We start from the raw sequence: 48,884 nt of genomic DNA on the forward strand, positions 1-48,884 counted from the left end.
GGCCCGCAAGCGCGCGGCCGCCGAGAAGCGCACGGCACCGGCCCAGAAGCGGGCAGCCGCCGAGAAGCGCACGGCACCGGCCCAGAAGCGCACCGCCGCGCAGAAGCGGGCGCCGGCCGAGAAGCGCGCGGCACCGGCCCAGAAGCGCGCGCCGGCCGCGGGCGCCGCGGCACCGCCGCCCCCGGCAACCACCCGGGAGCGCCAGGCCGCCATGCGGGAACGCGCCGCCGCGCGGGAACGCGCTGCCGCGCCGACTCAGCCGGCACCGGAGCCGGAGACGCAGGAGATCCCCCAGCAGCGGGCGGTGACCCGGCGTACCCGCTCCGCCGCGCCGATGGAGCCGCCACCGCCGCCCATGCCGGTACGGGAACCGATGGCCGCCGAGCGGGAGCCGACGGCTCCCGGTCGGGAACCGACGGCCGCCCCCGAGCGGAAGCCGACCCGGGCGGCGAACGAAGAGCGTGAGCCCGCCCGCGAGGCCGACGGGGGCCACGGGATCAGGCTGCCGCTCATCCACGCCAACCTTCCGCTGCCCTCGCCTACCGGGGTGCCCGGTCGCCTGCTGTGGTTGGGCGGAATCGCCGGCGCGGCGATCCTGGGGGCGATCGAGTGGCCGGTGGCCGCCGTCCTCGCCGCCGGTACCTGGGTGGTGGAGCGGTTCGCCAGAGCCGCCATCCGCGACGAGCTCGACCACCGCCCGGAGGGCCGGGCCTGAGGTGGCCCGGCCGCGTCTCAACGGCCGAAGGGTCGGGTGACCATCAGAATCGTGATCAGCGCGATCAGTACCAGGACCAGAGCGCCGGAGCCCGCGACCCGACCGGCGATGTTGTCCAGGCGCTCCTTGGCGGCCAGGTCGGTGGCGGAGGCGGCGAGGGTCGGCGGCGGCGCCTCCGCGTCGCCCTCGGCGGCGGCCGGCGGCCGCTCCAGTACGCCCTGATCGATCATGCCGGCCGCGCGTCGGATCGCCGGCGCGGTGTACCCGGTGGCGACGCCCATCGCGATCACGTACAGGGTGAGAGAAATGATCACCCACGGCGTCCGGAACGAGTACCTGTTGGAGAACGACAGCGCGCCGATGCCCAGGGCCGCGACGAGCAGGGAGCCCGCCGCGAAGCGGGCCAGGAGGCTGGCCGCGTGCCGGGTGTCTGAGGCGTCATGACGGCGGATGGCCCGGTTGCCGAGGAACGGCGCCAGTGCGAGCGGCCCGATGAGCAGGACCGCCGTGAGCACGTGCAGCGTCACCAGAAACGTGTACACCCGTCAACTCTAGGCCGGGACGGTACGGTCGGCTCACTACCAGGAATTACTCTCGCATAATGATCATCGACCTGTCCCACGAGATCGTTGCCGGCATGACGACCTATCCGGGCACAGCGCCGCCGCGGGTCGAGGTGGTGACGCCGCGCGCCGAGTCGGCGGCCCGGCTGGGCACCGGGGTGTCGTTCGAGATCGGATCCGTGACGCTGGTCGGCAACACGGGCACCTACCTCGACTCGCCGTACCACTACCACGCCGACCGGGCCGACATCGCCCGGCTGCCCCTCGAACGGCTGGTGAACGTGGCGGCGGTGGTGGTCCACGCGTTCGGGGTCACCGCGGTCACCGCCGCCCACCTGGGCGATCCCGGCGCACTGTGGGGCAAGGCCGTCCTCGTGTACACCGGTTGGGCGCGGTACTGGCGGACTCCCCGCTACCTCGACCTGGACTGTCCGCACCTGACCGCCGACGCGGTGGAGGCGCTCGTCGCCGCCAACGTCGCGCTCGTCGGCATCGACTCCCTCAACATCGACGACCCGACCGACCCGGACCGGCCGGCGCACCACGGGTTGCTCGGCGCCGACATCCCGATCATCGAACACCTGACGAACCTGGACCGGGTACCGGTGACCGGCGCCCGGCTGACGGCGCTGCCGGCACCCGTACGCGGGATGGCCTCCTTCCCGGTCCGGGCGGTCGCCACCTACCAGGCCTGACCCGACGGCTGCTGTACCACCAGCCAGCCAGTGTGATGTCGGCGCCGCCGCGCTCCACCACGACCAGATCATATTAAGTCAAAACTTAGGTGTTAATGCTGCTCCTGCCCGCGGCACTACACTCCGTCCAATGCGCACGATCACGACCAGCAGCCCGGACGGCGTCGCATGGAAGGTGCGCGTCGTGTGGCAGCCCCGGTGGCGGGCGCTGGCCCGACGGTTCGGAGGCTGGCGTAGGAGGCGACGCGGCGACAGTTCCGGCGTTCCCAACCTCGACCTCCCGACCGGCGGGGGTGGCGGCGGCGGAGGCGGCGACGGCTTCCTGGGTAACCTCGCGGACGACATCCTGGTCGGGCTCGCCGTCATCGTCGCCATGGTCGTGGTCGGGGCGTTGTTCTGGTGGCTCCTGCTACCCCTGCTGCTACTGGTGCTCGACGTGGTCGTGGTGCTCCTGCTGCTCGCCGTCGCCATCCCGGCCCGGGTACTGTTCCGCCGCCCGTGGACGGTCGAGGCTGCGACTCCGGCCTCCGACGGCGGCGAGAACTACTTCGTCACCGAGGTCGTCGGCTGGCGGGAGGCGCTGCGCACGAGGGACGAGATCGCCGAGAAGCTCCGGATGGGCTACCCGGCGCCGCTGACCGGCACCCTGGCCCACCGGGCGTAACGGCACAGCCGATCTGCCCGCGCGGTACCCGCGCCCGCCCCTACGTGGATGCCGCCGCCGTTTACGCGCCGTGTCGCCGCTGATAGACAGGCATCAATCTCCGGTATCCGAGAGGTGGTGCCACAATGCGCCTACCCGTACGCACGATCGCCACCGCTGTGCCGGCCGCCGTCGCGGTCGTACTCCTGACCGCCACCGCCGCACAGGCCAATGTCCCGCTGACTCAGGTCAGCGCCGACCCGTACACCGACGCGCAGGCCCAGCACCGCACCGAGGTCGAGCCCGACACGTTCAGCTTCGGCAACACCATCGTGTCGGCCTTCCAGGTCGGCCGGGTGTCCGGCGGCGGCGCGTCCAACATCGGCTTCGCCACGTCCACCGACGGCGGCGCGGCCTGGACCCGGGGCTTCCTGCCCGGGATCACCACCAACGCCGGCGGCCCGTACGCTCAGGCCAGCGATGCCGCGGTGGCCTACGACGCCCGCCACAACGTATGGCTGATCTCGTCGCTCGCCATCCGCAGCTCCTCCGTGGACGTACTGACCAGCCGCTCCACCGACGGCGGGCGCACGTGGGGCAACCCTGTGACGACCGCGACCGGATCGCTCGACAAGAACTGGATCGTCTGCGACAACACGCCGACCAGCCCGTTCTACGGCAACTGCTACACCGAGTACGACATCAGCGGCAGCGGCGACGCGCTGCGGATGAAGACGTCCTCGGACGGCGGCGCCACCTGGGGCCCGGCCCGGGCCACCGGGGACAGCGCGACCGGACTCGGCGGCCAGCCCGTCGTCCGTCCGAACGGTACGGTCATCGTGCCGTACCTGTCGCTGGGCGACCAGATCCGCTCGTTCCGCTCGGTCGACGGCGGCGCGAGCTGGCGCGCCACGGTCCTGGTGGCGAGCATCAGCCACCACGACGTGGCCGGCGGCCTGCGCGAGGAGGCGCTACCCAGCGCCGAGATCGACGGCGCCGGCACGGTGTACGTGGCCTGGGCCGACTGCCGCTTCCGGTCGGGCTGCCCCAGCAACGACATCGTGGTGGCCCAGTCCACGAGCGAGACGACGTGGGCGGCGCCGACGCGGGTACCGGTCGACGCCACCACCAGTACCGTCGATCATTTCGCCCCGGGGATCGGGGTTGACCCGTCGTCGTCCGGGGCGTCGGCGCGCATCGGGTTGACGTACTACTTCTACCCGAGCACCAACTGCAGCGCGTCGACCTGCCAGCTGTCCGTCGGCTTCATCTCGTCCACCAACGGCGGCACGAGTTGGAGCGCCGCCACCCAGGTCGCCGGACCGATGAGCCTGTCCTGGATACCGAACACCTCGCAGGGCCGCATGTTCGGCGACTACATCTCCACCTCGGTACGGGCCGGTGGGAGGGCGTACCCGGTCATCCCGGTCGCCAACGCGCCCAGCGGATCGACGTTCGAGCTCGCCATGTACGCGCCGACCGGCGGGCTCGCCGTCACCGGCGGTACGGCCCGGTCGGCCACCGCAAGGGAGACCACAACGCCGCTCACGGCCGAGTCCCGCCCGGTCGCGCCGACCAGAAACTGAGCTGAGCAACGCACGACGTTACCGGCTGGGTCGAGGGGCCCAGTCGGGTAGCGGGACGCCGGCGGTACCGCCGCGACGGGACAGCCGCCGGAAGAAGCCGAGCGCTCCGGCGACTCCGAACGCCCAGGAGGCGCTGTTGTCGTCCGGAGCGTCGGCGAAGAGCAGCGGGTGCCGGGTCGTACCGCCGCTGCGCGCCAGCATCTGCGCGCCTGCCTCCGCCGCGGCGTCCCAGTAGCGTTGGTCGCCGTCGTGCAGGGCGAGGTCGATCAGCATGTTCCCGACGCCAGCGGCGCCGCAACACACGGCCGGCACACTCACCCGGGGCAGGAAGGCCGTACAGACGTCAGCGAGCTCGCGGGCGAGGCCGGTCAGCCCCGGGTCGTCGAGGACGTCACCCGCGTACAGCAGGGTCTGGGTGATGCCGGTGAGACCTTGGCACCACGACACCGCCAGCGGGGCCGCGAACCGGGTCCGGGCCCGCTCCGCCAGCGACCGGGCGCGCCGGGCGAGCAGGTTGGCGCGCTCGGCGCCGCTGGCCAGCAGGTCCCGGTCACCGCTATGGGCACCGACGCAGAGCAGCAGTTCGGTGGTGCCGGCCAGTCCGTGCGCCCGTCCGGCCGACGGTTCGACGGCCGCCGGCTCCGGCAGCGCGTCGCTCTCGGTCCGCGAGACCGGTGGCGGATGGCCCAGTACGGACTCGGCGCAGCGCCGGGCCACGGCGAGGTGCGCGGGGTCTCCGGTGGCGCGGTGCAGCAGTACATGGCCGAGCCCGACCCCCGCGGCCCCGGAGATGACGTCGTCGCTCTCGGGCTTCCAGTCGGCACCCGGGAGGTGGGGGCCGGGGTGGTCCGGGCCGGCGTCGAAGCCGTGTTCCCGGGCCCGCCGCAGGAACACGTCGACGCCCGTGCGGCCGACCATCAGGCCGGGCGGCAGGTCGACCTCGGTCATCGCTCGCACCGTGAACGGCAGCAGGTCGCGTAGGCAGTCGGCGACGCCGGGCCGGTCCAGGTGTTCCAGCAGTTCCAGCCCGACACCGGCGGTTCCGCTGTAGACGCTGGCATCGTGCGCGACCGACCTGCTCGGCGGTGCCGCCAGTACCCGCTTGGCCTGTTCGAGCAGGTCCGCCAGCAGATTGTCGGCGATCTCCGCGGCGACCTCGACGGTGAGGCGCGGCGGTGCGGGCAGCGTGTACCTGGTCGCGGGCGACGTGGACGGGTCGTGCTCGGCCAGCCGACGCGCCGCGTCCCGGGCGAGATCGTCGTCACCGCTGAGCAGGTCGGCGATCGCGCCGATCGCGCCGGCCGGCTGTTCGCCGTGGCGGCGGCGTATCGTCTGCAGCGCCCGCCGCCGGGGCAGGTCCGGATCCTCGCCCAGCGCCACCGGATGCAGGCCGTGCGCGGCGAACAGCAGGGTCATGCCCAGCGCGTGCAGGTCGTCGGTGTCGCGGGGCGGCTCGTCACGGCGCTGGCGCGCCGGTGCGTACCCGGGAGTGCCCCCGGGCACGTGCAGCCCCTCGTAGCGGGCCAGACCGAAGTCGATCAACGTGGCCCGGTCGCCGTCGATGACTACGTTCCGCGTGGTGAGGTCGCGGACGACGACGCCACGCGCATGCAGGTCCAGCACGATGCGGGCGAGCTGGCGGCCGAGCCGGTCGAGGTCGTGCGTCCCGCTCGGCGCGTCGGAAGCACCGCCCGGCACGTACGGGCCGTCGCGGATGACGTCCTCCTCCAGGGTGTACGGGCCGGCGTCGGTGGTCACGAGGAACTCGTCGGAACCGTGCCGGAAATGGTCGACGAACCGCGGCACGCCCGGCACGCCGTCCAGCGCCTGGAGGACCCGGCGCTCGTTGCGCAGCCGCAGCCGTACATCGCCGGCTTCGCCGTGTTCGTCGACGAGCGCGCGGGCCTGCTTGACCACCACGGTCGCGCCGTTCCGCTCGTCGACGGCGCGGTAGACGTTGCCCCGGCCCGACTCGAAGACCCCGGCGACCAGCCGGTAGTGGCCGCCGAGCACCACCGGTGGGCTCTCACTCCCGGCCGTGCTCTCAGCCTCCAGGAGGTCGCCCGACTCGCCGGTGAAGGGATCGACGGTCCAGGCCGGCTGCCGGTACCGCATGGTCGCGAGCGCGCCGAACTCCTCGCCGTTCGGGCCATGGATCAGTGTCACCAGCACGCCTCGGGCGTCGGCGTTCCACGAGCTGGTGAAGGGCCCGTACCGGTAGTACACCGGGGCGGAGGGGTCCACGGACCGGTCGCTGAGGATCCGGGGCCCCTGCTGACCGCGTAGGAGGTCGGCCAGCCGCAGTCCCAGGTCGCGCACCCGATCCTGGTCGGGGTAGATGGTGAAGGCCTTGCCCACGGCCTCCGGTGAGCTGTAACCGTTGTTGAGCCGGCTCAGCACCCGCTGGGAGCGGGCCAGCTTGAACGCGCACCCCTCCGCCAGCAGCACGGGTACCAGTCGCTCGACAAGCTCGGGGTAGGTCGCCGCCCGCGAGGAGACGTGCAGCTTCCAACCCTGCGTCGGCAGCGTCGTCTCCTCGGGGGTGAGGGTCAGCCAGGTCTGGCCGCCGCGCAGCCGGTACCGAAGCCCGACATGCTGGCGGACGGTGCGTTCGACACGGTCCTCGAAATCGATGTTGTCCATGCCGAACGCCCCCGTGAGTCCGCTAGTTACTACACGTACGAGTTGGTGACGTGCTCGATCTGCGTGCCGTGGACGCAGCACCCGGTGCACCGGGTGCGCCCCTCCTCGGTGTAGCCGTCACGGAACTCGAGGGTGGGCTCCACGACGTCGGTGCCCGCTTCGCGGGGCTCCAGCTCCAGCAGTGCGGTCACAGTTGATCCTTTCCGGCCGGTAGGCCTGGTTCGGAAACGTGGCTTCCGATGCTAGCAACTGATCGATAATCATCGCTGTCCCGGATTCGGGCAGCAGAACATGAACAGCCGCCCAGGCTTGTCATGACGCCGGAACGACTGGAACCGTGACGGCTGGAACGGTGACGACTGGAACCGTGACGACTGGAACGGTGACGGCGATGTCCGCGACGGTGCCCGGCGCGGCCTCACTGCCCCAGCAGACCCGAGAGCACCCGCCGGAGGAGCCGGTCCTCGGCGGCGCTGCGCTTCTGGGCTTCGTCCTGACCGGCCGACGCCGCGCCGGCGGCCGCCATCGCGGTGACGGCCACCGCGAGGTGCCGGTGCTCACCCTTGGCGAGCACGGTAGCGAGGTACCCGGCGCCGGCCGCCCGCCGCTGCGCGTCGGCCTGCGTCGAGTCGGTGCCGGCGGGCTGGTTGCGGACGAAGATGGTGATGACCGCGCCCAGCATGACGATCGCCTCCATCTTGGCCTGCGCCGGAGCGTCCAGGTCGGCCAGGAGCGAGAGCGAGTACTCGAGAACGTCGAGCGTGCGGGGGCCCGGAATGACCTTGTCCGGAGTGAGGTCGGCCAGCCACCGGTGCCGTTCGTGGATGCCGCGGATCTGGTGACCCAGCCGGATCAGGTCGTCGAGCCACTCTCCGGTCGCCGGCCGCGAGAGGTCGAACTCGGCGCTCGTCGCGTCGGCCATCAGGTCGATCAGGTCGTCACGGCTGGTGACGTAGCGGTAGAGGGAGGCCGGGGCGGCTCCGATCTCCGCGGCCACGCGGCGCATCGACACCGCCGCCAGGCCCTCCGCATCGGCGACGGCGACGGCCGCCGCGGCGATCCGGGCCCGGCTGTACTCCGGCGCCGGTCCCCGCGCGGCGCGCTCCGGTCGCTGCCACACGCTGCCAGCGGGGTGTTTCACCGACTCCTCCGAAACTCTTTGCGAACACTGTATCCAGTACCGTACGCTCGAACCGCGAACAGTGATTGCAGTTATGGCGACCCGCAGTTCTGGAGACCCCGACGAAAGGTGCCTCCGTGATCCGATCCGCCGCACCCCTCGCCCAGGACCACTGGCCACCCACCGTCCACGAGTTCTTCCCTCCCGGCCTCGGCGGAGGCTCCTGGATTTCCAAGATCACGGTACTGCTGTGGATCGGCATCGCCGTGGTCATCGTCTTCTTCCTCGTGGCGTACCGGCGCCCGACCATCGTGCCGACGCGCACCCAGTGGATCGCGGAATCGATCTACGGATTCATCCGCGACGGCGTGGCGCGCGAGGTGATCGGGGCCGAGGGCCTGCGCTTCGCCCCGTACCTGACCTCGCTGTTCTGCTTCATCGCGATCACCAACATCTTCGGCGTCATCCCGCTGGCGCAGATCTCGCCGAACTCCCACATCGCCTTCCCGGCGCTCCTCGCGATCGTCTCGTACGTCATGTTCCACTACGTCGGCATCCGCAAGCACGGCTTGCGGAAGTACATCAGACAGAGCCTGATCCTGCCGGGCACGCCGCCGGCGATGTACGGCCTACTGATCCCACTGGAGTTCCTGCAGACCTTCATCACGCGGCCGTTCACCCTCGCCCTGCGGCTCTTCGCCAACATGTTCGCCGGCCACCTGATCCTGCTGGTGTTCACCATGGGCGGTTTCGTGCTGCTCGGCGCGCAGACCGTACTGCTGCGACCGGCGTCCCTGGTCTCGTGGGCACTGGCGATCGGGCTCACGCTGTTCGAGGCCGGTGTCGCGCTGCTTCAGGCGTACGTGTTCGTCCTGCTGACCGCGAGCTACCTCCAGGGGGCGCTCGCCGAGGAACACTGAGCATCGACACGCGCGGACGACTACTGCAGGCCCCAGAACTGTCCCATGTGGAGCGCCGCGCACACCCCCACGTTGTGGGCGTACGTCCCGACGCGGCCGCACTGCTCCGCCGTCGGCGCGACCGGCTGGCCGTGCGACATCCCGGCGATCTGGTAGGTCTCCACCACCGCGCGACCGGAGCCGTCGGTGTACACCCGGTGCGGGTACCCGCCGACCGTGTTGGACACGTCCGGCGTCTGGTCCGCGCCGTTCACGTTGGTCCACTGCTCCATCAGCTCGGTCATGTTGGCCGGTGCGACGGTCAGGTCGTTCGTACCGTGCCACAGCGAGAGGCGCGGCCACGGCCCGCGGTACGTCGACGCGCCCCGCACCAGGTCACCCCAGGACTGCGCCGACCGGTCCAGGCCCGGGCTCATGCAGCCGTACGACTGGGCAAGGTAGGTCGCGCACCGGAACGGGATACCGGCGACCACCCCGCCGGCGGCGAAGACGTCCGGGTACGTGGCGAGCATGACGGCGGCCATCGCGCCGCCCGCGGACAGCCCGGTGGCGTACACCCGCCGGGCGTCACCGCGGTACTCGGTGAGCATCCGGTCGACCATCTGCTTGACCGACAGCGCCTCGCCCCAGCCCCGGCTTGCCTGCGTCGAGTCGTACCAGCCGAAGCAGCCGCCGAACGGCTTCTGCGGCAGCAGCAGCGCGAAGCGCCACCGGTCGGCCAGCTGCAGCCAGCCGCTCTCGTCACCGAACTGGCCGGCACTCTGGGTGCAGCCGTGCATCGCCACGACCAGCGGCGCCCCGGCAGGTAGGCCGGCCGGCGCGTACCGGAACATCTGCAGGCCGCCGGGGTTGGAGCCGAAGCCGGTCTCCTGGGTCGGGGTGCCGGCGTAGGACGGTTGGGCGGTGGCGGTCAGGGTGGCCGCCACCGCGAGCGCGGCGGCGAAGACCCAGCCGAGGAGACGACGTCGCAGCATGTCCGACCTCCCACGTTCGCGAGACAACGTGGGCGAAGCGTAGGTCCGGCCGGTACACGGTCGGTATGTCCGCGCCCGCAACTTCGAAAAAGGTCAATGTGTTGCCCACCGCTACCCGACGGCGCGGGAACCCAGGTGCAGGAACCCAGGTGCGGGAACCCAGGTGCGGGAATCTAGGAGGGGGACCGCACGACCCGCACGCCGAGCGGCACGAGCGCGATGCCCAGCGCGACGACCTCGATGATCCCGGCCACGGTGCCGCCCTTGAGCACCCCGCTGACGTGGGCGGCCATCGACGCGAGGCACAGCGCGCGGAACCAGCCGAGGGTGCGCGACAGGTAGGCGCCGACCGCGAGCAGGATCCACCCCAGGTTGTCGATGAACGTGATCGGGTACATCACGCTGAACGAGGCGTACGTGTCGGCGACGACCCGGGTGGCCGCCTCCGGGCCGAGCGCGTCGACCAGTGTGAACGCGAGATGGCTCCAGCCCTCGTAGAAGGCGTTGACCAGCAGCCCGATGGTCGCTACCGCGCCGGCGGCCACCCCCCAGCCGGGCCCGGTGCGCCCGATGAGCACCGCGAGGGTGACGAACGCCGGCAACAGGGCGATGAGTCCGACCGTGGAGAGCGAATACGACGCCGTCATCACGGCCGGGTGGGAGCGGTAGGCCGCCAACTGCTGCGGTACCGGGTACGGGAACCGGATCCGCAGCAGTTCGGCCGCGAGCAACAGCGCCGGCGCGATGACCATGCAGACGCCGCCGATTCGCCGGGCGTGCCGCCATAGAGCGTCGTACCGCGCCGGGTCGGCACCTCGGGTGGGCATAGGCATGCGCCGATTCTCTGCCCGGACGAGGCGCCACCCGCTACCCGGCCGCCTCCGCCGCAGCCAGGATGTGGTCGGCGACGACCTGGGCACCCTTCTCGCCGATCAGGATCGAGTAGTGGTTGGTGTCCGGCACGGCGACGGCCGGCACCGCGAGCCCGGCGACCCGCTCCGCGTTGTACAGCGGCTGCGGGTCGTCGAGCATGCCGCGCTCGGCGTAGAGGAGCACCGCGGGGACCGTCAGGGCGTGGATCGCGCCCAGGGTCCCCGGGTCGACGAGCACCTGGCCGCCGTCGGTACGGACCGCCTCGGCCACGCACGACGACCGGTACGGGCCGTCACCGACCAGGTCGTGCTGGATGTACGCCTCGACCTCCGGCGTCCACTCCCCCGCGAACGCCGGGTGCCCCTGCCAGAACCGCCGGTACGCGTCCCGGTCGGGGAACGTCATCGACAGCCGCTCGATGGCCGGCCCGAGGACCGCCGCGAGCACGGTGTCGACGTCGGCGTCGGGTGGCAGCCCGAAGGTGAGCCCGCCGTCCACGAGGACCGCTTCGCTCACCCGCTCTGGGTACCGGGCCGCGGCGACCGCCGCGACGAACGCGCCCATGGAGTGACCGGCGAGCACCGCCCGGTCGATCTCGAGCGCGCCGAGGAGCGCGATCAGGTCGTCGGCGTGCCGGGCGATCCCGTACGGGCCCGGCGCGTCCCGGCTGCCGGCCCGGCCGCGCAGGTCCGGCGCCACCAGCGTGACCCGGCCGTCGAGCAGGTGCGCCACCCGGCCCCAGGCCAGCCCGTTCGCCGTGATGCCGTGGGCGGCCAGCACCACCGGGGCGTCCGCCTTTGCCGCCGGCCACACGTGGACGAGCAGGTCGCCGATCCGATCGGAGCTCATGTCGCGCGCCTCCAGTGTCGACTCAGGCCGGCGAGGTGTTGACTCAGGCCCGCAAGGCCGCCGGGCAGGAAGTAGACCACGACCATGAACAGCACGCCAAGGATGAACTGCGGCTGCTCCAGCGGCAGCCGTACCGCCGCCGGCAGGCCCGCGACCGCGTCCGACCCGGCGAGGGCGGCCAGCCGCTGGTCGAGGTAGGTGTAGAGCACACCGCCGAGCAGCGCGCCCCAGCGGGTACCGGCGCCGCCGAGCACCGTCATCACCAGCAGCCCCACCGTGAACGCCGAGGTGGTGATCTGCGGGTTGGAGCCGCCGAGCAGCAGTAGGTGGACGACACCGCCGAGGGTGGCCAGGAACGCCGACAGCACGTACGACAGCAGGCGGAACCGGTACGGCGACAGGCCCAGGACGGTGACCCGCCGCTCGTTGTCGCCGATCGCCCGCCACACCCGGCCCGGCTCGGACTCCACCGACCAGCGCACCACGAGCACCACGAGCACCAGGTACGCCAGCGCCAGCCAGTACAGCCGGAAGGTGTTGGCCACCCCGGCGAAGATCTCCGGAGTGTCCGAAAGGGACAACCCCTCCTCACCGCCGGTGATCCGCGCGCTCATCACCAGGATCGAGCCGACCTGCGCGAAGGCGAGGGTGACCATCGCGAACGCGATCCCCCGTACCCGCAGCGCGACCGCGCCGAGCAGCACCGGCAGCAGCAGGCCGACGCCCGCCGTCGCGATGAGCGCCGGCCCCCAGCCCCAGTGCAGCTTCGTCACCACGATGTTCGCGGTGTAACTGCCGGCCGCCACGTACAGGGCATGGCCGAACGAGAGCAGCCCGGTGTGGCCGAACAACAGGTCGTAGGTGACGGCGAAGCCGGCGAACAGCAGGCAGATCGCGATCAGTTGCAGCGAGCCCGGCCGGTTGAGGACGTCGGGCAGCACACCGGGCACGGGTATCTGCAGGTACGGCACGCAGACCAGCGCGGCGAGGGCGGCCAGCGGCCACCAGCGCTTCACAATCGCCGTCATGTGGCCGTCCTCCCGGTGAGGCCGCCCGGGCGTACCAGCAGGACCACGGCGAGCAGCAGCACCACCGAGGCCTCCCCGACACCGGCGGCGGCGTAGTAGTTGGCGAACTGCTGGACCAGGCCGACCAGCACGGCGGCGAGCGCGCAGCCGGTGAGCGAGCCCATGCCGCCGATCACCACGACGATGAACGCGAAGATGAGCAGCGAGCCGCCGAGCCCGGGGGTGATGCTGCCGAAGTACGTGGCGGCAAGGGCCCCGGCGAGCGCCGCGGCCGCCCCGCCGATCGCGAAGACCACAGTGAACGCCTTGCGGACGTCGATGCCGAGCGCGGTGACCATCGCCCGGTCCTCCACACCGGCCCGCACGATGAGCCCGTACCGGGTGCGCCGCAGGAACAGCAGGAGCGCCGCGAACACCGCCACGGCCGCGCCGATGAGCAGGAACCGGTCGTTGGGTACGGCCGCGCCGAGCACCCGCGTCGTGGTGGCCGTCCAGCCCGGCTTGGTGAACGTCAGCGGGTCGGCGCCCCAGCCGGCCTGCAGCAGCGCCACCCCGGCGGCCGAGAGTCCGACGGTGACCAGCACCTGCTGGATCGGCCGGGCGTACAGCGGCCGAATGAGCGCCAGCTCGACCGCGACCGCCAGGATGGTGCCGGCGAGCACCCCGACCGCGACCGCGACTCCGAACGGCGCGTACGTGGCGGCCCACCACGTCGCGTACGCGCCGACGCCCAGGAACAGTCCGTGGGCGAAGTTGAGCACGTCGGCCAGGCCGAAGATGAGCGACAGCCCGGAGGCGATGAGGAAGTACAGCGCGCCGAGCCCGAGCCCGGTCAGCGTCAACAGGACCAGCGTGCTCAAACCCTGCTCACTCCCAACAGTTCCTGCAGCCGCTCCGGATCGTCGGACAGCGTCCCGGTGTACGCCACCCGACCCTCGGCTATCAGGACGGCCCGGTCGGTCAGCCGGCGTACCAGCGCGAGGTTCTGCTCGACGAGCAGGATGGGTACGGTCGCCGCGGCGCGCTCCAGCACCTCGGCCACCTCGGTCACGATCTTCGGCGCGAGCCCCTTGGTCGGCTCGTCGACCAGCAGCATCCGGTTGTCGTTGAGCAGCGCGCGGCCGATCGCGACCATCTGCTGCTGCCCGCCGGACAGGGTGCCGGCCGCCTGCTTCGCGCGGGTACGCAGCTCCGGGAACAGCTCGTACACCAGGTCGTAGCGGGGTGAGGGGTCCCGCTCGGCGAGCCGGAGGTTCTCCGCGACCGTGAGGCCCCCGAAGACGCCCCGGTCCTCCGGCGCGTACCCGATCCCCCGCCGCACTATCTCGTACGGGCGCCGCCCGCTGACGTCTTCGCCGTCGAAGACGACGGTGCCGGTACGCGGGACGAGCCCGAGGACCGCCCGCAGCGTGGTGGTCTTGCCCGCCCCGTTGCGCCCGAGCAGCGCGGTGACCCCCGAGCCGGGCACGGCGAAGCTCACGCCCTGGAGGATGTGCGACCCGCCGATGCGTACGTGCAGGTCCTGAATCTGAAGAAGATCCGCGGTGCTGTCTGGTTCGCTCCGCTGCGCGTCGCTCATAGCGGCTCCCCCAGGTACGCGTCCCGGACGGTCGGATCCGCCATGATCTTTTCCGGGGTGTCGATCGCGAGCAGCGCGCCGTGGTGCATCACCGCGACCCGGTCGGCGAGGTCGAGCAGGACGTGCATGTGGTGCTCCACCATGAGGATCGTCCGGTCCAGGGACCTGATGACCTGCGTCAACGCCGGTACGTCCCCGGCGCCCAGCCCGGCCATCGGCTCGTCGAGCAGGATCACCCGCGGGTCGGTGGCGAGCAGGATCGCGATCTCGAGCTTGCGCTTGTCGCCGTGCGACAGCGAGCCCGCGATCTCGCGTGCCCGGTCCGCCAGGCCGACCCGTTCGAGCGCCTCCGACGCGACGGCGAGCGCCGCCGCGTCGGACGAGGCCCGCCGCCACAGCCGCAGGCACGAGCCCCGGTGGGCGGCGGCGGCGAGCCGCACGTTCTCGATGACCGTGAGCGACGCGAAGACGCTGGAGGTCTGGAAGGTACGCCCGAGCCCGCGGCGGGCCCGCCGCTGCGGCGCCTCGCGGGTGATGTCGGCACCGTCGAGGGTGACGGTGCCGCCACTGGCCCGCTGCACCCCGGAGATGAGGTTGAACAGCGACGTCTTGCCGGCGCCGTTGGGCCCGATCACCGCGACGAACTCGCCCTCGGCGACGTCGAAGGTCACGTCGGAGACGATCCGCGCGCCGCCGGCGTTCCAGGACAGGCCGTCGACCGCGAGAACGGTGCTGGTCACTTCTTCGTCGCGACCGGCGGCGCGACGGCCTCCGGCTCCAGCTTCTTGACCAGCTCCGCCCTGGGCGTCGCGCCGCCGGTGAGCTTGGCGTTGAACATCGGCTGGAGCAGCGCGTGGTCCTCGGCGCGTACGGTCAGCTTGCCCTTGGCCCCGTCGAAGCTCCAGCCCTCCAGGGACTTCACCATCGCGTCGGCATCGTCGCCGGCGGCGCCGTTGGTGGACCCTGCCGCGTGCACGATCATCTGGGCCGCGGTGAAGCCGTCCACGGTGAACAGGTCGACGGTCCCGCCCGCCTTGGTGACCCGGTCGGTCATCGCCTTCTCCGCCTCGGTACCGCCGGCGCCCGCGAAGTAGTGCGACAGGAAGCTGATCTTCCCGGCGACCGGCCCGTACGTCGGCCAGGTGGCGGCGATGTCGAGGCCGGTGACGACCGTCGTGACGTCGAAGACGCCCTGCTGGCCGAGCGCGGTCCACATCGCCTGCGCGGTGGTACCGGCCCAGGCGACGAAGAGCAGGTCGGGCTTGGCGTCGTGCGCCTTGGTCGCGAACGGCGTGAAGTCCGAGGTGCTGGCCGGCACCATGATCTCGTCGGCCGTCGCGCCGGCGCCGCCCAGCACCGACTTGACGGCGGCGACGTTGGCCTGGCCGAACGCGCTGTCCTGGGCGAAGACCGTGACCTTCTTGCCCTTCACGTCGCCCAGCGACGCGGCGGCGGTACGGATGTCCTGCCAGGTCTGGCGGCCGGAGCGGAACGTGTACTTGCCGGCGCCGGTGACCGCGTCGGTGGCCGCCGGCCCGGACACGAACAGCACCTTGTTCTGCTCTGCCAGGGCCGAGACCTGGACGGCCACGCCGGAGGCGGTCGAGCCAGCGATGATCTTGTGACCCTTGCCGATGAGGTCCTTGGCGCCGGCCACCGCCTTGGCCGGGTCACCGGCGTCGTCGACCTCGGTGACCTCGACCGTCCGCTTGCCGACCTTGTTCGAGCCCTTGGTCGCGTAGTCCAACCCGGCCTTGAAACCCTCTAAGTACTCCTTGCCGTACGAGGCGAGTGGGCCGGACTTGGAGTAGACCAGTCCGACCTTGACCGGCGCGCTCGACGCGCCGTCGCCGCCGGTGGCCGCCTGCTGCGGGCTGCCGCACGCGGTGGCGGTGGTCAACAGGGCGGCCGACATGGCCAGCCCGACAGCGAGACGTGTCTGCCGCATGGACATCCCCTTATGGCCTGTGAACACAATGGCGTTCCAACACAACGTTGCGGCCAGGTTAGGAACCGACGGTGATGCTCGATACGTACCGCACCACCACAGTTGCGGCGGCGGGCATGTGCGCATCACCCACGTTGCCTATCCGTCCCGTAGCCGGTACAGCCGCAACGCCAGCTGGAGGTCGAGCGCCCGCTCCGGTCGCTGCCAGTCCGCGCCCAGCAGGTTGGCCAGCCGCCCCAGCCGCTGGGTGACCGTGTTGACGTGTACGTGCAGCACCTCGGCGGCCCGCGCCGGGCTGGCGCCGACGCCGAAGTACGCCTCCAGGGTCTGCCGTAGCACCGTGCCGTGCCGGGCGTCGTAGTCGAGCACCGGCCCGAGCGCGGCCCGTACGTAGCCTTCGATGTCCCGGTCGCCGGAGCCGAGCAGCAGCCCTACGAAGCCGAGGTCGGCGCCGCTCGCGCCCTCGCCGGCGCGGCCGAGCGCGACCAGGGCTCCGGCGCAGCGCTCGGCCTCCGCGAAGGCGTCGGCCACCTCGTCGGGCGCGTGTACCGGGCCGGCCGCGCCGACGGTCACCGGTACGCCCACCGCCGCGCGCACCTCGCGGGCCAGCTGCCGGGCCAGCTCCCCCGGCTGCGAGCCGGGCACCAGCAGCACGCCGACGCCGTCGCGGTACGCGGCCAGGCCGCCCCGGTGGGCCGCCTGCCCGGCCGCCCAGGCGGTGATCCGCTGGCGCAGTTCGGCGGGGCCGCGCAGCACCAGGACGGCGTGCACCTCGTCGAGATCCACACCGAAGCGGCGGGCCCGTTCCCGTACCATCTCGAGGTCCTCGATCGGACGGGACACCAGATCGTCGAGGAGCTCACCCCGGACCCGGCTCTCGGCCTCGGCCAGGCTGCGCCGCGACAGCAGCAGCAGCGCGGTGACCACCGCGGCCCGCTCCAGGATGCGCAGGTCGGCCTCTGCCAGCTCGCCGGTGGGGCGCAGCACGAGGGAGCACAGCGCTTGGCCGCCGGCGCCGCCGACGGTGGCCCACAACTCTCCACGTTGAACGGTCCGCCCGAGCGCCCGGGCGGACGCCGCGGCGTCGGCCAGCGCGTCCGGCGGCCCGACCGTACCGACCGAGGCCAGGCAGCGTCCGTCGGCGTCGAGGACGGACAGCGCTCCGGCGAGCAGTTCCGCGACGCTCGCGGCCAGGTCCGACACGTCGCCGCCGTGCAGCACCAGGCCGGCCATCCGGTCGTGCGCCTCGGCCGCCCGCTCCACCGACGCGCTGTGCTCACTGATGAGCCGGTTGGCCGTGCTCAGCTCGGCCAGGGCGGCCCGGGTCTCGGCCAGCAACCGGGCGTTGTCGATCGCGACGGCGGCGTGTGCGGCGAGCGAGCCGAGCAGCGTGATCTCATCGCGGGAGAACGGCCGGGCGCTGCGGTTGGCGGCGAACAGCACGCCGACGATCCGGCTGCCCAGGCGCAGCGGCACCCCCAGGATCGCCACGATCCCCTCCTCGGCGACCGCGGCGTCGATCTCGGTGGTGTGCCGGAACCGGCCGTCGCCCGGGTACGTCGCGGTCACGTACGGCGTGGCGGTCTGGGCCACCAGGCCACCCAGGCCGGCGCCCATCGGCAGCCGTAGCTGCTGGAACTGCGCCGAGACCGAGCCGTCGGTGACCCGCATGTACGTGTCGCCGCGCTCGGAGTCCCGCAGCGTCATGTAGGTGACGTCGGTGCCGAGCAGCTTGCGCGCCCGGCGCACGATCGCCTCCAGGACCGCGTCGAGGTCGTGCAGGGTCGCCAGGTCCGAGATGGTGTCGATCAGCGCGGACAGTTCGGCTTCCCGGCGCCGGCGGCGCTCCAGCAGGGCACGCACGCCGAGCGCGACGCCACGGGCGCGTTCGATCGCGTCCAGGACCGCGGGTGGTGCGCCGGCGGTACGGGCCTCCAGGACGGGCCGGTCGAACTCGACGGTCGGAGCCTCCCGGGCGAGCAGGTCGAGGAAGGCGTTCGCCCAGGCAGCCGCACCCGCGGTCGGACCCGGGTGGTGACTGTCCATCATCTGCTCGCTCAGTGCGCGCTCCACCCGCCGTCCATCATGATCGACTCGCCCGTGACGAACGAGGCCTCAGGGGAGCATAGATAGGCGACCAGCTCCGCGACCTCGGCCGGTTCGATCAGCCGCTTGATCGCCGCCGGTTCCAGCATCACCTTCTCCACGACCTCGTCCTCGCTGATGCCGTGGGCCTCCGCCTGCGCCGCGATCTGGCGCTCGACCAGCGGGGTACGCACGTACGCGGGGTTGACGCAGTTGGACGTCACCCCGCGCCCGGCGCCTTCGAGGGCGGTCACCTTCGACAGCCCCTCCAGGCCGTGCTTGGCGGTCACATAGGCCGACTTGAACGGTGAGGCCCGTACCCCGTGTACCGAGGAGATGTTGACGACGCGGCCCCAGCCGTTCGCGTACATGCCGGGCAGGGACGACCTGATCAGCCGGAACGGCGCCTCCAGCATCAGCCGCAGGATCGTCGAGAAGACCTCCGGCGGGAACTCGTCGATCGGCGCGACGTGCTGGATGCCGGCGTTGTTGACCAGGATGTCGCACCCGAGGCCGAGCCGGTCGACCGCCTCCAGGTCGGTGAGGTCCACCGCGATCGGCCGGCCGCCGGTCTCCTCGGCGACGTCGGCCAGCGCGGCCTCGTCGCGGTCGAGCAGAATGACCTCGGCGCCGGCCTGGGCCAACCGGACGGCGCAGGCCCGTCCGATCCCGCTCGCCGCGCCGGTGACGAGCGCGGTGCGGCCGGCGAGGTCCACCTGTACGGACATCAGGTCCCCCCTTCCCACGAGCGTCCATGCGGCGGCCGCCGGCTGCGGCAGCCGGGACAGCCCGGACAGCCCGGACAGCGGGACGACCGTCCCGTGACGGAGAACCTTAGATACGGTTGCGGACCCTGGGCCACGTGCGTGCCGCCCATATCAGCCACCCGCGGGGTGGACTGGCGCCACATGCGCCCGTGGTCGAAGGCTACATGGCATACGGGACGGCGGTGTGGCTACCGGACTGGCCCATGATCCCGCTCGCGTCTGCGTTGTCGGGGTCTCAACGCCGTTGAGACCCCGATAACCCACCACCGGTCGGAGTTCTAGCCTTCTTAATTCATACTCCGATAGCATTGTTGTATGAGTCGACGTGTGACGATCTCGGTACCCGACGACGTGGCCGACCAGCTCGAGGCCATTCCGGCCCGCCAGGTCTCGGCGTACGTGACCGATGCGCTGCGCAGGCGTCGAGCGTCCGACGACATCCGGGCTGCCCTGTTCGCCGCCGGCCATCGCGACTACGACTATGACCCGGAAGGTGCCGCGCGGCGCCTGGCCAACGGTCGGGTCAGCTCCGAGGTCCGTGAGGCCGCGATCGCGCGGTTGGCCGAGTCCACGGGGCGATCGGTCGACGACGTCCGTGCTGACCTGGACCGTCAGGCCATCCGGTGAGCGCCCCGTACTGGGTGCTCGACAGCGGTGCACTGATGGCCTACGTCCACGGGGTGGAGGCCGTCGGACAGGTTCTGGTCGACGTCGCCGACGTCGCCGGCAGCGTGGCGATTCCTGGCATCTGTCTGGTCGAGGCATACAGCCTGCTGGACCACGACGAGTACGAGTTGCTGCGGATGCTTCGCGGCAACCCCACCGTCCGTACGGTCCTTCCCTCCTTCGACCTCGACCACGCCGACGACTGTCCGGGCATCGGCAGCATGGCGCGACACGCCGGGCGTCTCGGTGCCGGTCATGCCGCCCATGTCGCGCTGTCCAACGCCGCCGGCGTGGTCACGTCCCGGCCGGACCAGCTCCGCCGGGTACTCGGCGACAAGTGGGAGATCCTCGAGATCTAACCGGGCTCGACCATCAGGCACAGCCGTACGAACCGCGAGTCACCGGGGCCGGGGCGCTCGTGCCCGTCGGGCTCCCAGCCGCGCCGGGCGTAGAAGGCCCGCGCCCGCTCGTTGTGCTCCGCGCCGCGAAGCCGACGACGGCACCGTCGTGCTCGGCGCACAGCAGTCTGCGGCCCGGCTTGGGGATGGCGCGCTCGTACGCGGCCCGCATCTCGGCGCGCTCGGCCGGGTCGTCGAGCTCCTCGTCGGGGATCACCCCGCGGTAGTACGTGTCGCGCGCCTGCCGGTGGATGTCCACCAGCGTGTCGACGTCATTCAGGGTGGCCGATCGAACGATCATGACGCTCAGCCTTGCAGGGCGTCGCAACCCCACCGCCGACCGCACATCGGCTACCCCCTCCGGGTAACCGGCCGGTGTCGGGACGGTGGACAGGGCTCATCGAAGGGCGGGGTAAGTGGCGTGGCCTGGCATCGGCCGTTATCGTGCGGTCGGCGCCCGTAAAGCGCACCCCCGACCGCAGCGCACCCCTAGCGACAAAGCGCACCGCGCCCACGAGGCGCAACCGACCGTCATGGAAGGCGCGTAATGACAGACTCCCCCGGCCCGTCCCGGCGCCGCGTACTGGCCGCCGCCGCGGCGGCCGCGGCGGCCCCGCTGGTCGCCGCCGCCCCCGCGCAGGCGCACCGGCCGTCACAGCAGCCTCAGGCCAAGACCTACGACCTCACCCTGCTCGGCACGTCGGACCTCCACGGCAACGTCTACAACTGGGACTACTACCGGGACGCCGAGTACGACGACAGCAAGCACAACGACGTCGGCGTGGCGAAGCTCGCGACCCTGGTCAACCAGATCCGCGCCGAGCGGCGCGGCAAGGCGACCCTCGTCCTCGACGCCGGCGACACGATCCAGGGCACGCCGCTGGCGACGTACTACGCCAAGCAGGAGCCGATCACCACCACGGGCGAGAAGCACCCGATGGCGCGCGCGATGAACGTCATCGAGTACGACGCGGTGACGCTGGGCAACCACGAGTTCAACTACGGGCTGCCGCTGCTGGCCATGTGGATCCGGCAGCTCGGCTTCCCGGCGCTCGCCGCCAATGCGGTCAACGCGCGCGACGGCAAGCCGGCGTTCCTGCCGTACATCATCAAGAAGGTCTCGCTCGGTGAGGACGCGCCGACCCTGCGGGTGGGCATCCTCGGCCTGACCAACCCGGGCGTGGCGATCTGGGACAAGGGCAACGTCGAGGGCAAGCTCCGCTTCGAGGACATGGTCGCGACCGCCGCGAAGTGGGTACCGATCATGCGGGAGCGCGGGGCCGACATCGTCCTGGTGTCCGCGCACGGCGGCGACAGCGGCACCTCCAGCTACGGGCCCGAACTGCCCAACGAGAACCCCTGTACGCTCATCGCGCAGCAGGTACCGGGCATCGACGCGATCCTGTTCGGGCACGCCCACAATGAGGTCGTCGAGAAGTTCGTCACCAACACGAAGACCGGCGCGCAGGTCCTGATGTCGGAGCCGTCGAAGTGGGGCCAGCGGCTGACCCGGATGGACTTCACGCTCAGCCGCGAGCGCGGCCGGTGGGCGATCACGAACAAGCGCGCCACCATGCTCAACACCAACACCGTGGTCGAGGACCCGGCGGTACTGGCGGCGGTGCGCGCCCAGCACGCCAAGACCGTCACCTACGTCAACAAGATCGTCGCCAAGTCGAGTGTCGAGCTGTCCGCGGCGGAGTCGCGTTACAAGGACACCCCGATCCTCGACTTCATCAACAAGGTACAGACCGAGGTGGTCACCACCGCCCTGGCCGGCGGCCAGTACGCGAGCCTGCCGGTGCTGTCGATCGCGGCGCCGTTCAGCCGTACCGCCGTGTTCCCCAAGGGTGACGTGCGGATCCGGGACGTGGCCGGCCTGTACGTCTTCGACAACACCCTGGAGGCCGTCGTGCTCAGCGGCGCCGAGGTGAGGGCGTACCTGGAGTACTCGGCGAAGTACTTCGTGACGCTCGCCGCCGGCGCTCCGGTCGACCCGGCGACGATCAGCGACCCGGCCGTGCCGGACTACAACTACGACGTGCTGTCCGGGGTGGACTACGACATCGACATCGCCCAACCGGTCGGCCAGCGGATCGTACGGCTGGAGCGGGACGGCAGGCCGGTCGCCGACGGTGACCAGTTCGTGGTCGCGGTCAACAACTACCGGCGCAGCGGCGGCGGTGCCTTCCCGGGCATCGTGAAGACCCAGGTGTACAACCAGGGGCAGGAGATCCGCCAGCTTCTCATCGACTGGGCGCAGGCCAAGGGCGTCATCGACCCGGCCGACTTCTACCAGCCCAACTGGAAGCTCGTTCGCAACGGCGTACCGGTCTTCTAGCCCGGCAGGCAGCGGGGCGTGCCGGTGCCGGCACGCCCCGCTCGCCGTTCAGGCAGTGCTCAGGCACTGCTCTTCGTCATGCCCGGCCCCGCTCGGCGCGGTACCGCTCGATCAGCCTCCGGGTCGACGGGTCCGGCGCCGCGTCGGTCGGCTTCTCGCCGGTCAGCAGCGGCGCCAACTGGTTGGCCATGACCTTGCCGAGCTCCACGCCCCACTGGTCGAACGGGTCGATCCCCCAGATCATGCCCTCGGTGAAGGTGATGTGCTCGTACAGCGCGACGAGCTGACCCAACGTCGACGGGGTCAGCTTGGGGGCGAGGATCGAGGTTGTCGGCCGGTTGCCCGGCATCACCTTGTGCGCCACCACGTCGGCGGGCACGCCCTCCGCCTCGATCTCCTCGCGGGTACGCCCGAAGGCGAGCGCCGCGGTCTGTGCGAAGAAGTTGGACATGAACAGGTCGTGCATGGCGTCGATGTCGTGGTTGGGCTCGCTGAACCCGATGAAGTCGGCCGGCACCAGCTTCGTGCCCTGGTGCAGCAGCTGGTAGAAGGCGTGCTGGCCGTTGGTACCCGGCTCGCCCCAGAAGATCTCGCCGGTCTGGTACGTCACCGGGGTGCCGTCGGCGCGCACCGACTTGCCGAGGCTCTCCATCGTCAGCTGCTGCAGGTAGGCCGGGAACCGGTGCAGGTACTGCGAGTACGGCAGCACGGCGTGGGTCTGCGCGCCGAGGAAGTCGTTGTACCAGACGTTCAGCAGCCCCAGCAGCGCCGGCACGTTGCGCTCGATCGGGGTGGTCCGGAAGTGCTCGTCGACGGCGTGGAACCCGGCCAGCATCTCCCGGAAGCGCTGCGGCCCGACCGCGAGCATGAGCGACAGGCCGACCGCCGAGTCGTACGAGTACCGCCCGCCGACCCAGTCCCAGAACCCGAACATGTTCGCGGGGTCGATGCCGAATTCCCGTACCCGCTGCTCGTTGGTGCTGACCGCCACGAAGTGCTTGGCGACCGCCGACTCATCCGCGCCGAGCTTGTCCAGCAGCCAGCGCCTCGCCTCTTTCGCGTTGGTCAGCGTCTCCAGGGTGGAGAACGTCTTGGAGGCCACCACGAACAGCGCCGTCTCCGGGTCGAGGTCCCGGGTGTTCTCGTACAGGTCCTCGGGGTCGATGTTGGACACGAACCGGCACGTGATGTCGGTGTCGCGGTAGGCCTTGAGCGCCTCGTACGCCATCACCGGCCCGAGGTCCGAGCCGCCGATGCCGATATTGACGACCGTGCGAATCGGCTTGCCGGTGTGGCCGCGCCACTCCCCCGACCGGACCCGCTCGGCGAAGGCCGCCATCCGGTCCAGAACCTCGTGGACATCGGCCACCACGTCCTGGCCGTCGACGGTGAGCTGGAAGTCGCGTGGTACCCGCAACGCGGTGTGCAGGACCGCGCGGTCCTCGCTGGTGTTGATGTGCTCACCGGAGAACATCGCGGCGATCCGCTCGCGCAGGCCGACCCGCTCGGCCAGGGCGAGCAGCAGCGACAGGGTCTCGTCGGTGACCCGGTTCTTGCTGTAGTCCACGTACAGGTCGACCACCTGGCCCGTGAGCCGCTCAGCCCGCCCCGGATCGGCCGCGAACAGGTCGCGCAGATGGGTGTCGTGGATCTGCTTGGCGTGCGCGGCGAGCGCGTGCCATTCGGGGGTGGCGCTGACGTCTGTACTCATCTCGGTGGACTCCCGGATCAAAGACGGCTGACCACCTCAAGTTACCCGGCGTGTACCGGGGAAACCGGGAGGACGGACCGTAGCCGGTCCGGTCCCGGCCTCGGTACCGGACATCCCGTGATGACCATCTAGACGAAGCTGCCGCCGCGCCCGCTGCCCTCGCTGAACCTGGTCGCGCCCGGTCTCGCCTCGGTCCGCAGGGCCGCCCGCCCGTGCTCGTGCTCGACCGCGAGCGCGCGCTCCAGGTCGAGCCCGGACGCGTCGTACACCGACGCCCGGTCGTGGCGCAGGCAGAGCTGCGGGAACGCGGCGATGGTCGCGGCGAGCTCCTCGGCGGCGGCGCGCGCCGTGCCGGTCGGCACCACGCGGGTGGCGAGGCCGATGGACAGCGCCTCGGCGGCGTCGACGGGGCGGCCGGTGAGGATCAGGTCGAGCGCGCGGCCGAGGCCGACGATCTGGGGCAGCCGGACGGTACCGCCGTCCACCAGGGGTACGCCCCAGCGGCGGCAGAACACGCCGAACGTCGCGTCCTCCTCGACCACCCGCAGGTCGCACCAGAGCGCGAGCTCCAGGCCGCCGGCGACCGCGTACCCGCTGACCGCGGCGATCACCGGCTTGGTCAGGCGCATCCGGGTCGGACCCATTGGGCCGTCACCGTCGGGTTCGACCCGGTTGGGCTGTCCGGCGGCGATCGCGTGCAGGTCGGCGCCGGCGCAGAAGGTACCGCCTGCTCCCCACAGCACCGCGACGCGCGCCTCGTCGTCGGCGTCGAAGGCGCGGAACGCCTCGGCCAGGGCCTCCGCGGTCGTACGATCGACGGCGTTGCGTACCTCGGGCCGGTCCAGGATCACCGTGGTGACCCGGCCGGAACGTTCGACGTGAACCCCGCTCACCGCTCCTCCTCCCGCGAAGGTCACGCGCTGGTCGCCCACGCGCACCGCGACCCGGTCACGATGCCGGCGCGCCCCGGCTCGAACCATGTCGATCGTCCACATCCATCATCAGATCACGCCTCCATCGCGGCGCGCAGTGGTCCTTGATGTAGCAGTGGTCCTTGATGTAGCAGTGGTCCTTGATATGTCGGCAATGGACGGACCACGTTTATCGGCGAGCGGTTCACCGAATCACGCGAAGCGCGGATCGATATCAGTACCCGACGCAATTGTCGTGGGTGGGCGCTACCCATCGACTACGGCAATAAGGCGGGCCCACGACGCATAGAAAATCATCCGGACAGATGGTCGGGCCACCGAACCGGCGCGAACGTCCCACCCACCGCGGACCAACCCCCCGTAGGCGCACGATCACGGCCGGTTTTGCTAGATCAACAGAGGGTACAGAGATCATCCCGGAGGGTCAGTGATCGTTTGCACAAAACACTTATTCCGGACATTGACACTGCGGAGAGTAATGGATTCACAACTTATCGAGATAATCGGTGTGGGTTATCGCACTTCTATTCGCCATATGACACGGGTACATATCTAAGCTCTCCGGGTGCCACGCCACTCCAAGAACGATCAGCAACCAGACAACGCGTTGAGCGAGCTCCGACTTTCGGACTATGTCCGGCTTCCGCGTCGGGGCCGCCATTCCAGGAAAACCGATATCCGCCCACTCATGGGTGCGGTTGCGGCCTCCATCGCGCTGGCCGGAGTTGGCATCGCTTCCTGGGGCAGTGCCAGTACCACGGTGCAGCCGGCCGCGGCCGGCACCGAACGAACGACGCTCACCGGGAACGCGGAGCGCGCCGCGGAGGCGTCCGCCGCTTCCCGCGGCCGGGCCCGCTCCGAGTCCACGTCCTCGGCCGGCAGCACGTCCCCCGCGCGGCCGCAGCAGAAGCCGAGGCCGACGAGCCCGGCTCAGGAGGCACCGGCCGCCGTCGCGCAGCAGAACGCGCCGCAGCAACCGGCGGTTCCGGCGCCCCCGGCCGCCAAGCCGTCCCCGACCAAGCCCGCGCCGGTCGCCGGGCTCGACCGAATCCAGATGGACAACGCGATCGCCATTGTCCGGGCCGGCCAGGAGATGAAACTGTCGAGGCGCGCGTTCGTGGTCGCGATCTCCACCGCACTGCAGGAGAGCCAGCTGCGCAACCTGGCCAACACCGGCATACCGGCGTCGCTGAACCTGACCAACGAGGGTACGGGACAGGACCACGACTCGGTGGGCCTGTTCCAGCAGCGGGTGACCATGGGCTGGGGCAGCCTGACCGAGCTGATGGACCCGAAGTCCTCGGCCCGCGCGTTCTACAACCGACTGGTCACCATCGTCGGCTGGGAGCAGATGCCCGTCACGGTCGCGGCGCAGTCGGTGCAGGGCTCGGCCTTCCCGTACGCGTACGCCCAGCACGAGTCCCGGGCCCAGCAGATCGTGGACGCGATCATCCAATAAGCGCCCAGCCATGATCACGGTGTACGGCCCGGGCTGCCCAGCAGCCGCGTGACCGGGCCAGCGGGCAGGTCGATCCGCTGATCCCCGTACCCGTGCAACCCCACTCTCCCGACGATCACGACAAGGTATAGGCGTACGTCAACCCGTTGACACGGACTGCGCCGTTACCTAACGTCTGATCGAAGCGCTTCGATGATCAACGGGGACGCCCCTACGGCACCTCGATCACGAGCGCACCGGCCCGTCCGGAGGAGAGCAGACGTGTGGAGACTGCGTAGAGCCCTCGCCGTCGCGGCGGTGGCCGCCCTCTGTCCGATCTTCGCCGCCGCCTGCGGAAGCTCCGGGGGGTCCGGCGACGGCAAGGTCCTGAAGCTGTGGCACTACGAGGGCGCCAACAGCGCGATGGGCATCGCCTGGAACGAGGCGATCAAGAAGTTCGAGGCGTCCCACCCCGGTGTGAAGGTGCAGTTCGAGGAGAAGGGGTTCGAGCAGATCCGGCAGAGCGCCAGCATGATCCTCAACTCCGACGACGCGCCGGACCTCATGGAGTACAACAAGGGCAACGCCACCGCCGGGCTGCTGTCCAAGCAGGGCCTGCTCACCGACCTCAGCCCCGAGGTCAGCAAGCGCGGCTGGGGCTCACACCTCAGCCCGGGCCTGCAGACCACGGCGCGGTACGACGCCAAGGGCGTCATGGGTAGCGGCACGTGGTACGGCGTACCGAACTACGGCGAGTACGTCATGGTCTATTACAACAAGGACCTGTTCGCCAAGCACGGCGTGCCGGTGCCGACCACGTTCGCCGAGTTCCAGTCCGCGATGGACACCTTCGTCAAGGCCGGCGTGCCGCCACTGTCGGTCGGCGGTGCCGAGTACCCGGCGCAGCAGATCTTCTACCAGCTCGCGCTGTCGAAGGCGAACCGGTCCTGGGTGGACGGTTACCAGCTGTACCGGCACCCGGTCGACTTCCACGGACCCGAGCTCACCTTCGCCGCCACCACGTTCTCCGACTGGGTACGCAGGGGCTACATCCCGGCCAACTCCGCGGGCATCAAGGCCGAGGACATGGGCCAGGCCTTCGAGCAGGGCAGGTTCCCGATCCTCATCAGCGGTAGCTGGTGGTACGGCCGGTTCGCCGACGAGATCAAGAACTTCCAGTGGGGCACGTTCCTGTTCCCGGGCACGACGCTGCACCTCGGCTCCAGCGGGAACCTCTGGGTGGTACCGCAGAAGGCCAAGAACAAGAGCCTGGCGTACGACTTCATCGATCTCACCATGAAGCCCGAGATCCAGAACCTGCTCGGTAACTCCGGGGGCGTACCGGTCGCCGCCGACCCGGCCGCCATCACCGACCCGAAGAGCAAGGAACTGATCGGGAACTTCAACACGATCACGAAGGCGGACGGGCTCGCGTTCTACCCGGACTGGCCGGCGCCCGGCTACTACGACGTCATGGTGGCCGGGATGCAGAAGCTCATCAACGGCTCGGCCGGCCCGAACCAGGTGCTCGACGAGATCGCCAAGCCGTACCGCGACAACCTGGCGAACGTCGGCAGATGAGCCGTTCGCACCGCCGCGCCGGGTACGCGATCTTCCTGCTGCCCGGCGCGGTGCTGTGCACCGGCGTCATCGCGGTACCGGTACTGGCCAACGTCGCCGCCAGCTTCACCGACTGGACGGGCGTCGGCACGCCGGCCTGGGTGGGGCTGCGCAACTACGAACGGCTGCTCGGCGACGACAACTTCTGGGCCTCGTTCTCGCACATCATCGCGCTGATCGTGGCGATGGCGGTGGTCCCGACGTTGATCGGCCTGGTGCTCGCCGCGGTGCTCTTCGACTATGTGTCCCCACGCTTCGGCCCACGCGCCACGAGCGCGCTGCGCGCCGGCTTCTACCTGCCCCAGGTGCTGCCGGTGGCGGTCACCGGCATCGTCTGGGGCTGGATCCTGCACCCCGACTACGGGGCGCTGAACTCGGTCCTCGGGTCGGCGGGCTTGAGGTCGCTGGCCCGCAACTGGCTGGGCGATCCGGCGTACGCGCTGTACAGCGTCATGGTGATCATGGTCTGGGTGCAGCTCGGGTACCCGGTGGTGATGTTCATGGCCGGGCTGCGGCGCATCGACCCGGAACTGTACGAGGCCGCCGACCTCGACGGCGCCGGCTGGTGGCAGCGGTTCACCCGCATCGCGGTGCCGCAGATCCGGCCGGAGATCTACGTGGTGCTGGTGACCACGACCATCGCGGCGTTGAAGGTCTTCGGCCAGATCTTCGTGCTCACCCGGGGCGGGCCGGGCAACGCGACGCTGGTGCCGAGCTACTTCGCGTACCAGAACTTCTTCGAACGCGCGAACGTCGGCTACGGCTCGGCCATCTCCACCGTGCTCGTCGTGCTGATCGTGGCGCTGACGTTCGTGTTCCTGCGGGTGCAGACCCGCGGTGGGGCGGCCTGAGTGACCCGCCGCCGCTCCCCCGGACAGTACGGGGTACTGGTCGCACTGGTCGTGCTCGCGCTACTGGTCCTCGCCCCGATGGCGCTGGTCGCGATGAACGCCGTGAAGACGCCGGCGGACTACGCCGCGCACGGCCCGCTGGCGTGGCCGCGCAACCCGAGCCTGTCCGGGATCGTGGACTTCTGGCACCGGGCCGACTTCGGCCGCAAACTGCTCAACAGCTTCGTCATCAGCCTGGCCGTCGCGGTCGGCGGCGTGGTCGTGTCGGTGCTCAACGCGTACGCCCTGGGCATCGGTAAGGTGCGCGGCCGGGTGGCGTTCCTGGTCGCGTTCCTGGTGGCCAATCTGGTGCCGCAGGAGGGGCTGGTCTACCCGCTGTACTACCTGTCCAAGCTGGTCAACCTGTACGACAGCCAGCTCGCGGTGATCATCATCTTCACCGCGATCCAGAGCGCGTTCGGTACCTACCTGCTGTCGAGCGTCTACGCCGGCTTCCCGACCGAACTGCTCGACGCGGCCGCCATCGACGGCGCCGGCCGGTGGCGGACGCTGTGGCGGGTGGTGGTACCGGTCAGCCGCCCCACCCTCGCGGTGCTGTTCACGTTCTTCTTCGTCTGGACCTGGAACGAGTTCCTGCTGCCGCTGGTCTTCCTGATCACCAACTCCCACCAGACCGTCCCCGTCGCCCTCGGCGTGCTCCAGGGGCAGCGGATGATGGACGCCACGACCACCAGCGCCTCTGCCCTGCTGGGCATCCTGCCCGCGGTCCTGTTCTTCCTGGTCTTCCAGCGCACCCTCACCCGAGGGATCATGGCCGGCTCCGTCAAGTGAGGGATGGTGCATGAAGTTCACCGACGGGTACTGGATGATGCGCGACGGGGTCCGGCCGCTGTACCCGGCGGAGGTGCGCGACGTGGTCGCCGAATCCGCGTCGCTCACCGTCCACGCGCCGACCCGCCGGATCACCCACCGCGGCGACACGCTCAACACCCCGGTCATCACCGTCACCTGCACCTCGCCGATGCCCGACGTGATCGGCGTACGGATCAGTCATCTGCGCGGCGGGCGCGCTGCCGGACCGGAGTTCCGCATCGCGACCGAGGACTGCGAGCCGCAGGTGACGTCGGACGATGACACCGTCACGTTCACGTCCGGGGCGCTGGGCGTACGGTTCTCCCGGGGCGACCGGTGGGGCATGGAGTTCCTGGCCGACGGGGCAACGCTCACCTCCAGTGGCCCGAAGGCGATGGCCGCGCTCGACACCGACGACGGCGGCCACTACCTGCGCGAACAGCTCGCCCTCGACGTCGACACCCACGTGTACGGGCTGGGCGAGCGGTTCGGCCCGCTGGTCAAGAACGGGCAGGTCGTCGACGTCTGGAACGCCGACGGCGGTACCAGCAGCGAGCAGGCGTACAAGAATGTGCCGTTCTACCTCACCGACTCCGGCTACGGGGTGTTCGTCAACCACCCCGGCGCGGTGTCGTTCGAGGTCGGCTCCGAGGCCGTCTCCCGGGTGCAGTTCAGCGTGCCGGGCCAGCAGCTTTCGTACTTCGTCATCTACGGGCCCACCCCGCGCGAGATCCTGCAGAAGTACACCGCGCTGACCGGCCGGCCCGCGCTGCCGCCGGCGTGGTCGTTCGGGCTGTGGCTGACGACGTCGTTCACCACCTCGTACGACGAGGAGACCGTCACCGGCTTCATCTCCGGCATGGCCGAGCGCGACATCCCGCTGTCGGTGTTCCACTTCGACTGCTTCTGGATGCGCGAGTTCCACTGGTGCGACTTCCGGTGGGACCCGGCGACCTTCCCCGACCCGGAAGGGATGCTCACGCGGCTGAAAGAGCGGGGACTGCGGATCTGCGTCTGGATCAACCCGTACATCGCCCAGCGCTCCGCGCTGTTCTCCGAGGGCGCGGCGGCCGGATATCTGCTCCGCAAGCCCTCCGGCGACGTCTGGCAGACCGACCAGTGGCAGGCCGGCATGGCCCTGGTCGACTTCACCAACCCGGCCGCCCGCGACTGGTACGCCGGCAAGCTGCGCGCCCTGCTCGACTCCGGCGTGGACTGCTTCAAGTCCGACTTCGGCGAGCGGATCCCGACCGACGTCGCGTACTTCGACGACTCCGACCCGTACCGGATGCACAACTACTACAGCTACCTGTACAACGAGACGGTCTTCGAGGTGCTGCGGGAACGGCACGGCGACGGCGGGGCGGTGCTGTTCGCCCGGTCGGCGACGGCCGGTTCGCAGCAGTTCCCGGTGCACTGGGGCGGCGACAGCGAGTCCACCTTCGCGTCGATGGCCGAGAGCCTGCGTGGCGGGCTGTCGCTGGCCATGTCCGGCTTCGGGTTCTGGAGCCACGACATCGGCGGGTTCGAGGGCACACCCGACCCGGCGGTGTTCATCCGCTGGATCCCGTTCGGGCTGTTGTCCTCGCACAGCCGGCTCCACGGCAGCGGCTCGTACCGGGTGCCATGGCTGTTCGGCGACAAGGCCGTTGAGGTGCTGCGCGAATACACCCGGCTGAAGGCCCGGCTGATGCCGTACCTGTACGCGGCCGCCCTGGACGCCCACCGCGACGGCACGCCGGTGATGCGGCCTCTTGTCTTCGAATTCCCGGACGACCCGGCCTGCGCCTACCTGGACCGGCAGTACCTGCTGGGCGACAACCTGCTGGTCGCGCCCGTGTTCTCGGCCGAGGGCGACACCTCCTTCTACGTACCGGCGGGCGGCTGGACCGACCTGCGCACCGGCGAGGTGTTCAGCGGCCCGGGCTGGCACCGCCGGCGTTATGCGCTCGGTGAGCTGCCGCTGCTGGTGCGCCCCGGCTCGGTGATCCCGATGGGCGCCCGCGACGACGGCCCCGAGTACGCGTACGCCGACGGCGTGACGCTGCGGGTCTACCACCCGCGCGACCGCCAGGAGATCACGGTGGCGGTGCCGGACCCGAGCGGGGCGACGGCCGCGACGTTCACGGTGACCCGCGACTGGTCGACCATTGTCGTCGAACGGGACGGGACGCCGGCACCATGGCGGGTACTGCTCGTCGGCGAGTCCGGCGATGCCACGGTCACCGGTGGCCGGGCCCTACCGTCCAACGACGGCGTACTGGTCGAGGTCGACGCGGTGAAGCGTCGGTGCCTCATCCAGCTCGGACCCCAGCCGACGGACCGGTGACCGTCGCCTTACCGCCGAGCGCGGCAGGGTTCGGCGGGTTGTACATTCACGTTCCACGGCCGCACGCCAGGGCTCGTCCAGATCCGGGGACCGAGCACCGGTCCCGCGCCGGCCGGCGGGGCGCCGGTCAGCATCGTGACCTCCAGGGTCCGAAACGAACCCGGCTTGAGGTCAACCGTCGAGATCCCGACCGAACGTTGACGTTCGATCCCTGTCACCAGCGGGACCGGGGCTCCATCGAGCCGCGCACCGGTAACGGTGCCGCCGGTCGGGCTGAAGACCGAAACGTCGGTTCTCATCGTGTAGCGTTCACCGGCGAGCGCTTCTCCCGTGACGCCGGGCGCCAGTCCCTTGGTCGGCGCGGTCGATCCGAGCGTGACCCGCAGATTCAATTCTCTGCTGCCGTCCGGCCGGCAGTTCATGGCCGTGAGCTCCGCGGCATAGGTCAGGTAGTAGTCGAGCTTCGCGCCGGTACGGTCGTTGAGGAAGATCCCGACCGTCGGCGTGGTGCCGTCCGTGGTGGGCAGCTGGCCGTCCAATGTAGTTCCTTCGATCAGCCGCTGCTCGGCCGGATCGGCGTTCCACAGCAGAACCCGGCGCTCACCCATCGCGCGAGCCAGCTGTTGCACCAGCTGGCTCATGTCGCGAGCCTGTCCGACGAGCGCATCGAAAGCGCCGCGGGCGGCCACGGCGAAGTACCGGTCCTGCTCAGCCGGTGTCATGGTCGCGTACACCTCGGACAACAGGGTGGGCACCGCGTTGTCCGACCACAGCGGTTCACCGCTGGACACCTCGGCCGGGCCCGTGGCCCCCAGGACGTATGACAGGGCTACCGGATCGGTCGCCAGCACGGCGTCCACCGTGCGGCCGGTACGCCGCCGATACATCTCCCGCGCGAGGCTGGCGACGGTCGGGAAGTGTGGCGTGAGGTTGATGTCGGCCGGGTGCTGGCCGAGGCTATCGGTGTACAGCGCCCGGAGCGCCGGGTCGAGGGGCAGCACCGGACTGTCGAACGTCCCCAGCCCGGTGGCGGCCGTCCCCTGGTCGATGATGCGCACCGCGCCGTCGTCCGCTTCGACCACGAGGAAGGCGCCCGGCATTCCACCCGTGGCACGGGCCTCGGCGAGATTCTGGAACAACAGCAGGTAGGTACGCGGGCCGCCGGCTCCGAGCATCGCGGGCAGGAGTACCGAGAAGCGCTGTGCCAGGTCGGTGATCCGGGCCGCCCGTTCGAGCCCGGCCCGCAGCTCCGTCACGCCCGCTCGGGTCTGCGACATCAGATGGTCGTCGGCGATCGCGTCGACCCGCTGCCGCGCCACGCGGACAGCCGTCGCCGCCCGCGCGACTCCCGGCGCGGCGCGCCGGAACGCAGCGAGGTCGACCCGGCCGTCGCGCGGCGTCAGTGCATCGAGGTCGACGACGCCGGCCGCCTCGACCAGGGGCGGCAGCGCGTCCCGGGCGAGATCGTCGACCGTCACGGCGACCGTCCGGACCGCGGCGAGATCGGCGCCCGCAACCGGTACGGCCGCGCCGAGCCGGAAGCCGACATCGCCCGTCTCGCCGCGCGCCGCACCCGTCTCCCGCCGGAGCGCGGTCAACGTCCGCCGGGCCGCGTCGATGTCGCCCTGCTCGACCTGGTCCTGCAACTGACGCAGCATCAGCCCGGCGGTTCGCAGATGCTCACCGGCTCCCAGCCCCCGCGCCCCGATCCACCACACCGCTGCGGTGGCCAGGCACGCGGTCACGACCACCACGGCAACCATCCGCCGCAGTCCCCGCAGTCGCCGCGGGCGCCGCCGACGACCGCGGGGAGAGGGTACGGTTCCGAATCGTTGTTTCGCCGCGGCGATCCGCAGGCGCCGGCCAATGGTCCGGCCGGCTGATTCCACCCGGTCGCGCATTTTCTTGATCGGATTGTGAGTGGTATTGCGCGACGTTCCGGGGGCTCTGCTGTCCGTCACACTCGAAATATTAAGTTCACGGGTGCATAGCTGCACGATGTGGACGGCCGAAATTCCATCAGCCCAACGGGCTCGTGATCATATGGTCTCCGCTGCCGGTGCTGCGCGATCGGCGCCCACGCGCCACTATTTTTCCTGGATTAATGAACTCCGGTCGGAGTTCGCAGAGCACCCACCGCTCCGCCGGGATCCAGTCGCATACCGCGCGGTAGAAATGAATCGCTTTCCGTCGCGGCGGGAGCGCGTCACTCCCCGTGTAACCGCCGGTCGGTGCCGCCGAGGCACGCCGGTGATCCTCTGGACAAGCCCCCTTCACCGGTTTATGGTCCGCCTTATCGAAGCACTTCAACGTCTCGGTCGGCACGACCGGGTAGTCGAAGCGGTTCGATACCTCATGGGGAGGCAGCCTCGAAGGGGGACCGCCGTGTTCGACCGCCGGGTGAGACGAGACAGCCGGGTCAGCCGACACAACCGTGCCAGCCGCGGCAGGCGGGACGGATCCGCCCGCAGACGGATCCGGCGCGGCATCGCCGCCGGGCTCGTCACCCTGCTCGCCGCGACGCTGGCGCCGGGCCCCGCGATGGCTGCGCCCGACGGGTACGCCTACCCGTTCCAGAACCCGCGCCTGCCCCTCGCGGCCCGCGTCGACGACCTGGTCTCGCGGCTCACCCTGGACGAGAAGATCTCCCTGCTGCACCAGTACCAGCCGGCCATCCCCCGGCTCGGCATCCGCCTGTTCAAGGCCGGTACCGAGGCGCTGCACGGCGTCGCCTGGTCCAACGACCACACCGACAACGGCAGCGTGGTCACCGCAACCGCGACGGTGTTCCCGCAGGCGGTCGGCCTGGCGAGTACCTGGGACCCGGCGCTGATCCAGCGGGTCGGCTCCGCCGTCGGCGACGAGGCCCGGGGCCTGAACGCGCAGAACCCGACCGTCTGGGGCCTCAACCTCTGGGCGCCGGTGGTCAACCTGCTGCGCGACCCGCGCTGGGGGCGCAACGAGGAGGGCTACAGCGAGGACCCGTACCTGACCGGCGCGATCTCCACCGCGTACGGCCACGGCCTGGAGGGCAACGACCCGCGGTACCTCAAGACCGCCCCGACGCTCAAGCACTACCTCGCCTACAACAACGAGGTACGCCGCGACACCACCTCGTCGGTCGTACCGCCGCGGGTCTTGAACGAGTACGACCGGGCGGCGTTCGAGCCGGCCATCGCCGCGGACGCGGCCACCGGCGTGATGCCGTCGTACAACCTGGTCAACGGCCGGCCCAACACGGTCAGCCCGGAGCTGAACGACGTCGTGCGGAGCTGGACCGACAAGCCGCTGTTCAACCCCAGCGACGCCGGCGCCCCGGCCAACCTGACCGGCTCCGAGCACTACTTCGCCACCCAGGCCGAGGCGAACGCCGCCGCGATCAAGGCCGGGATCAACAGCTTCACGCAGGACGGCACCGACCCGACCGGTACCGTCAACGCGATCAGGTCCGCGCTCGCGCAGGGCCTGCTGTCCGAATCCGACATCGACACGGCGGTCGGCCAGAACCTGAGCCTGAGGTTCCGGCTGGGCGAGTTCGACCCGGACGGCGGCCCGTACGCGAAGATCACGCCCACCGTCGTGAACAGCCCGGCGCACCAGCGGCTGGCCCGGCAGGCCGCCGACGAGGCGGCCGTCCTGCTGAAGAACACCGGCCGCACCCTGCCGCTGGACGCGTCGAAGACGAAGAAGGTGGCGGTCGTCGGGCCGCTGTCGGACGTGCTCTACACCGACTGGTACAGCGGCGCGCTGCCGTACCGGGTGACCCCACTGGCGGGCGTCAAGGAGCGCCTGGGCGCCGGCGCGACCGTGACCGGCAGCGAGGGCGCCGACCGGATCACGCTGAAGGACGTGGCCACCGGGCAGTACGTCACCGGCGGCACCGGGCCGGGCGGCGCCGCCCTCGCGGAGCGGGCGACCGGCCCGGACCCGACGACGCAGTTCGACGTGTTCGACTGGGGCCAGGGCGTTCTGACGCTGCGCAGCGTGGCCAACGGACGGTACGTCGGCTACAACTGGTCGGCCTTCGTCAACGACCAGACCCAGCCCAACGGCTGGTTCGTCCAGCAGATGTTCAAGCTGGAGCAGCGCGCCGACGGCAACTACGCCATCCGGTACGCCGGGTACGAGTCGGCGTACGACTGGTCGCAGGCGTACCGGACGCCGTACCTGACCCGGCAGCCCGACGGCACGCTCAACCTCGGCGCCGCCACCGCCGACGCCGCGACGGCGTTCACCAAGGACGTGGTGACCAGCGGCCGGGACAGCGCGGTCGCCGCGGCCAAGGGCGCCGACGCAGCGGTCGTCGTGGTCGGCAGCATGCCGTTCATCAACGGCCGCGAGGACCACGACCGTACCGACATGGGCCTGGCCGAAGGTCAGGAGGCCCTGGTCCGGGCGGTCCGCGAGGCCAACCCGAACACGATCGTGGTGGTCTCCAACAGCTACCCGACCACCCTGAACTGGGAACAGGAGCACGTACCGGCGATCCTGTGGACCACGCACGCCGGGCAGGAGACCGGGCACGCCGTCGCGGACGTCCTCTTCGGCGACCACAACCCGGCCGGGCGGCTCACCCAGACCTGGTACCGGTCCACCGCCGACCTGCCCGACATCCTCGACTACGACATCATCGCCGGCGACCGCACCTACCAGTACTTCCGGGGCACGCCGCTGTACCCGATGGGGTACGGCCTGTCGTACACCACGTTCCGGTACGACAACCTGCGGGTCACCTCACCCGTCGTCGACTCCCGGGGCGCCATCCGCGTCAGCGTCGACGTCACCAACACCGGCTCCCGGGCCGGCGACGAGGTCGTCCAGTTGTACAGCCACGCCCAGCGCTCGCGGGTCAAGCAGCCGATCAAGCAGCTTCGCGGATTCAACCGGGTACATCTGAACCCCGGGCAGCGCAGGACGGTGACGATCACCATCAAGGCGAGTGACCTGGCCTTCTGGGACGTGACCCGGTCCCGGTACGTGGTCGAGTCCGGCGGGTACGACCTGATGGTCGGCGCGTCGTCGGCGGACATCCGGGCGACCGGCCAGGTGCGGGTACGCGGCGAGGTGATCCCGCCGCGCGACCTCACCCGGACCACCCGCGCGGAGAACTTCGACGACTACTCCGGCGTCACGCTGGTCGACGAGTCGAAGGTGCGGGGTACCTCGGTCGGCTCGACCGGCGCCGGCACCTGGCTGAAGTTCGCCGACTCCTCCCTGGAGCGCGGCACGAACCGGCTCACCGTGCGGGCCTCGAACGCCGGCACCGCGGAGATCGCGGTGCGGGTCCGGCTCGACGACCCCGTTTCCGGCCCGCTACTCGGCACCGCACGGGTACCGGTGACCGGCGACGTGTACTCGTACACCGACGTCACCGCCGCGCTGCAACGCGCGACCGGCCGGCACGACGTGTACCTCGTCTTCGACGGCCCCGCCCGGCTCTCGACGTTCTCGCTTTCGTGACGACCATGAAGGCGCGCGCCGGCCACTCCTTCATGATCACTGAGACTTCTGGGCGTCAGAGCGACCCACACTCTCGGTGATCATGAGTCTCGGACGGTCAGGACCGGTGGCAGCAGCGTCGCGTCCGGCACCGTGCGACCGTCCAGTTTGGCGATCACGAGGTCGACCGCCCGACGGCCGACCTCCTCGGCCGGGATGTTCACCGACGTCAGCCGCGGTCGCACCCGCTCGGCCACGTCGTCGGGGCAGATCGCGACGACCGACACCTCCTCGGGTACCCGCCGGCCGAGCGCCCGGAACGCGTCCAGCAGCGGAGCAACAGCCGGCTCGTTGTGCACCACGACCCCGGTCAGGTCCGGGTACTCGGTCAGCAGTTCCCGTACCGTCGCGAGTACCGCATCCGGGGTCGGCTCGCACGGGCGGACGGTCCCGGCCAGCCCACGGCGGCGCAGCGCGTCGGAGAACCCGGCCGCGGTGCGCCGGGCGAACCCGAGCGACCGCTGGTAGACCACGGGCGGCGAACCGACGAGGGCGACGCAGCGGTGGCCGAGGTCCGCGAGGTGGTCGACGCAGGCCGCGCCGGCCGCCGCGAAGTCCAGGTCGATGCAGGTCAGCCCGGTCGCTTCCGCGGGAAAGCCGATCAGGACGGACGGCCGGTCCAACTCGCGCAGCAGCGGGAGGCGCTGGTCGTGCAGCTCCACGTCCATCACGATCAGTGCGTCGGCCAGCGCGCTGGCGGCCACCCGCTGCAGCCCCTTGTCCCCCTCGTCCTGCGTCAGCAGCAGCACGTCGTGGTCGTACGCCCGGGCGGCCGTGACGACGGCGATCGCGAACTGCATCAGGACCGGCACGTACAGCCCGGTGTGCAGCGGGACGATGAGCGCGAGGACGTTGGAGCGGTTGCTCGCCAGGGCCCGCGCCCCGGCGTGCGGGTGGTATCCGAGCGCCCGGACCGTCTCCAGCACCCGCTCCCGGGTCGGCTGCGAGATGGGCCGCTTGCCGCTCAGAACGTAGGACACGGTACTGGGTGACACGCCGGCGCGCCGCGCCACGTCACCGATCGTCACCACACGCTGCTCCGTCACGACGCGCCGACCCTGCCCCGACGATAATGAGCCTGACGACAATCATGCGCGTCGGGCCGCGTCACGCCGGTTCGGCGGCGCGACCGTACCGGGCCAGTTCGACGTGGTCGTGGGCGGAGAAGATGTCGACGCGCTCCTCGTTCGCGGCGCGCAGCTCGCGCAGCCGGGCCTGGTTGGCCCGCCGGGCCGGGCCGTCGGCCTGGACGAGTGCCTGGAACGCCCGCAGGCCCGGGGTGCAGCGTGGCCGGGTCGGGTCGGTCTCGTCGTGGAAGAAGTACGCGTCCCCGGCGTGCAGCAGCCAGCCGGCCCCGGTGTCGACCGCCACGGCGCAGTGGCCGCGGGTGTGCCCGGCCAGCGGGATCAGCAGGATCTCCGGCGGCAGGCCGGCGAGCTGGCGTACCGCGTCGAAGCCGAACCAGGCGTCGCCGTCGGTGTCGCTGTACGTCGCCCAGGTCGGTCGGTGCGCCCAGTGGTGGGGACGGTACCGGCGACGCTCGCCCGCGGTCGACGGGCTGAGCGCCGCGTCGCGCTCGCGTGCGTGTACGTGGACCGTCGCCCCCGGGAAGTCGGCGAGCCCGCCGGCGTGGTCGAGGTCGAGGTGGGTCACCACGATGTGCCGGACGTCCTCCGGCCGGTACCCGAGCCGGGCGACCTGCCGGACCGCGGTCTCGTCGGGGTCCAGCACCGGCCGGGTCAGCCGCACGAACCGCGCCCCCAGCGAGCCGACCGGGTCGCGCACGTCGGCCAGGCCGAGTCCGCTGTCCACCAGGACCAGGCCCCGGTCGGTCTCGATGAGCAGGCAGTGGCAGACCATCACGCCCGGCTCCAGCAGTCCGCCGTCACCGTTGACCAGTCGACGGCTGACGGGGCGCATCGTGGCGCAGTTGAGGTGGTGTACGCGCACGGGATCTCCTGTCGGGTCAGGTAGCGACGGCGGCGGCGATCGACGCCGCGAGATGGTCGGTGACGACGCGCAGCGGGCCGGTGTCGCGCTGGACGCGGGCGAGCAGCAATATACAGACTGGTCTAATTATCTCCCGGCCGTTTCGGTGCCGGCACCTCGCTTCCGATCGGCGCCGCCCATAATCGGCATACTGGCGATCGCGAGCCCGCGTGGCGCGCAAGCGACGTCGCCTACCGCCGAAGGAGCCACCGTGTCCGGAGGAGCCGCCGTGACCAGGGATGAACTGCTCGCCTACTGCATGGCAAAGCCCGGCGCCTGGCAGGACGAGCCGTGGGAGGGCGACGTGGTGGTGAAGGTCGGCGGCAAGATCTTCGCGTTCCTCGGGTCGGAGGCGGGGCCCGAGGCGGGACCGGAGGCGGAGGCGCAGGCCGGGTCACAGCCGGAGTCACAGCCGGAGTCGCAGGCGGGCGTCGCGGTCGGGCTCAAGTGCGGCCGGAACCGGGAGGTGGCCGACGAGTGGCTGGCGCGCTACCCGGACGACGCCTCGGTCATGGCCTACATCGGCCGGGCGGGGTGGAACACGCTGCGGGCCGGCGGCGCCATCCCGGACGACGAATTGCGGGAGGCGATCGACGCCTCCTACGACGCGGTGGTCAGCAAGCTACCGAAGAAGGAGCGTCCCTGACCCGTCGGCGTCAGTCGCCCTCGGCCATCGCGCCCCGCAGGACCGCCGCGGTCTGCTCGGGCAGCGTGGGATTGACGGCGACCCCGGTCGCGAACTCCAGCCCACCGGGGGTGGTGACCCGCGGGTACAGCGTGACGTGCCAGCGGTACCAGTCGCTCGCGGCCGGGTCGTCGGCCGGGCCGGCGTGGACGACCAGGTTGTACGCCGGATCGCCGAGGACCGTCGCGAGGCCGGCCAGCACGCGGGGCAGCACCCGCGCCATCGCGGTGACGGCGTCGTCGGAGGCGCCCGCGAGGTCCGCGCTGCGGTCGGCGGGCAGCAGTACCGTCTGATGCGGCACGGACGCGGCGTGCGGCTGCAGCACCAGCACCCCGTCGGAGTCGCGCACGATCCGCCCACCGTCGCGGCGCTCCGCCTCGGCGAGGTCGTCGTGCAGGCAGCGCCCGGTCCGCTCGGCGTGCTCGCGGGCCAGCCGCCACCGCCGCCGCAGCCCCGGTGGTGCCTGGTCTAGCGCCACGAGCTGGGTGTGCGGATGGGCCAGCGACGCGCCGGCCCGCGCCCCGTAGTTACGGAAGACGCTGACCGCGGCCGACCCCCGCGCGGCGTGGGCCCGGCACCGCTCCCGGATCGCGAACAGGACCGTCGCCACCTCGGCCGGGGAGCCCGACCGCAGGTCCCAGTCGTGCCGCGCGGACTCCACCACCACCTCGTGCCGCCCGGCGAACGGCAACGCCACCGGCTCCTCGCCGCCGGTGTCGACGTCATCCGTCTCGACCAGGGCGTACAGGTTCGGAACCACCCGCACGCGCCAGGCGTCGGACCCGGCCGGTACCCGCATCACCTCCGGCGGCGTCATCGCCTCGTTGCCGGGACAGAACGGGCAGGGCGCCGGCCGCTTCGGTCCGTCGACGGGTCGCGCGGCCCGTCGGGGCGCGCTGACGACCCAGTCCCCCGTCTCGGGGTCAACCCGTGCTTCGACCATGCCGCAACAAGATACGCGACGGGCGGGCCGATCAGGGTCCGACAGATGTACCGCGACGACGCCGGTCGTGGCGCCCGGGTGAACAGTGCGGACAACATCTTCCCCCGGGCCGCATCGATCTCCGAGAATGATCACGCCCGTCCATGATGCGGGTTTTCGTGTCTTCCTACCTACAGGTACCGGAGGTCTGTCTTGACCGGTCACACCACTCACCCGGCCCCGTCGCGACCGCGGTCGCTGCGGCTCGGATCGAGGCTCGCCCTGCTCGTCGCGATGGTGGTCGCGGCCCTCGCCGGGCCGGCCGTGGTCGCGCCGTCCAGCGCCACGCCCGCCTACGCCACCGCCTACGGCTCCTGCACCGTCTCGGGCTGCGCCGACGCCCGTACCGCCCGCAGCGGCTGGTCGAGCCGGGGCTGGCCGACCTCGCGCGGCTGGTACTCGTGGAGCGGCGGCAAGTGCAACTTCGCCGGTGGCCAGTACCAGAACCGCGAGGGCCAGCTGCCGTCGGGCGCGACCTACTACGAGTACGACGTCTACCCGCGTACCTGCAACGCGGCCCGGGACGCCCATCGGATCATCGTGAACCTCTCGACCGGGGCCACCTGGTACTCCCCGAACCACTACTCGGACTTCTACCGCCTGTGAGCTGACCGGGCCGGGTGGGTACGGTACCCGCCCGGCCCGCCCGCAAGCGGGACGCACGCAATCGGGACGCACGAAAGGTGGACCCGATGCCCCACCAGCACTGGCTGCGTATCGTCACCGGCGACGCGCCCACCGACGCCGCCCGGGTGTCCGGCGCGGCCTGCCGCAGCCGGGCCGGGCTGTTGGCCGAGTGGGCCGCGCGGCTGCGTTTCCCGGAGTACTTCGGGCACAACTGGGACGCGCTCGCGGACAGCCTCAAGGACCTGACCGCCGCCGCGCCGCTGACCCTCGTCGTCGACGACGCCGCACAGGTCCTCGCCGACGAGCCACCGGCGCAGCTTCGCACGCTGTTGGCGGTACTGGCCGAGGTCGCCGAGGCCCAGCCGGGCACCCTCGACGTCATCCTCGCCTGCGGGCCGGGCGACGAGCCGGAGCTGCGCGAACGGATCGCGGCGGCAGGGGCCGGTCGCTAGTCGAGCATCCCGTACTCGACGACCCAGCCCAGCCGCAGGATCTCCTCGCCGTGGAACTCCAGCCGGACGATGCGGTCGAACCTCTCGTGGAGCTTCCGCGGGCCGCTGCGGTGTACCGCGCAGGCGACCCAGACCGGAATCTGCGAGGCGGGGTTGGCGATGGCGACGTGCTTACCACACGGGTGGTTCTGCGGTGGCTTCATGGCTCCAGGAGGGGGGCAAGGCGACGATCATCGACGGGGCGCATCGCCGGGGACGAAGGCCCGGTCGTCAAATGTCGCTTCGGTAGGTACGGGGGCGAGCGTCTCCAGGGATGGATCCGGGGGTAGGGGGCACCACGCCATGTTGTCTTCGGCTCGACCGTAACCGGCCGGACAGGCGAACTTAGCGTATACAGAGCGTGACGAAGCGCATTCGTGACGCCGACCACACGACCGGTCCGCCCTGGCCCGGCACCCCGCCCACTAGGCTCGCCCCGGTGACGAGGCGACGGACATCCATCACCAGCGTGCTCGTCGCGACCGCGCTCGGCCTGGTCGCGCCGCTCACCGGCTGCGCCGGGCCGGCACCGAGGTGGGCCGGTGCTCCGGCCGCATCACCGGCGGCTTCACCGGCGGCGAGCCGCCCCGGCGATCCGACGAGCCCGGGCGTACCGACGGCCTCACCGAGCGCCGACTGCGGGCCGTGGGGCTGCGAGCAGATGCGCCGCTTCGAGGCCGCGGCGGGCCTGGTCAAGACCAAGCCGGGGTACCTGGGACTCGTCGTCCGCGACCGGCGGACCGGCGCGACCTGGCGGACGGGTACGCCCGACCACGTCATGTGGACCAGCTCGACGATCAAGCTCGCGATCGCGACCAGCCTGCTCGAGCGGGCCCGGACCGGCGAAGTGACGCTGGACGCGACCGCCCGCCGGCAGCTGGCCGCCATGATGAGCGTCTCGGACAACGACGCCGCCGACGCGCTGTGGAAGCGCTACGGCGGGGACGCGATGGTGCCGCGCTTCCAGCGGGTGTACGGCATGACCGGCCTGACTTTCGTGCCCGGCTCCCCGCGGTACTGGGGGTTCATGAAGGCATCGGCCGACGATCTGCAGCGGCTGATGTCGTACGTGCTGGACAAGCTCGACCCCGCCGACCGCGGGTACCTCGTGGACGCGATGCGCCACGTCGGGCAGATCCAGCAGTGGGGGGTGTGGGCCGCCGGGCCGGCCGCGCGGCCCGGCACCAAGGACGGTTGGTCGATCGAGTCGGACCCGGGCGGCAAGCACTGGTGCACCAGCGCGGTCGGCTTCGCCGGACCGGACGAGCGGTACGTCGTCGCGGTCATGTACCACCTGCCACCCGGCACCGGCACCATCGACGCCGGGGTCCACGCCGTCAGCGACGCGGTCGCGACCGTGTTCGGTGCCCCCACCCCGGCGCCGGTCACGGTGCCGGACCCGAGCACCGGCCTGTGAACCGGCCGCGCCCCGTCAGCCGGTTGTCTCGATATTGCACCGAGTGAATCCGGTAGGTCGGCGCGGGTCCTGAGATTTCCCCTCCCCATGATCTTCTTCGAGCTGCCCGGGTCGACCTTCACACGGTGGCGCCGGTCGTCGCGAGGATGACCGAGGCGACCAGGTCCGGGTCGTCGTGCATCGGTACGTGGCCGCAGCCGGCCAGGTCGACGTGCCGGGCGGCGGGCAGCAGCTGCCGGGCCAGCGCGGCCTGCCGGTAGGGCAGGATGCGGTCGCGGGTACCCCAGGCGACGGTGACCGGTACGGTCGGGGCGCCCTGGAAGGCGTACCGCAGCCCGTTGCGCGCGACCGTCTCGAACGCGCGGGCGTTGCGCAGCGCGAGCGAGTCGGCGAGGGCGGCTTCGGGGCTGATGCGCCCCGGCCGGGCGAGCAGCATGCCGAACGACACCGCCCGCAGCGGCCCGACCCGCAGCATTCGGCGCATCACCGGCTCGGGCAGGTGCGCGGCGTACCGGTGCAGCCGCAGGACGGTGACGGCCCGGCGCAGCTGAGCGGGGGTGCAGAAGCCGGCCGGCGACAGCGCGGTGGCCGACGCGGCCTGGCCGGTCGCGGCCAGCTCCAGGGCGATGGCGCCACCGAGGCTGTTGCCGGCCACGTGCGGCCGGTCCAGGTCGAGTGCGGCGAAGAAGCTCGCGATGGCGCCGACGAGCCGGGTCATGTCGTGCGGGAGGCCGGTCTCCGGCATCGGGGACCGGCCGAAGCCGGGCAGGTCGACCGCGATGACGTCGTGGACGGTCGCCAGCTTGTCCAGGACCGGCTCCCAGGCCCGCCAGTGGTGGCCGATGCCGTGCAGCAGGACCAGCGGCTCCCCCGCGCCACGCCGCTCGTAGACCAGGTCGAGTTGCACGCTCAGCTCTCCTTGCGGTCGTTCGTACCGGTGGCGGTGTTCGTGCCGAAGCCGCGGCCGAGCCGGCGTACCTGCTCCTCCATCTGCGGTACGTCCCGGCGGGCGGCGCGGCCGATGATCCGGTCCGCGATCGGACCGGTGGTGATGGTCCGCAGCGCCTGGACCAGCCCGACGGCGCGGGGGACGTAGACGCGGCGGCGGCGCCGCTCGATGCCGTCGACGAAGGCGGCGGCGCACGCCTCGACGGAGGTGTCGGACCGCAGCGGCCAGGGCAGCCGGGCACGCGCCTCGCGGAACGCCGGCAGGTCGTCCTGCGCGTCCCGCACCAGGTCCGTGTCGACCCAGCCGGGGTGGGCGGTGCCGACAGCGACACCCCGGTGGGCCAGTTCCAGGCGGATCGCGTTGCCGAACTGCTCGACCCCTGCCTTCGAGGCGCAGTACGCGGCCATGCCGGGCAGCACGGTGAAGGCTGCGGCCGAGGACACCAGCAGGAAGTACCCCCGGCTGGCGAGGACATGCTCCACGGTGGCCCCGACGGTACGCATCACGCCGAGCAGGTTCACGTCGACCGTACGGATCATCGGCTCGATGCCGCCGACCGCGATGGTGCCGCGGTTGACGATGCCGGCGTTGGCGACCACGACGTCGATGCGGCCGAGGGCCTCGATCGTGCCGCGCACGGCCCGGTCCAGACTGGCCTGGTCGGTGACGTCGCACTCGAACCAGGCGTGCTGGTCACCCAACTCGCCGGCGAGCGCCGCGAGGCGCTCGGGCTCCAGGCCGACGAGCGCGAGCCGGGCGCCGCGCGCGGCGGCGAGCCGGGCGGTGTGCTCACCGATCCCGCGCGCCGCACCGGTGATCAGGACGACCTTGCCGTTCAGGACGGAACTCATCGGCTCTCCCCCACCGGGCGCGGTTGACGGACGGCGACGGGCCGGTACGGGGCCGGGTCGAACCGGCGGGTGCGCAGCCAGTACGACCAGGTGTAGCCGGGCCACAGTGTCGAGTTGCGACCGGTGGCGTCCAGGTACCAGCTCCGGCAGCCACCGCTGCTCCAGACCGTACCGGTCATCTTGCGGTCGACGTCGGACACGAACGCGCGCTGCGCCTCGGGCGTCGGCTCGATGGCCCGCGCGCCGCTCCGGTCCAGGTGGCGCAGCGCGCCCAGCAGGTACGTGATCTGACACTCGATCATGAATACGACGGAGCTGTGTCCGAGGCCGGTGTTCGGCCCGAGCAGCAGGAACAGGTTCGGGAAGCCGTTGACCGCCACGCCCTGGTGCGCGCGCATGCTGCCCTGCCAGGCCTGCTCCAGCGTGCGCCCGTCGCTGCCCCGGATGGACCTGGCGATGGGTGGGTCGGTGACGTGGAAGCCGGTACCGAAGATGATGGTGTCGACCTCGTGCAGGGTGCCGTCGCGGGTGACGACGCCGTTCGGTCGCACCTCGGCGATGCCGTCGGTGACGACCTCGACGTTGTCGCGGGTGAGCGCCGGGTAGTAGTCGTTGGAGAGCAGAACCCGCTTGCAGCCCATGGTGTACCGGGGCGTGAGCTTCGCGCGCAGCGCCGGGTCCGCCACCGACCTGCGCAGGTGACGCAGGGCGACGCGCTCCCCGAGTCGCATCATGGCCGGGTACAGGAAGCCGGTCCCCATGATCCCTTCGCGCGCCCAGTAGATCCCGGCGCGCACCGCCCGCTGCGCCGCCGGCACCGCCCGGAACAGGCGCTTCTCCCGGTCGGTGATGGCCCGGTCGGCGCGCGGCATCACCCATGCCGGGGTGCGCTGGAACAGGTGCAGGCGGTCGACCTGGGGCGCGATCTGCGGTACGAACTGGATGGCCGACGCCCCGGTACCGATGACGGCGACCCGCCGCCCGGTCAGATCCAGGTCGTGGTTCCACCGCGCGGAGTGGAAGGTCTCCCCGGTGAACGTCGACAGGCCGGGCAGGTCCGGCACGGACGGCTCGGTGAGCGGGCCGCCGGCCGCGACCAGTACCTCCGCGGTGTAGCGGCCCCGTGAGGTCTCGATCAGCCAGAGCCCGCTCGCGGTGTCCCACTCGGCGCGCAGCACCTCGTGGCGCAACCGCAGGTGCGGGGCGAGCCCGTGGCGGGCGACGCACCGGCGCAGGTACTCCCAGATCTCCGGCTGCCCGGAGAAGCTGCGCGACCAGTCCGGGTTGGGCGCGAACGAGAACGAGTACAGGTGCGACGGCACGTCGCAGGCGCAGCCCGGGTACGTGTTGTCGCGCCAGGTACCGCCGACGTCGGCACCCCGGTCGAACACGACGAAGTCGTGGTAGCCCCGCTGCTTGAGGCGGATAGCCGTGCCGATGCCGCCGAAGCCGGCACCGACGACGGCGACGCGGTGGTGGACCGGCTCGTCGTCACTGGTCACGGTTCGCTCCACTGGTCTGCCATCGTGGTACCAGCCGGTACCAGCAATCGAGGAAGTTACCATCGGGTAAGCCCGAGCGGAAGATCTCGGCTGGGGCCGTACCCCGGCGAGGTACCATGCGGTACCGGACAATCCATCACCAGAGGTCCACCACAGGGGCGGAGCGTTGGTCAGCACGGTACGAGCCGCCGCGCAGGTGCGGGCGGACCTCATCAGCGGACTCGCCACTGCGGTCTCCGAGAAGGGGTACGCGGCGAGCACGATCGCCGACATCGTGGCGCACGCGCGGGTCTCCAAGCGGACCTTCTACGAGCACTTCTCCGACAAGGAGGAGTGCCTGATGGCGCTGTACCGCGACTCGTGCGACCAGCTCATGATGGTCCTACGCGAGGCCGGCAGCCCCGCCGAGCCCTGGCGGGAGCGGATCCGGGTGGCCGCGACGGCCTACCTGTCGACGCTGGAGTCGCTGCCGGCGGTCTACCGCACGCTCCTGGTGGAGATGCAGGCCGCGGGGCCGCGCGCGTACCGGCTGCGGCAGGAGAAGCAGCGCCGGTTCGCCGACACGCTGGTGGAGATCGTCGAGGGCGGGCGGCCCGCCAACCCGGAGCTCCCGCCGCTGTCGCCGGCCGTGGCCGTCGCCCTGGTCGGCGGGCTCAACGAGCTGCTGCTGCAGGCCGTCGACCCGTACCCGGGTGGCATCTCCACCCCCCTGACCTCGTTGAACGACACGGTGGTCGACCTGGTCACCGCCGTCCTCACCTACCGCCCCACCCGCCCGGAGTAACCAGCGTGCCCGACCACGGCCAGCCCCTTCTGTTCGGGGCGTTCGTCACGCCCGACGCCCGCGACCCGCACCGGACCGTCGCCCTCGCCACCACGGCGGACACGCTCGGCCTCGACGTACTGGGCGTGCAGGACCACCCGTACCAGCCCGGCTTCTTCGACACCTGGACGTTTCTGTCCACTGTGGCCAGCAAGACCCGGCGGCTGATCCTGTTCCCCGACGTCATCAGCGTGCCGCTGCGCCAACCCGCGGTCCTCGCCCGCAGCGCCGCCACGCTGGACGTACTCAGCGACGGCCGGGTGGAGATGGGCCTGGGCGTGGGCGCCTTCCCGGACGGGATCGCGGCGATGGGCGGCCCCTCGCGTACGCCCGGCGAGTCGATCGAGGCCCTCGAAGAGGCCATCGCCGTGATGCGGGCGCTGTGGACCCCGGGCGGACCGGTACACCTGGACGGCCGGCACTACACCCTGGACGGCGCCCGGCCCGGCCCGCCGCCCGTGCACGACATCGGCATCTGGCTCGGCTCGTACAAGCCCCGGATGCTGGCGCTGACCGGCCGCGTCGCCGACGGGTGGATCCCCAGCTCGATGTACGCCTCGCCGGACGAGACGCGGGCGATGGGCGACCTGATCGACAAGGCCGCCTCCGACGCCGGCCGCGACCCGGCGGATATCCGCCGCTGGTACAACGTCGCCGGCAGCTTCGCCGCGGGTAGCTCTGCCGGCCGGCGGGGCGAGTTCCTCCAGGGCCCGCCGAAGCTGTGGGTCGAGCAGCTCACCGAGCTCGCGCTGACCCAGGGCATGAGCGCCTTCATCCTTGCACCCGGCCAGGCCGCCGAGTCCGACCTGCGGCGCTTCGCGGAGGAGGTGGCACCGGCGGTCCGGGAGGCCGTCGACGCCGCCCGCGGCGTGAACGGTGACGCAGACGCCGCCCGCGGCGTGAACGGTGACGCAGACGCCGCCCGCGGCGTGAACGGTGACGC

Annotated in this window: 44 protein-coding genes and 1 pseudogene; 20 read left to right on the forward strand and 25 right to left on the reverse strand. The window is 71.2% G+C overall.

Going from position 1 to position 48,884, the window contains the following annotated elements; genetic code table 11:
* Positions 1-715, forward strand: a pseudogene (locus Pme01_RS19930) (hypothetical protein); the annotation flags it as partial.
* A gap of 17 nt (positions 716-732) precedes the next feature.
* On the opposite strand, the gene Pme01_RS19935 reads toward Pme01_RS19930, so the two are convergent.
* Positions 733-1,257, reverse strand: a complete 525-nt coding sequence (locus tag Pme01_RS19935) for a DUF2269 family protein (RefSeq protein WP_168116561.1) — start codon at positions 1,255-1,257, stop codon at positions 733-735.
* A gap of 59 nt (positions 1,258-1,316) precedes the next feature.
* Here Pme01_RS19935 and Pme01_RS19940 point away from each other — a divergent pair, with 59 nt between their 5' ends.
* The 3 genes from Pme01_RS19940 (at position 1,317) to Pme01_RS19950 (ending at position 4,202) form a co-directional block, all read left to right on the forward strand.
* Complete coding sequence (locus Pme01_RS19940; protein WP_203935751.1) at positions 1,317-1,973, forward strand: cyclase family protein; 657 nt, start codon at positions 1,317-1,319, stop codon at positions 1,971-1,973.
* 130 nt (positions 1,974-2,103) lie between these two features.
* Complete coding sequence (locus Pme01_RS19945) at positions 2,104-2,637, forward strand: hypothetical protein (protein ID WP_168116560.1); 534 nt, start codon at positions 2,104-2,106, stop codon at positions 2,635-2,637.
* A 125-nt stretch (positions 2,638-2,762) separates the two neighbouring features.
* A complete protein-coding gene (locus Pme01_RS19950; protein ID WP_203935752.1) occupies positions 2,763-4,202 on the forward strand; it encodes a sialidase family protein in 1,440 nt (479 codons plus the stop codon).
* 18 nt (positions 4,203-4,220) lie between these two features.
* Here Pme01_RS19950 and lanL read toward each other — a convergent pair whose 3' ends face one another.
* From lanL to Pme01_RS19965, 3 genes are all read right to left on the reverse strand, one after another.
* A complete protein-coding gene (gene lanL, locus Pme01_RS19955; RefSeq protein WP_168116559.1) occupies positions 4,221-6,845 on the reverse strand; it encodes a class IV lanthionine synthetase LanL in 2,625 nt (874 codons plus the stop codon).
* A 29-nt stretch (positions 6,846-6,874) separates the two neighbouring features.
* Positions 6,875-7,036 (reverse strand): hypothetical protein, encoded by a 162-nt coding sequence (locus Pme01_RS19960; RefSeq protein ID WP_168116558.1) that lies wholly within the window; start codon positions 7,034-7,036, stop codon positions 6,875-6,877.
* A gap of 227 nt (positions 7,037-7,263) precedes the next feature.
* Positions 7,264-7,986, reverse strand: coding sequence for a TetR/AcrR family transcriptional regulator (locus Pme01_RS19965; RefSeq protein ID WP_168116557.1), 723 nt, complete (start codon positions 7,984-7,986; stop codon positions 7,264-7,266).
* Between the two features lie 119 nt (positions 7,987-8,105).
* Here Pme01_RS19965 and atpB point away from each other — a divergent pair, with 119 nt between their 5' ends.
* The gene (gene atpB, locus Pme01_RS19970; RefSeq protein WP_373315499.1) at positions 8,106-8,885 is read left to right on the forward strand and encodes a F0F1 ATP synthase subunit A; all 780 of its coding nucleotides are present in this window, start codon (positions 8,106-8,108) and stop codon (positions 8,883-8,885) included.
* A 20-nt stretch (positions 8,886-8,905) separates the two neighbouring features.
* Here the strand turns inward: atpB and Pme01_RS19975 are convergent, their stop codons facing one another.
* The 10 genes from Pme01_RS19975 to Pme01_RS20020 form a co-directional block, all read right to left on the reverse strand.
* Entirely contained in the window at positions 8,906-9,859 is a 954-nt protein-coding gene (locus tag Pme01_RS19975) for an extracellular catalytic domain type 1 short-chain-length polyhydroxyalkanoate depolymerase (RefSeq protein WP_168116556.1), read from the reverse strand.
* A 173-nt stretch (positions 9,860-10,032) separates the two neighbouring features.
* Positions 10,033-10,692, reverse strand: a complete 660-nt coding sequence (locus tag Pme01_RS19980) for a hypothetical protein (protein ID WP_168116555.1) — start codon at positions 10,690-10,692, stop codon at positions 10,033-10,035.
* A gap of 34 nt (positions 10,693-10,726) precedes the next feature.
* Positions 10,727-11,581 carry an alpha/beta hydrolase gene (locus Pme01_RS19985; protein ID WP_168116554.1) on the reverse strand — a complete coding sequence of 285 codons (855 nt, stop codon included), beginning with the start codon at positions 11,579-11,581 and terminating at the stop codon, positions 10,727-10,729.
* A complete protein-coding gene (locus Pme01_RS19990; RefSeq protein ID WP_168116553.1) occupies positions 11,578-12,609 on the reverse strand; it encodes a branched-chain amino acid ABC transporter permease in 1,032 nt (343 codons plus the stop codon). Before Pme01_RS19990 ends, Pme01_RS19985 begins: the two co-directional genes overlap by 4 nt.
* Complete coding sequence (locus Pme01_RS19995; RefSeq protein WP_168116552.1) at positions 12,606-13,469, reverse strand: branched-chain amino acid ABC transporter permease; 864 nt, start codon at positions 13,467-13,469, stop codon at positions 12,606-12,608. Before Pme01_RS19995 ends, Pme01_RS19990 begins: the two co-directional genes overlap by 4 nt.
* A complete protein-coding gene (locus tag Pme01_RS20000) occupies positions 13,466-14,188 on the reverse strand; it encodes an ABC transporter ATP-binding protein (RefSeq protein ID WP_168116551.1) in 723 nt (240 codons plus the stop codon). Before Pme01_RS20000 ends, Pme01_RS19995 begins: the two co-directional genes overlap by 4 nt.
* The gene (locus tag Pme01_RS20005) at positions 14,185-14,928 is read right to left on the reverse strand and encodes an ABC transporter ATP-binding protein (protein WP_168116550.1); all 744 of its coding nucleotides are present in this window, start codon (positions 14,926-14,928) and stop codon (positions 14,185-14,187) included. The genes Pme01_RS20000 and Pme01_RS20005 overlap by 4 nt, the downstream gene beginning before the upstream one ends.
* Positions 14,925-16,142: a substrate-binding domain-containing protein gene (locus Pme01_RS20010; RefSeq protein ID WP_168116549.1), complete on the reverse strand. Its 1,218-nt coding sequence runs from the start codon at positions 16,140-16,142 to the stop codon at positions 14,925-14,927. The genes Pme01_RS20005 and Pme01_RS20010 overlap by 4 nt, the downstream gene beginning before the upstream one ends.
* A 132-nt stretch (positions 16,143-16,274) precedes the next feature.
* Complete coding sequence (locus Pme01_RS20015; protein ID WP_168116590.1) at positions 16,275-18,182, reverse strand: helix-turn-helix domain-containing protein; 1,908 nt, start codon at positions 18,180-18,182, stop codon at positions 16,275-16,277.
* Between the two features lie 11 nt (positions 18,183-18,193).
* Positions 18,194-18,949: a 3-hydroxybutyrate dehydrogenase gene (locus Pme01_RS20020; protein WP_168116548.1), complete on the reverse strand. Its 756-nt coding sequence runs from the start codon at positions 18,947-18,949 to the stop codon at positions 18,194-18,196.
* 354 nt (positions 18,950-19,303) lie between these two features.
* On the opposite strand from Pme01_RS20020, the gene Pme01_RS20025 reads away from it, so the two are divergent.
* On the forward strand, positions 19,304-19,615 hold the full coding sequence (locus tag Pme01_RS20025) for a hypothetical protein (RefSeq protein ID WP_168116547.1): 312 nt from the start codon (positions 19,304-19,306) through the stop codon (positions 19,613-19,615).
* Positions 19,612-20,013 carry a hypothetical protein gene (locus Pme01_RS20030; protein ID WP_168116546.1) on the forward strand — a complete coding sequence of 134 codons (402 nt, stop codon included), beginning with the start codon at positions 19,612-19,614 and terminating at the stop codon, positions 20,011-20,013. The genes Pme01_RS20025 and Pme01_RS20030 overlap by 4 nt, the downstream gene beginning before the upstream one ends.
* A gap of 13 nt (positions 20,014-20,026) precedes the next feature.
* On the opposite strand, the gene Pme01_RS20035 is transcribed toward Pme01_RS20030, so the two are convergent.
* The gene (locus Pme01_RS20035; RefSeq protein ID WP_203935754.1) at positions 20,027-20,353 is read right to left on the reverse strand and encodes a GNAT family N-acetyltransferase; all 327 of its coding nucleotides are present in this window, start codon (positions 20,351-20,353) and stop codon (positions 20,027-20,029) included.
* Positions 20,354-20,599: 246 nt separating this feature from the next.
* Between Pme01_RS20035 and Pme01_RS20040 the strand changes: the two genes are divergently transcribed.
* Positions 20,600-22,393, forward strand: a complete 1,794-nt coding sequence (locus tag Pme01_RS20040; RefSeq protein WP_168116545.1) for a bifunctional metallophosphatase/5'-nucleotidase — start codon at positions 20,600-20,602, stop codon at positions 22,391-22,393.
* 76 nt (positions 22,394-22,469) lie between these two features.
* Here the strand turns inward: Pme01_RS20040 and pgi are convergent, their stop codons facing one another.
* Positions 22,470-24,104 (reverse strand): glucose-6-phosphate isomerase, encoded by a 1,635-nt coding sequence (gene pgi, locus Pme01_RS20045; RefSeq protein WP_168116544.1) that lies wholly within the window; start codon positions 24,102-24,104, stop codon positions 22,470-22,472.
* 128 nt (positions 24,105-24,232) lie between these two features.
* A complete protein-coding gene (locus tag Pme01_RS20050) occupies positions 24,233-24,997 on the reverse strand; it encodes a crotonase/enoyl-CoA hydratase family protein (RefSeq protein WP_239088347.1) in 765 nt (254 codons plus the stop codon).
* A 727-nt stretch (positions 24,998-25,724) separates the two neighbouring features.
* On the opposite strand from Pme01_RS20050, the gene Pme01_RS20055 reads away from it, so the two are divergent.
* From Pme01_RS20055 to yicI, 5 genes are all read left to right on the forward strand, one after another.
* Complete coding sequence (locus Pme01_RS20055) at positions 25,725-26,495, forward strand: hypothetical protein (protein WP_168116542.1); 771 nt, start codon at positions 25,725-25,727, stop codon at positions 26,493-26,495.
* A 261-nt stretch (positions 26,496-26,756) separates the two neighbouring features.
* A complete protein-coding gene (locus tag Pme01_RS20060; protein ID WP_308441096.1) occupies positions 26,757-28,055 on the forward strand; it encodes an ABC transporter substrate-binding protein in 1,299 nt (432 codons plus the stop codon).
* Complete coding sequence (locus Pme01_RS20065) at positions 28,052-28,945, forward strand: carbohydrate ABC transporter permease (protein WP_168116540.1); 894 nt, start codon at positions 28,052-28,054, stop codon at positions 28,943-28,945. The genes Pme01_RS20060 and Pme01_RS20065 overlap by 4 nt, the downstream gene beginning before the upstream one ends.
* Positions 28,946-29,776, forward strand: a complete 831-nt coding sequence (locus Pme01_RS20070; protein WP_239088348.1) for a carbohydrate ABC transporter permease — start codon at positions 28,946-28,948, stop codon at positions 29,774-29,776.
* Positions 29,777-29,786: 10 nt separating this feature from the next.
* Entirely contained in the window at positions 29,787-32,126 is a 2,340-nt protein-coding gene (yicI, locus tag Pme01_RS20075) for an alpha-xylosidase (RefSeq protein ID WP_168116539.1), read from the forward strand.
* Between the two features lie 8 nt (positions 32,127-32,134).
* Here yicI and Pme01_RS20080 read toward each other — a convergent pair whose 3' ends face one another.
* The gene (locus tag Pme01_RS20080; protein ID WP_168116538.1) at positions 32,135-33,889 is read right to left on the reverse strand and encodes a DUF4012 domain-containing protein; all 1,755 of its coding nucleotides are present in this window, start codon (positions 33,887-33,889) and stop codon (positions 32,135-32,137) included.
* A 637-nt stretch (positions 33,890-34,526) separates the two neighbouring features.
* Here Pme01_RS20080 and Pme01_RS20085 point away from each other — a divergent pair.
* On the forward strand, positions 34,527-37,586 hold the full coding sequence (locus Pme01_RS20085; RefSeq protein WP_308441097.1) for a glycoside hydrolase family 3 protein: 3,060 nt from the start codon (positions 34,527-34,529) through the stop codon (positions 37,584-37,586).
* Between the two features lie 80 nt (positions 37,587-37,666).
* Here the strand turns inward: Pme01_RS20085 and Pme01_RS20090 are convergent, their stop codons facing one another.
* Together Pme01_RS20090 and Pme01_RS20095 are read right to left on the reverse strand one after the other, a co-directional pair.
* Positions 37,667-38,671, reverse strand: a complete 1,005-nt coding sequence (locus Pme01_RS20090; RefSeq protein ID WP_239088349.1) for a LacI family DNA-binding transcriptional regulator — start codon at positions 38,669-38,671, stop codon at positions 37,667-37,669.
* 61 nt (positions 38,672-38,732) lie between these two features.
* Positions 38,733-39,575, reverse strand: a complete 843-nt coding sequence (locus Pme01_RS20095) for an MBL fold metallo-hydrolase (RefSeq protein ID WP_168116537.1) — start codon at positions 39,573-39,575, stop codon at positions 38,733-38,735.
* Between the two features lie 268 nt (positions 39,576-39,843).
* Between Pme01_RS20095 and Pme01_RS20100 the strand changes: the two genes are divergently transcribed.
* Positions 39,844-40,260: an MmcQ/YjbR family DNA-binding protein gene (locus tag Pme01_RS20100; RefSeq protein ID WP_168116536.1), complete on the forward strand. Its 417-nt coding sequence runs from the start codon at positions 39,844-39,846 to the stop codon at positions 40,258-40,260.
* A 10-nt stretch (positions 40,261-40,270) separates the two neighbouring features.
* Here Pme01_RS20100 and Pme01_RS20105 read toward each other — a convergent pair whose 3' ends face one another.
* A complete protein-coding gene (locus Pme01_RS20105) occupies positions 40,271-41,242 on the reverse strand; it encodes a galactose-1-phosphate uridylyltransferase (RefSeq protein WP_168116535.1) in 972 nt (323 codons plus the stop codon).
* A gap of 192 nt (positions 41,243-41,434) precedes the next feature.
* On the opposite strand from Pme01_RS20105, the gene Pme01_RS20110 reads away from it, so the two are divergent.
* Together Pme01_RS20110 and Pme01_RS20115 are read left to right on the forward strand one after the other, a co-directional pair.
* Complete coding sequence (locus tag Pme01_RS20110; protein WP_373315498.1) at positions 41,435-41,887, forward strand: ribonuclease domain-containing protein; 453 nt, start codon at positions 41,435-41,437, stop codon at positions 41,885-41,887.
* A gap of 86 nt (positions 41,888-41,973) precedes the next feature.
* Entirely contained in the window at positions 41,974-42,360 is a 387-nt protein-coding gene (locus Pme01_RS20115) for a barstar family protein (RefSeq protein ID WP_168116534.1), read from the forward strand.
* Here the strand turns inward: Pme01_RS20115 and Pme01_RS20120 are convergent.
* The gene (locus Pme01_RS20120; RefSeq protein WP_168116533.1) at positions 42,357-42,563 is read right to left on the reverse strand and encodes a hypothetical protein; all 207 of its coding nucleotides are present in this window, start codon (positions 42,561-42,563) and stop codon (positions 42,357-42,359) included. The two genes, Pme01_RS20115 and Pme01_RS20120, sit on opposite strands and share 4 nt — an antisense overlap.
* A gap of 275 nt (positions 42,564-42,838) precedes the next feature.
* Between Pme01_RS20120 and Pme01_RS20125 the strand changes: the two genes are divergently transcribed.
* Positions 42,839-43,816, forward strand: a complete 978-nt coding sequence (locus Pme01_RS20125) for a serine hydrolase (RefSeq protein WP_168116532.1) — start codon at positions 42,839-42,841, stop codon at positions 43,814-43,816.
* Between the two features lie 118 nt (positions 43,817-43,934).
* Here the strand turns inward: Pme01_RS20125 and Pme01_RS20130 are convergent, their stop codons facing one another.
* Genes Pme01_RS20130 through Pme01_RS20140 form a run of 3 tightly spaced genes read right to left on the reverse strand, consistent with a single transcriptional unit; the run spans position 43,935 to position 47,118 of the window.
* Positions 43,935-44,723: an alpha/beta fold hydrolase gene (locus Pme01_RS20130; protein WP_239088350.1), complete on the reverse strand. Its 789-nt coding sequence runs from the start codon at positions 44,721-44,723 to the stop codon at positions 43,935-43,937.
* Positions 44,724-44,725: 2 nt separating this feature from the next.
* Positions 44,726-45,616: an SDR family oxidoreductase gene (locus tag Pme01_RS20135; protein WP_168116531.1), complete on the reverse strand. Its 891-nt coding sequence runs from the start codon at positions 45,614-45,616 to the stop codon at positions 44,726-44,728.
* Positions 45,613-47,118 carry a flavin-containing monooxygenase gene (locus tag Pme01_RS20140; RefSeq protein WP_239088351.1) on the reverse strand — a complete coding sequence of 502 codons (1,506 nt, stop codon included), beginning with the start codon at positions 47,116-47,118 and terminating at the stop codon, positions 45,613-45,615. Before Pme01_RS20140 ends, Pme01_RS20135 begins: the two co-directional genes overlap by 4 nt.
* A gap of 166 nt (positions 47,119-47,284) precedes the next feature.
* Between Pme01_RS20140 and Pme01_RS20145 the strand changes: the two genes are divergently transcribed.
* Both Pme01_RS20145 and Pme01_RS20150 read left to right on the forward strand, forming a co-directional pair.
* Positions 47,285-47,902 (forward strand): TetR/AcrR family transcriptional regulator, encoded by a 618-nt coding sequence (locus Pme01_RS20145; RefSeq protein WP_168116529.1) that lies wholly within the window; start codon positions 47,285-47,287, stop codon positions 47,900-47,902.
* Positions 47,903-47,907: 5 nt separating this feature from the next.
* A partial coding sequence (locus Pme01_RS20150; protein WP_203935755.1) for an LLM class flavin-dependent oxidoreductase occupies positions 47,908-48,884 on the forward strand: 977 nt, incomplete at its 3' end.

Origin of the sequence: Planosporangium mesophilum, assembly GCF_016863255.1 — a bacterium.
In the GTDB taxonomy this organism is placed as follows: domain Bacteria; phylum Actinomycetota; class Actinomycetes; order Mycobacteriales; family Micromonosporaceae; genus Planosporangium; species Planosporangium mesophilum.

What these genes read in the sequence shown, in the direction of transcription:
- pgi (WP_168116544.1), bottom strand. Translation starts at nt 24,104, where the DNA reads ATGAGTACAGACGTCAGCGCCACCCCCGAATGGCACGCGCTCGCCGCG.
- Pme01_RS19990 (WP_168116553.1), bottom strand. Translation starts at nt 12,609, where the DNA reads ATGACGGCGATTGTGAAGCGCTGGTGGCCGCTGGCCGCCCTCGCCGCG.
- Pme01_RS20080 (WP_168116538.1), bottom strand. Translation starts at nt 33,889, where the DNA reads ATGGTTGCCGTGGTGGTCGTGACCGCGTGCCTGGCCACCGCAGCGGTG.
- Pme01_RS19975 (WP_168116556.1), bottom strand. Translation starts at nt 9,859, where the DNA reads ATGCTGCGACGTCGTCTCCTCGGCTGGGTCTTCGCCGCCGCGCTCGCG.
- Pme01_RS20135 (WP_168116531.1), bottom strand. Translation starts at nt 45,616, where the DNA reads ATGAGTTCCGTCCTGAACGGCAAGGTCGTCCTGATCACCGGTGCGGCG.
- yicI (WP_168116539.1), top strand. Translation starts at nt 29,787, where the DNA reads ATGAAGTTCACCGACGGGTACTGGATGATGCGCGACGGGGTCCGGCCG.
- Pme01_RS20115 (WP_168116534.1), top strand. Translation starts at nt 41,974, where the DNA reads ATGCCCCACCAGCACTGGCTGCGTATCGTCACCGGCGACGCGCCCACC.
- Pme01_RS20015 (WP_168116590.1), bottom strand. Translation starts at nt 18,182, where the DNA reads ATGGACAGTCACCACCCGGGTCCGACCGCGGGTGCGGCTGCCTGGGCG.
- Pme01_RS19980 (WP_168116555.1), bottom strand. Translation starts at nt 10,692, where the DNA reads ATGCCTATGCCCACCCGAGGTGCCGACCCGGCGCGGTACGACGCTCTA.
- Pme01_RS19940 (WP_203935751.1), top strand. Translation starts at nt 1,317, where the DNA reads ATGATCATCGACCTGTCCCACGAGATCGTTGCCGGCATGACGACCTAT.
- Pme01_RS19950 (WP_203935752.1), top strand. Translation starts at nt 2,763, where the DNA reads ATGCGCCTACCCGTACGCACGATCGCCACCGCTGTGCCGGCCGCCGTC.
- Pme01_RS20120 (WP_168116533.1), bottom strand. Translation starts at nt 42,563, where the DNA reads ATGAAGCCACCGCAGAACCACCCGTGTGGTAAGCACGTCGCCATCGCC.
- Pme01_RS20040 (WP_168116545.1), top strand. Translation starts at nt 20,600, where the DNA reads ATGACAGACTCCCCCGGCCCGTCCCGGCGCCGCGTACTGGCCGCCGCC.
- Pme01_RS20000 (WP_168116551.1), bottom strand. Translation starts at nt 14,188, where the DNA reads ATGAGCGACGCGCAGCGGAGCGAACCAGACAGCACCGCGGATCTTCTT.
- Pme01_RS20025 (WP_168116547.1), top strand. Translation starts at nt 19,304, where the DNA reads ATGAGTCGACGTGTGACGATCTCGGTACCCGACGACGTGGCCGACCAG.
- Pme01_RS20020 (WP_168116548.1), bottom strand. Translation starts at nt 18,949, where the DNA reads ATGTCCGTACAGGTGGACCTCGCCGGCCGCACCGCGCTCGTCACCGGC.
- Pme01_RS20035 (WP_203935754.1), bottom strand. Translation starts at nt 20,353, where the DNA reads ATGATCGTTCGATCGGCCACCCTGAATGACGTCGACACGCTGGTGGAC.
- Pme01_RS20055 (WP_168116542.1), top strand. Translation starts at nt 25,725, where the DNA reads ATGGGTGCGGTTGCGGCCTCCATCGCGCTGGCCGGAGTTGGCATCGCT.
- Pme01_RS20010 (WP_168116549.1), bottom strand. Translation starts at nt 16,142, where the DNA reads ATGTCCATGCGGCAGACACGTCTCGCTGTCGGGCTGGCCATGTCGGCC.
- Pme01_RS20105 (WP_168116535.1), bottom strand. Translation starts at nt 41,242, where the DNA reads ATGGTCGAAGCACGGGTTGACCCCGAGACGGGGGACTGGGTCGTCAGC.
- lanL (WP_168116559.1), bottom strand. Translation starts at nt 6,845, where the DNA reads ATGGACAACATCGATTTCGAGGACCGTGTCGAACGCACCGTCCGCCAG.
- Pme01_RS19945 (WP_168116560.1), top strand. Translation starts at nt 2,104, where the DNA reads ATGCGCACGATCACGACCAGCAGCCCGGACGGCGTCGCATGGAAGGTG.
- Pme01_RS20065 (WP_168116540.1), top strand. Translation starts at nt 28,052, where the DNA reads ATGAGCCGTTCGCACCGCCGCGCCGGGTACGCGATCTTCCTGCTGCCC.
- Pme01_RS19985 (WP_168116554.1), bottom strand. Translation starts at nt 11,581, where the DNA reads ATGAGCTCCGATCGGATCGGCGACCTGCTCGTCCACGTGTGGCCGGCG.